The organism is Micromonospora sp. H61, from assembly GCF_018070325.1.
GTDB lineage: Bacteria > Actinomycetota > Actinomycetes > Mycobacteriales > Micromonosporaceae > Micromonospora > Micromonospora salmantinae.
In genome coordinates, this window is the sequence record NZ_JAGPXY010000044.1 from 1 (window position 1) to 53,534 (window position 53,534).

The 53,534-nt window shown below is 71.7% G+C and carries 52 protein-coding genes; 26 read left to right on the plus strand and 26 right to left on the minus strand.

The window, feature by feature from the left end:
• From dtd to KBX08_RS21070, 4 genes are all read right to left on the minus strand, one after another.
• Positions 1-417, minus strand: a 417-nt coding sequence (gene dtd, locus KBX08_RS21055; protein WP_210785157.1) for a D-aminoacyl-tRNA deacylase, incomplete at its 3' end; no start/stop codon positions are given.
• Complete coding sequence (locus KBX08_RS21060; RefSeq protein WP_210785158.1) at positions 417-1,901, minus strand: methyltransferase; 1,485 nt, start codon at positions 1,899-1,901, stop codon at positions 417-419. The genes KBX08_RS21060 and dtd, both read right to left, overlap by 1 nt.
• Before the next feature lie 36 nt (positions 1,902-1,937).
• Complete coding sequence (locus tag KBX08_RS21065; protein ID WP_210785159.1) at positions 1,938-3,137, minus strand: type II toxin-antitoxin system HipA family toxin; 1,200 nt, start codon at positions 3,135-3,137, stop codon at positions 1,938-1,940.
• Position 3,138: 1 nt separating this feature from the next.
• Positions 3,139-4,728 (minus strand): DUF262 domain-containing protein, encoded by a 1,590-nt coding sequence (locus tag KBX08_RS21070; RefSeq protein ID WP_210785160.1) that lies wholly within the window; start codon positions 4,726-4,728, stop codon positions 3,139-3,141.
• Between the two features lie 122 nt (positions 4,729-4,850).
• Here KBX08_RS21070 and KBX08_RS21075 point away from each other — a divergent pair, with 122 nt between their 5' ends.
• Entirely contained in the window at positions 4,851-5,441 is a 591-nt protein-coding gene (locus tag KBX08_RS21075) for an HhH-GPD-type base excision DNA repair protein (protein ID WP_210785161.1), read from the plus strand.
• 28 nt (positions 5,442-5,469) lie between these two features.
• Here the strand turns inward: KBX08_RS21075 and KBX08_RS21080 are convergent, their stop codons facing one another.
• Both KBX08_RS21080 and KBX08_RS21085 read right to left on the minus strand, forming a co-directional pair.
• Positions 5,470-5,781: a hypothetical protein gene (locus KBX08_RS21080; RefSeq protein WP_124858894.1), complete on the minus strand. Its 312-nt coding sequence runs from the start codon at positions 5,779-5,781 to the stop codon at positions 5,470-5,472.
• A 17-nt stretch (positions 5,782-5,798) separates the two neighbouring features.
• Positions 5,799-6,083, minus strand: coding sequence for a hypothetical protein (locus KBX08_RS21085; RefSeq protein ID WP_030489374.1), 285 nt, complete (start codon positions 6,081-6,083; stop codon positions 5,799-5,801).
• 104 nt (positions 6,084-6,187) lie between these two features.
• Here KBX08_RS21085 and KBX08_RS21090 point away from each other — a divergent pair, with 104 nt between their 5' ends.
• Entirely contained in the window at positions 6,188-6,547 is a 360-nt protein-coding gene (locus tag KBX08_RS21090) for a DUF3099 domain-containing protein (protein ID WP_210785162.1), read from the plus strand.
• Positions 6,548-6,600: 53 nt separating this feature from the next.
• Here KBX08_RS21090 and KBX08_RS21095 read toward each other — a convergent pair whose 3' ends face one another.
• Positions 6,601-7,500 carry a carbohydrate kinase family protein gene (locus tag KBX08_RS21095; RefSeq protein WP_210785163.1) on the minus strand — a complete coding sequence of 300 codons (900 nt, stop codon included), beginning with the start codon at positions 7,498-7,500 and terminating at the stop codon, positions 6,601-6,603.
• Positions 7,497-8,432 (minus strand): pseudouridine-5'-phosphate glycosidase, encoded by a 936-nt coding sequence (locus KBX08_RS21100; RefSeq protein WP_210785164.1) that lies wholly within the window; start codon positions 8,430-8,432, stop codon positions 7,497-7,499. The genes KBX08_RS21095 and KBX08_RS21100 overlap by 4 nt, the downstream gene beginning before the upstream one ends.
• 88 nt (positions 8,433-8,520) lie before the next feature.
• Here KBX08_RS21100 and KBX08_RS21105 point away from each other — a divergent pair, with 88 nt between their 5' ends.
• The 3 genes from KBX08_RS21105 to KBX08_RS21115 all read left to right on the plus strand — a co-directional run bounded on the left by KBX08_RS21105 (position 8,521) and on the right by KBX08_RS21115 (position 11,367).
• Positions 8,521-8,739, plus strand: coding sequence for a DUF3039 domain-containing protein (locus KBX08_RS21105; RefSeq protein WP_007456912.1), 219 nt, complete (start codon positions 8,521-8,523; stop codon positions 8,737-8,739).
• Between the two features lie 40 nt (positions 8,740-8,779).
• Positions 8,780-9,442 carry a trimeric intracellular cation channel family protein gene (locus KBX08_RS21110; protein ID WP_210785165.1) on the plus strand — a complete coding sequence of 221 codons (663 nt, stop codon included), beginning with the start codon at positions 8,780-8,782 and terminating at the stop codon, positions 9,440-9,442.
• A 191-nt stretch (positions 9,443-9,633) separates the two neighbouring features.
• Positions 9,634-11,367, plus strand: a complete 1,734-nt coding sequence (locus KBX08_RS21115) for a DEAD/DEAH box helicase (protein WP_091400594.1) — start codon at positions 9,634-9,636, stop codon at positions 11,365-11,367.
• 146 nt (positions 11,368-11,513) lie between these two features.
• On the opposite strand, the gene KBX08_RS21120 is transcribed toward KBX08_RS21115, so the two are convergent.
• Together KBX08_RS21120 and KBX08_RS21125 are read right to left on the minus strand one after the other, a co-directional pair.
• Positions 11,514-11,747 (minus strand): hypothetical protein, encoded by a 234-nt coding sequence (locus KBX08_RS21120; protein WP_030489368.1) that lies wholly within the window; start codon positions 11,745-11,747, stop codon positions 11,514-11,516.
• Positions 11,748-11,992: 245 nt separating this feature from the next.
• Entirely contained in the window at positions 11,993-13,603 is a 1,611-nt protein-coding gene (locus KBX08_RS21125) for an RNA polymerase sigma factor (protein WP_112675658.1), read from the minus strand.
• A gap of 654 nt (positions 13,604-14,257) precedes the next feature.
• On the opposite strand from KBX08_RS21125, the gene KBX08_RS21130 reads away from it, so the two are divergent.
• Complete coding sequence (locus KBX08_RS21130) at positions 14,258-15,076, plus strand: inositol monophosphatase family protein (protein ID WP_210785166.1); 819 nt, start codon at positions 14,258-14,260, stop codon at positions 15,074-15,076.
• A gap of 123 nt (positions 15,077-15,199) precedes the next feature.
• Here KBX08_RS21130 and KBX08_RS21135 read toward each other — a convergent pair whose 3' ends face one another.
• Entirely contained in the window at positions 15,200-15,712 is a 513-nt protein-coding gene (locus tag KBX08_RS21135; protein ID WP_210785192.1) for a LytR C-terminal domain-containing protein, read from the minus strand.
• 432 nt (positions 15,713-16,144) lie between these two features.
• Between KBX08_RS21135 and KBX08_RS21140 the strand changes: the two genes are divergently transcribed.
• Together KBX08_RS21140 and KBX08_RS21145 are read left to right on the plus strand one after the other, a co-directional pair.
• The gene (locus tag KBX08_RS21140) at positions 16,145-16,441 is read left to right on the plus strand and encodes a DUF4193 domain-containing protein (protein WP_007075406.1); all 297 of its coding nucleotides are present in this window, start codon (positions 16,145-16,147) and stop codon (positions 16,439-16,441) included.
• Between the two features lie 119 nt (positions 16,442-16,560).
• Positions 16,561-17,385: a hypothetical protein gene (locus KBX08_RS21145; protein ID WP_210785167.1), complete on the plus strand. Its 825-nt coding sequence runs from the start codon at positions 16,561-16,563 to the stop codon at positions 17,383-17,385.
• A gap of 19 nt (positions 17,386-17,404) precedes the next feature.
• On the opposite strand, the gene KBX08_RS21150 is transcribed toward KBX08_RS21145, so the two are convergent.
• Positions 17,405-17,938 (minus strand): DUF3093 domain-containing protein, encoded by a 534-nt coding sequence (locus KBX08_RS21150; protein WP_372494893.1) that lies wholly within the window; start codon positions 17,936-17,938, stop codon positions 17,405-17,407.
• A gap of 84 nt (positions 17,939-18,022) precedes the next feature.
• On the opposite strand from KBX08_RS21150, the gene dut reads away from it, so the two are divergent.
• The 4 genes from dut to KBX08_RS21170 all read left to right on the plus strand — a co-directional run bounded on the left by dut (position 18,023) and on the right by KBX08_RS21170 (position 20,451).
• Positions 18,023-18,559 carry a dUTP diphosphatase gene (gene dut, locus KBX08_RS21155; RefSeq protein ID WP_210785169.1) on the plus strand — a complete coding sequence of 179 codons (537 nt, stop codon included), beginning with the start codon at positions 18,023-18,025 and terminating at the stop codon, positions 18,557-18,559.
• A gap of 25 nt (positions 18,560-18,584) precedes the next feature.
• Entirely contained in the window at positions 18,585-19,247 is a 663-nt protein-coding gene (locus KBX08_RS21160) for a DUF3710 domain-containing protein (protein WP_210785170.1), read from the plus strand.
• A gap of 114 nt (positions 19,248-19,361) precedes the next feature.
• On the plus strand, positions 19,362-19,742 hold the full coding sequence (locus tag KBX08_RS21165; RefSeq protein ID WP_124816055.1) for an OB-fold nucleic acid binding domain-containing protein: 381 nt from the start codon (positions 19,362-19,364) through the stop codon (positions 19,740-19,742).
• A gap of 25 nt (positions 19,743-19,767) precedes the next feature.
• On the plus strand, positions 19,768-20,451 hold the full coding sequence (locus KBX08_RS21170; RefSeq protein WP_210785171.1) for a DUF3159 domain-containing protein: 684 nt from the start codon (positions 19,768-19,770) through the stop codon (positions 20,449-20,451).
• A gap of 42 nt (positions 20,452-20,493) precedes the next feature.
• Here KBX08_RS21170 and KBX08_RS21175 read toward each other — a convergent pair whose 3' ends face one another.
• Both KBX08_RS21175 and KBX08_RS21180 read right to left on the minus strand, forming a co-directional pair.
• The gene (locus KBX08_RS21175) at positions 20,494-21,183 is read right to left on the minus strand and encodes a TrkA family potassium uptake protein (RefSeq protein WP_210785172.1); all 690 of its coding nucleotides are present in this window, start codon (positions 21,181-21,183) and stop codon (positions 20,494-20,496) included.
• 3 nt (positions 21,184-21,186) lie between these two features.
• On the minus strand, positions 21,187-21,852 hold the full coding sequence (locus tag KBX08_RS21180) for a TrkA family potassium uptake protein (RefSeq protein WP_210785173.1): 666 nt from the start codon (positions 21,850-21,852) through the stop codon (positions 21,187-21,189).
• A gap of 163 nt (positions 21,853-22,015) precedes the next feature.
• Between KBX08_RS21180 and KBX08_RS21185 the strand changes: the two genes are divergently transcribed.
• The 3 genes from KBX08_RS21185 (at position 22,016) to dxs (ending at position 27,453) form a co-directional block, all read left to right on the plus strand.
• A complete protein-coding gene (locus KBX08_RS21185) occupies positions 22,016-24,100 on the plus strand; it encodes an APC family permease (protein WP_210785174.1) in 2,085 nt (694 codons plus the stop codon).
• Between the two features lie 70 nt (positions 24,101-24,170).
• Positions 24,171-25,391, plus strand: a complete 1,221-nt coding sequence (locus KBX08_RS21190) for a class I SAM-dependent RNA methyltransferase (protein ID WP_210785193.1) — start codon at positions 24,171-24,173, stop codon at positions 25,389-25,391.
• Between the two features lie 115 nt (positions 25,392-25,506).
• Entirely contained in the window at positions 25,507-27,453 is a 1,947-nt protein-coding gene (dxs, locus tag KBX08_RS21195; protein ID WP_210785175.1) for a 1-deoxy-D-xylulose-5-phosphate synthase, read from the plus strand.
• A 216-nt stretch (positions 27,454-27,669) separates the two neighbouring features.
• On the opposite strand, the gene KBX08_RS21200 is transcribed toward dxs, so the two are convergent.
• The gene (locus KBX08_RS21200) at positions 27,670-28,863 is read right to left on the minus strand and encodes a hypothetical protein (RefSeq protein WP_210785176.1); all 1,194 of its coding nucleotides are present in this window, start codon (positions 28,861-28,863) and stop codon (positions 27,670-27,672) included.
• Positions 28,864-29,132: 269 nt separating this feature from the next.
• Between KBX08_RS21200 and KBX08_RS21205 the strand changes: the two genes are divergently transcribed.
• Positions 29,133-31,007, plus strand: coding sequence for a hypothetical protein (locus KBX08_RS21205; protein WP_374101963.1), 1,875 nt, complete (start codon positions 29,133-29,135; stop codon positions 31,005-31,007).
• Positions 31,007-32,803, plus strand: a complete 1,797-nt coding sequence (locus KBX08_RS21210) for a hypothetical protein (RefSeq protein ID WP_247669784.1) — start codon at positions 31,007-31,009, stop codon at positions 32,801-32,803. The genes KBX08_RS21205 and KBX08_RS21210 overlap by 1 nt, the downstream gene beginning before the upstream one ends.
• Here KBX08_RS21210 and KBX08_RS21215 read toward each other — a convergent pair whose 3' ends face one another.
• Positions 32,804-34,690 carry a hypothetical protein gene (locus KBX08_RS21215; protein WP_210785195.1) on the minus strand — a complete coding sequence of 629 codons (1,887 nt, stop codon included), beginning with the start codon at positions 34,688-34,690 and terminating at the stop codon, positions 32,804-32,806. It lies immediately after the preceding gene.
• A gap of 128 nt (positions 34,691-34,818) precedes the next feature.
• Here KBX08_RS21215 and KBX08_RS21220 point away from each other — a divergent pair, with 128 nt between their 5' ends.
• Both KBX08_RS21220 and KBX08_RS21225 read left to right on the plus strand, forming a co-directional pair.
• Positions 34,819-36,099 carry a PQQ-binding-like beta-propeller repeat protein gene (locus tag KBX08_RS21220; RefSeq protein WP_210785178.1) on the plus strand — a complete coding sequence of 427 codons (1,281 nt, stop codon included), beginning with the start codon at positions 34,819-34,821 and terminating at the stop codon, positions 36,097-36,099.
• Entirely contained in the window at positions 36,096-37,379 is a 1,284-nt protein-coding gene (locus tag KBX08_RS21225) for a PQQ-binding-like beta-propeller repeat protein (RefSeq protein ID WP_210785179.1), read from the plus strand. The genes KBX08_RS21220 and KBX08_RS21225 overlap by 4 nt, the downstream gene beginning before the upstream one ends.
• On the opposite strand, the gene KBX08_RS21230 is transcribed toward KBX08_RS21225, so the two are convergent.
• Complete coding sequence (locus tag KBX08_RS21230; RefSeq protein WP_247669785.1) at positions 37,380-38,537, minus strand: peptidase C39 family protein; 1,158 nt, start codon at positions 38,535-38,537, stop codon at positions 37,380-37,382.
• Between the two features lie 142 nt (positions 38,538-38,679).
• Between KBX08_RS21230 and KBX08_RS21235 the strand changes: the two genes are divergently transcribed.
• From KBX08_RS21235 to KBX08_RS21250, 4 genes are all read left to right on the plus strand, one after another.
• Positions 38,680-39,348, plus strand: a complete 669-nt coding sequence (locus KBX08_RS21235; protein ID WP_210785180.1) for a response regulator transcription factor — start codon at positions 38,680-38,682, stop codon at positions 39,346-39,348.
• On the plus strand, positions 39,345-40,520 hold the full coding sequence (locus tag KBX08_RS21240; RefSeq protein WP_210785181.1) for a cell wall metabolism sensor histidine kinase WalK: 1,176 nt from the start codon (positions 39,345-39,347) through the stop codon (positions 40,518-40,520). The genes KBX08_RS21235 and KBX08_RS21240 overlap by 4 nt, the downstream gene beginning before the upstream one ends.
• Positions 40,521-40,681: 161 nt before the next feature.
• Complete coding sequence (locus tag KBX08_RS21245) at positions 40,682-41,086, plus strand: VOC family protein (RefSeq protein ID WP_210785182.1); 405 nt, start codon at positions 40,682-40,684, stop codon at positions 41,084-41,086.
• Positions 41,083-41,502, plus strand: coding sequence for a VOC family protein (locus KBX08_RS21250; protein WP_210785183.1), 420 nt, complete (start codon positions 41,083-41,085; stop codon positions 41,500-41,502). The genes KBX08_RS21245 and KBX08_RS21250 overlap by 4 nt, the downstream gene beginning before the upstream one ends.
• Positions 41,503-41,625: 123 nt before the next feature.
• Here the strand turns inward: KBX08_RS21250 and KBX08_RS21255 are convergent, their stop codons facing one another.
• From KBX08_RS21255 to KBX08_RS21290, 8 genes are all read right to left on the minus strand, one after another.
• Positions 41,626-42,252 carry a dihydrofolate reductase family protein gene (locus tag KBX08_RS21255; RefSeq protein ID WP_210785184.1) on the minus strand — a complete coding sequence of 209 codons (627 nt, stop codon included), beginning with the start codon at positions 42,250-42,252 and terminating at the stop codon, positions 41,626-41,628.
• Entirely contained in the window at positions 42,249-42,725 is a 477-nt protein-coding gene (locus tag KBX08_RS21260) for an SRPBCC domain-containing protein (protein ID WP_210785185.1), read from the minus strand. Before KBX08_RS21260 ends, KBX08_RS21255 begins: the two co-directional genes overlap by 4 nt.
• Positions 42,722-43,030: a helix-turn-helix transcriptional regulator gene (locus tag KBX08_RS21265; protein WP_238690907.1), complete on the minus strand. Its 309-nt coding sequence runs from the start codon at positions 43,028-43,030 to the stop codon at positions 42,722-42,724. The genes KBX08_RS21260 and KBX08_RS21265 overlap by 4 nt, the downstream gene beginning before the upstream one ends.
• A gap of 190 nt (positions 43,031-43,220) precedes the next feature.
• Positions 43,221-44,039 (minus strand): hypothetical protein, encoded by an 819-nt coding sequence (locus KBX08_RS21270; protein WP_210785186.1) that lies wholly within the window; start codon positions 44,037-44,039, stop codon positions 43,221-43,223.
• A 171-nt stretch (positions 44,040-44,210) separates the two neighbouring features.
• Positions 44,211-46,271, minus strand: coding sequence for a 3-hydroxyacyl-CoA dehydrogenase NAD-binding domain-containing protein (locus tag KBX08_RS21275; protein WP_210785187.1), 2,061 nt, complete (start codon positions 46,269-46,271; stop codon positions 44,211-44,213).
• Positions 46,268-47,464 carry a thiolase family protein gene (locus KBX08_RS21280; protein WP_091400648.1) on the minus strand — a complete coding sequence of 399 codons (1,197 nt, stop codon included), beginning with the start codon at positions 47,462-47,464 and terminating at the stop codon, positions 46,268-46,270. The genes KBX08_RS21275 and KBX08_RS21280 overlap by 4 nt, the downstream gene beginning before the upstream one ends.
• A gap of 232 nt (positions 47,465-47,696) precedes the next feature.
• Positions 47,697-49,028 (minus strand): ribonuclease D, encoded by a 1,332-nt coding sequence (locus tag KBX08_RS21285; RefSeq protein WP_210785188.1) that lies wholly within the window; start codon positions 49,026-49,028, stop codon positions 47,697-47,699.
• Between the two features lie 95 nt (positions 49,029-49,123).
• The gene (locus KBX08_RS21290; RefSeq protein WP_091400652.1) at positions 49,124-49,696 is read right to left on the minus strand and encodes a DUF3000 domain-containing protein; all 573 of its coding nucleotides are present in this window, start codon (positions 49,694-49,696) and stop codon (positions 49,124-49,126) included.
• 138 nt (positions 49,697-49,834) lie between these two features.
• Here KBX08_RS21290 and hemE point away from each other — a divergent pair, with 138 nt between their 5' ends.
• The 3 genes from hemE to hemQ are packed head-to-tail and all read left to right on the plus strand — an operon-like array spanning position 49,835 to position 53,151.
• Positions 49,835-50,986 carry a uroporphyrinogen decarboxylase gene (hemE, locus tag KBX08_RS21295; RefSeq protein ID WP_210785189.1) on the plus strand — a complete coding sequence of 384 codons (1,152 nt, stop codon included), beginning with the start codon at positions 49,835-49,837 and terminating at the stop codon, positions 50,984-50,986.
• Positions 50,987-50,992: 6 nt separating this feature from the next.
• Positions 50,993-52,453 (plus strand): protoporphyrinogen oxidase, encoded by a 1,461-nt coding sequence (gene hemG / locus KBX08_RS21300; protein WP_210785190.1) that lies wholly within the window; start codon positions 50,993-50,995, stop codon positions 52,451-52,453.
• Complete coding sequence (hemQ, locus tag KBX08_RS21305; RefSeq protein ID WP_196921722.1) at positions 52,450-53,151, plus strand: hydrogen peroxide-dependent heme synthase; 702 nt, start codon at positions 52,450-52,452, stop codon at positions 53,149-53,151. The genes hemG and hemQ overlap by 4 nt, the downstream gene beginning before the upstream one ends.
• Positions 53,152-53,202: 51 nt before the next feature.
• Here hemQ and KBX08_RS21310 read toward each other — a convergent pair.
• The coding region (locus KBX08_RS21310; protein ID WP_210785191.1) for a cellulose binding domain-containing protein at positions 53,203-53,534 on the minus strand (332 nt) is incomplete at its 5' end.

Consider the following 53,534-nt stretch of genomic DNA (forward strand, 5'->3'; position numbering starts at 1 on the left):
GTCTAGGAGGAGGGTTTGGGGGCCTATGTTGATGCTTTCGACCAGCATGTGGGCGCGGAAGCGGCCGGTCTCCACCTTCGCTCCTCGTGCGCGTAGGGCGTCGACCACCGCTGTCACCAGTGGCTCGGCGACCTCGGCGGGGGCGGCGGCGGTCCAGCTCGGTCGGCGGCCCTTGCGGACGTCGCCGTACAGGGTGAACTGGCTGACCACCAGGATCGGCGCGCCGGTGTCGGCGGCGGACCGCTCACCGTCCAGGATGCGTACCTCGTGCACCTTGCGGGCCATCGTCTGAGCGGTCTCCGCGGTGTCGGTGTGGGTCACGCCGAGCAGCACCAGCAGGCCGTTCTCGATGGCGCCGACCACCTCGCCGTCCACCGTCACGCTGGCCCGCCCGACGGTCTGCACCACCGCCCGCATCAGGCGCTCACCGGCTCGATGAAGCCGCGCTCCACCAGGTGCGCCACGATCGGGCCGGCGGCCTCGGCCATCTCGTCGGGCTCGACGTCGTGCGCGGCGGCCAGCAGGGCGAGCTGGTCACGCAGCGGCAGCCGGCCGTCGGCGCCACCGACCAGCGCCAGCACCAGCGGGTCGATCTCCTCGGTCCAGCGCAGGCCGTGCGGCATAGCGAGGACCTGCCGGTCCACCCCCCAGCCCTCGTCGCCCATGGTGGCCTCCTGTCGTAGCTGGAGGCCCTCGGCGGCCCGGTAGCGCTCGGCGAGCAACGCCTCGGTGTCGCGTACCCGGAGAAAGTCCTGGCGGTCGAACCAGGCGGCGACCTGGTCGCCCAGCGGTGGCTGCACCCGCTGGCGCAGATCCTCCACCCGCACCACCGGGTCGGCGTGCCCGCTCCGACGCAGTGACACGATGCCGAAGCCGATGCCCTCCACCTTGTGTGCGTCGAACCAGTCCAGCCAGGCGGCCATCCGCTGCGGGTCGGCGGTCTCGCCGACGTCGGTGAGCCACAGGTCGACGTACGCCATCGGGTCGGCCACCTCGCGTTGGATCACCCAGGCGTCCAGACCGGTCCCGGCGAACCAGCCGGCCACCCGCTCGTCCCACTCCTCGCCGGCGACGTGCACCCAGTTCGCCAGGTACTGCATGGTGCCGCCCTCGGTGAGCAGGCCCGGGGCGGCGGCGGCCAGTTCGGCGCCGATCGCGTCACCGATCCGGCCGGAGTCGCGGTACACGTGCGTGGTCGTGCCCGGGCCGACCACGAACGGTGGGTTGCTCACCACCAGGTCGAACCGCCGACCGGCCACCGGGGCGACCAGGTCGCCGCGGAGCAGTTCCCACTCCTGACCGTTGAGGGCGGCGGTGGTCGCGGCGAAGCGCAGCGCCCGCTCGGAGAGGTCGGTGGCGGTCACCGACCTGGCGTGGGTGCCCAGGTGCAGGGCCTGGATGCCGGAGCCGGTGCCCAGGTCCAGTGCGGTGTCGACCGGCCGGCGCATGGTCGCGCCGATCAGGGTGTGGGTTGCCCCGCCGACGCCGAGGACGTGCTCGGCGTGCAACGGGCGACCCGGGCGGGCGCTGGCCGGCACGTCGGCGAGCACCCACCAGTCCTCGCCGTACGGCTCCAGGTCGATGCCGGCACGCAGGCCGTCGCCGTACCGCTCGACCAGCCCGCCCGCGAGGGCCTCGGCCAGGCTCAGCGGCGCCAGCGCGGCGGCCACCGCCGCCTCCGATTCGGTCTGGGCGCAGATGAACAGCCGGATCAGGGTGCCGAGCGGGTCGCCGTCCTCGGTGGCGCGCAGCGCGGCCCGATAGTCGTTGCGGGCGACCGCCGCGGTCGCCTGGGCGCCCAGCCGCTCGGCGATGCCGTGGCTGGTGAATCCGGTCCGGGTCAGTGCGCTGCGCAGCGCGTCGACACCGGCGGGGGAGAGCAGCATGTCGTGTTCGTCCACCCCGACATCCTGCCTCCCGTCGCGTCCCGGATCGCGTCACCCGACCGATTTGCAGATCGTCAGGGTGTCGAGCCGCTCCGTGTAATGAGCCGCCAACGCGTCGAATCGTGTTCGGGCCTCGTCTGCCATAACCGTGGTCCACGCCGTTCGCAGCCGCGCCACGGTCTGCGTCACCGTCTCAAAGGTCCGCTCCGGGTCCGCACCAGCTCGCTCTGCCAGGCGCCGAAAGTGGTCGCCGGTGATGGCGCTCGGCACTGTCTCAGCATTCAGGCTGAGCGCCAGCGGAGCCCAACGAAAGTTGGAATAGAGCGACAGAGAGTGGAAGTCGTAAACAGGGGCGAGGTGGGGAGTCCGTCCGTCCGCGTATCTGATCGCCCAGTTCTTCAGATGCCCGTCTGTATTGCCAACCACCAGCAGGGCAACAAGACGAGCAATGAAGTCGTGGTACCCGCCGTCCCCGGTAAGCTGCCGGATCGCTGCGGCCAAACCGTCGTACGAGGCACCCGATTCGCTGTACTTGAACTTAGGATCGACGTCCGCGATTTGGGCGAAGTCCTCCACGTGGATGCGTTCCCCGTATGCGCGGTCAAACCGTTGAATGACGTAGACGAGATCAGCCGGGCGGACTAGCCCATCGGGGAGACCTTTGACCTCGTCCGCACGCAGGAGATCCACTGCCGGAACTGGGAATCCGGCTGCTGCCAACCATCTCATGGTCAGATACTCATTGGTGGGTAGCTCACGCAGACTCTGGTCGGGCAGTTTTACGATCCACCAACCGCCCTGCCCGCTGACTGGCACGGTGAGTCGGTCAGCTGAGATCGAATACTTAAGCTGGACACCGGCCAGCGAGTGGCGTAGCGGGTGGTCGATCTGCTCCCCTGAGTCTGGGAGAAAATCGTCCTCCGGCTCGCTGTCGGCATGCACGGTTACGGCACCTGGCAGGTTGCTGCCCACTCTGAGTAGCAGGGTGAAGTCGCCCACTCTTCCGCCCCCGAGTTCACGGATGATCTGACGCCGCAAGGCGCCTTCGGGTAGCAAGTTGGCGAACCAGGGCGGCAGGCCGACGCGTGTACGTCGGACCGATCGCGGATCGTCTTCGAAGATCTGGCCAAGAACTTGATGATCGGGAGAGGAAAGGTCATCGTCGTAGATGAATTCGGAACCGCCCTGAACAAACTGGAGCTCACCGACCCGACGACCATGTAGCCGCACCTCGGCTGTCGTTCCTGCCATGTCACGCGGCCGTTCGCAAAACGTCCGCCAATGATTGCCCGTCCCGTGCGCCCCACTCGGCCATTCGATTGACGTGGCCAGTAATGATGCGGAGGCATGCCTGCGCCCGTAGTTCCAGGAACCCGGTCCAGTCGTCGTGCAGCGCGAGGGCCGCAGCATCCTCGCTGATCAGATGGCTGGCTGCGACGGTTGGCGAGGCGGCTACCAGGAGCGAGCGGGTGAGACGTTCCCCGGGGGGGAGCACAAACCGGTTAGCGATCGTGCCATGGGCCTTGTCGCCGCTCTCCGGCAGTAGGGGACGTAACGGACTGCCCTGCTCCAGCAGCCGAGTGATGTCGATGATCTCGCCGCTGTCGAGATCACGAGGCTCGGCCGCGAGGAGCCCCAGGGTGTTGAGCTTGGTCATTGCGTGGTTGAAATGCACCTTGTCCAACTCTGCGGCGAAGTCCGGGAAGGACTGCACCTGTCGCAAGACGTTTGTCGCAGCGGTCAACGCATTGGGCGCGTCCACCGACTCCACCTGATTGCGGACGTCGGCCACGCTGACTCCACGGGCGCGGGTGCCAGCGACAGCACTGCGCCAGACCCAGCGACGCAGCAACGTCGCCGGTCGACCACTCGGTGTGCCGTGCAAGCGGACGAACCGCACCAAGATCGGCAGCACGTGTGAGTAGGGCAAGAGCCTGATGTGGGGAATGCCGCATTCGCCACGTAGGAACTCGACTACCTCCCTCAGTCGTGCCGCGACCTCGCGGAGCGTTTCGGCCGGGTCGTCCTGGGGCCCGAACTCCTGCCGGAAGTCCTCTCGGAAAATATCGCCACCCCGATACGCGAGGACGCAGCGCAGGGTGAGCCGATCGTCGAGCGTTCCGAAGCCGAGCGTGGCCGGAACCTGGCCAAGGCCGTGCAGGCTGCTCAGTTCGTCGTTGACGGCACCGGTGTGTAACGCCTGGAAGACTTCTGACTTGGTGAGCCGCTTTCCGGTGGTGTTCATTCGGGTGAAGATCTCAAGTAGGGCGTTCTCGTCGGCCGAGTGAACGACGTACGTCGGAATCTGGTACTCGCGTATCGCTTTGGCCGCCTGGTCGGCGAGGGCGAGTTGTTCATCGGAGAGCCAGTCGGAGTTATCCCGCATCCAGCGGAGCAGGACCGCGGTATCCAGCAGAGAGCTGACGGGCACCCAGGACCGCGGCGGTCGTTGACGGTTGCCGATGGTGTGAAACTCGCCGGTATCGAGATCGAGATGGACCCGGAAACGTGGATCGACCGAGCGGTCGGCCCGGGTCAGAGCACCGACGAGAGACACGATGCGCTGTTGACCGTCAACAACCCAGAGAGCCGCTGCTGTCTCGGGTGCCACGACTTCGAGTGGGCCAACCTGGAGGCGTTGCGCCGGCGCTGGGCGTCGCCACAGCAGCAGGTTTCCGATCGGGAAGCCCCGCAGCAGGCTGTCAAAAAGTCGGACGATGTCGGACGCTTCCCACTTGAAGGACCGCTGGAAAGGCGGTATTCGGACCAGTCCGGTGGTGACGTCCCGGACCAGATCCTCCGGCGTGCGGTATTCGACGCGTGGCCTCTCCAGGCTCGGCACGGCCACCTCCTTTCCAGGACCCACCGAGAGTATCGGCAACAGGTCCCTGGTCCCAGCTACGTGGCCGGTGAGACGTGGCAAAGTCAGGGTGGCATCCGCCCACCCGTGACGGGCCAGGCAGGATGGTCCGCATGACGCTCGTTCTGCCCATCGACCCGGAGGCCAACCGCCTGCTGGAGCGTAGCCCGCTGGCCCTGCTGGTCGGCATGGTTCTTGATCAACAAGTGGCGATGGAGAAGGCGTTCTCGTCGCCGTACGTGCTCCAGCAGCGGCTCGGCCATGAGCTGGACGCGGCGGAGCTGGCCGGGTACGACCCGGAGGCCCTGGTCGCGCTCTTCGCCCAGCCGCCCGCGCTGCACCGGTTCCCGAAGGCCATGGCGGCCCGGGTGCAGGAGGTCTGCCAGGTGCTGGTGGAGCGCTACGACGGGGACGCGGCGCTGCTCTGGGCCGAGGTCGCCGACGGGCCGGAGCTGCTGCGCCGGGTCTCCGCGCTGCCCGGCTTCGGCAAGCAGAAGGCGCAGATCTTCGTGGCCCTGCTCGGCAAGCGGTTCGGGGTGACCCCGCAGGACTGGCGGAAGGCGGCCGGAGACTACGGCGACCCGGGCGCGTACCGGTCGGTGGCCGACGTCACGGACGCCGATTCGCTACGTCGGGTGCGGGAGTTCAAGCAGCAGATGAAGGCGGCGGCCAAGGCGAAGACCACCGGCGGCTGACCGACCGGCCTGTTGAGGGGCGGTCTGCTCAGGCGGCGGTCGGGTGCGCCAGCGAGGCCAGCGCGCGCCGGACGTCGGCCAGCGAGACGGTCGCCGAGTCGTCCAGGTCGGCCAGGCCGGCCTCGATCCACTGGCGCATCAGCGTGGTGACCCCGATGCCCCGGGCGTCGGCGGCGGCGCGGACCCGCTCGTAGGTGTCCAGTGGCAGCCGAACCGAGCGGCTCACCATCGGTACGTCGCTGTCGGGGGTGGGCAGCTCCGCCGCCGGGCTCTCGTCGATCAGCTCGGCGATTCGCTCGCCGCCGCCGTGGAACTGCTTGGTCGCGTCGTTACGGTGCATCGTCACGGCCTCCTCATCTACCGAGATCTCCGCACGGCCTCGTCGTAGCGCTTGGACTCGACGTCGCTCAACTCGCGGGCGGAGAGAATGTCCCAGTCGTTGTCGGTGCCATCGGCCTCGGCGAGCAGCACCGCCAGCCTGCGGCCCCGACGGGCGGCGGCGTAGACCACCATCACGTCGTCACCCAGATGACGGATGACCCGTCGGGCGCTGTGCAGCGCCTCCCAGACTTCCCCGGGTGTGACGTCGTAGACCCTCAGGTTGGCCAACGCCTCGTCGGTGAAGCTGAACCTGCTGCCCACATCGCGGAGCGTACCACGGGCGTAACACGCGGCGGGATGAGTCGAAGTTCGCTGATCACGGACCTGCGGTGACAGGATGAGGCGTAACCCCCTCGAGGAGGTCCATGGTGAAGCGTCAGGCGTACCAGCCGATTCTGATCACCGACGCCTCGCGCAGCCAGGACGATCAGCTCAACAGTCGCCAGCGCCGCTATGTCCTGATGATGGGCATCCGGGTGCTGTGCATCATCGTCGGCGCGATCCTGGTCGGTGCGAACGCCCCACTGCTCTGGCTCTGGCTGCCACTGTGCGGCCTCGGCATGGTGCTCATCCCCTGGCTGGCCGTGCTGCTGGCCAACGACCGGCCGCCGAAGGAAGAGCACCGGCTGGCCAACCGGTTCCACCCCCGCCAACAGGACGACACCCCGCCGATGAGCCTCACCGCCGAGGAGCGCCCACACAAGGTCATCGACCTCGAACCCTGACCCGCGAACGGGCCAGGGTTCGAGCAGTCGGGGCTGTGGCCGTGCGCCGGCTGCTACGCCTGTGGCCGAGCCCCGGCGGTGGAGACGGCCAGCGCGCCCAGGTCGGTGGCGCGGCCCAGTGCCGCAGTCGGGGTGGCACCGGCGAGCCACGCGGTGAGCAGACCGGCCGCGAAGGCGTCGCCAGCGCCCGTGACGTCCACCACCGCCACCCGGCTGGCCGGGGCCACGCAGACCGGCGTGGTGCGGTCCACCCAGACCGCGCCGGCCGCGCCGCGCTTCACCACCACCCGCCGAGCCGTCGCCGACAGCACCCGCCCCTGCGCCGCCGGGTCCAGCCCGCCGGCCAGCACCGTGGCCTCGTCCGCGTTGACCAGGAGCAGGTCGATGTCGCGTACCCAGCTCAGAAACGCCGCCGCGCCGACCCGCCGCAACGGCGCCGCGGAGGCCGCGTCGACGCTGATGGTGAGCCCGCGCTCGCGGGCGGCGGCCAACGCCCGCAGCCCCGCGCCGCGCGACTCCGCGTCCAACAGGGTGTACGCGGACAGGTGCAGATGCCCGGCGCCGGGCGCCGCCGCGATGGCCTGCTCGACGTGCGCGGCGCTCAGCCGCAGGTTCGCGCCGCGCTGGCTGACCATGGTGCGCTCGTCGTCGGCGGCCAACACGATGACAGTGCCGGTCGGGGCGCCCTCGACCCGCTCGACGGCACAGTCGACGCCCGCCCGTTCCAGCTCGGCCACCCGGTCCCGCCCGGCGTCGTCGTCACCGACGGCCCCGACGAGCGTGACGTCCACCCGCTGCGCGGCGACCCAGGCGGCGGTGTTGGCCGCCTGACCGCCGCCGCCGAGACTGATCGCGGCCCCGGTGTCCGAGCCGGCCGCGAGCGGCCCGGACAACACGGCGACCACGTCGGTGATCACGTCGCCGACGACGACCATCCGGGCCGGTCGGGTCATGCCGGGACGGCGGTGCCGCGGGCCACCGAGGCGACCGCGATCCGCGCGGCCAGGTCGGCGTTGCGCAGGATGATCCGCACGTTCACCGCCAGGCTGGCGCCCTCGGTTGCCGAGTGGAAGTGCGCGAGCAGGTACGGCGTGACGGCCTTTCCGGTGATCCCGTCCCGCTCCAGCAGGGCCAGGCCCTCGGTGAGAGTCCGGTCGTGCAGCTCCGGGTCGAGCTGCTCGTCGACCGGCAGCGGGTTCGCGATGAGCAGCCCGCCGGTGTGCACGGCGTGCTCGTCCCGGGCGGCGAGCACTGCGGCGACCTGCTCCGGCGAGTCCACCGACCAGTCCAGGTCGAAGCCGGCGTCGGTCAGGTAGAAGCCGGGGAACCGGCGGGTGCGGTAACCGACCACAGCGACCCCGAGGGTCTCCAGGCGCTCCAGCGTCGCGCCCACGTCGAGGATCGACTTGACCCCGGCGCAGACCACCGCGATCGGGGTCTGCGCCAGGGTGACCAGGTCCGCCGACTCGTCGAAGGTGTGCGCGGCCTCCCGGTGCACCCCACCCAGCCCACCGGTGGCGAACACGCCGATGCCGGCGGCGGCGGCCACCGCGCTGGTCGCGGCCACCGTGGTCGCGCCGTCCGCGCCGGTCGCGGCGGCCACCGCGAGGTCGCGGACGGAGAGCTTGGTCACGCCGTCGACAGTGGCCAGCCGGGTCAGCTGGGCGTCGTCCAGGCCGACCACCAGCTCACCGGCGATCATGCCGATCGTCGCCGGAACGGCCCCGGCGTCCCGAACCGTCCGCTCGATCTCCCTGGCCACGCGTAGGTTCTCCGGTCGGGGCAGGCCGTGCGAGACGATGGTGCTCTCCAGTGCGACGACGGGCCGGCCGTCGCGCAGGGCAACGGCGACCTCGGTGCCGTAGCTGATGTGAAAGTCAGTCACACGGGCACCGTACGGGGTGGGGCTTCGGCCGGCCTCAAGTGGACCCGGCCGTGATGACCTGCCAAACTTGTCGGTTGGAGGTGCAGACGTGAGCACAGAGGTTCTCGAGCGTCCGGAGCTGAAGGACGCCGATACCGGTCCCGAGATGTTCCATTACGTCCGCAAGGAGAAGATCGCCGAGAGCGCCGTCATGGGCACTTTCGTCGTCGCTCTCTGCGGCGAGACCTTCCCGGTCACCAAGGCGGCCAAGCCGGGTTCGCCGGTCTGCCCCAAGTGCAAGGAGATCTACGACTCGTACCGTGAGTGAACCTCGGCCGGTGCTCCGGCCGGCGACGTAGCCTGCGGCGGTGACCACCTCCACCGCCCTGCTGCTCGCCGACCTGACCGGGGTGGCGGTGTTCGCCGCGTCCGGGGCCTCGGCGGCGGTGGCCAAGCGACTGGACCTGTTCGGCGTCGCGTTCGTCGGCTTCGTGGCCGCCCTCGGCGGTGGGATCTTCCGAGACCTGGTCATCGACGAGGTGCCGCCGCTGGCCTTCGCCGACTGGCGGTACGTGGCCACCGCCGCGATCACCGCGCTCGCCGTCTTCTGGCTGCACCCGCAACTGGCCCGACTGCGCACCACAGTGCTGGTGCTGGACGCGGCCGGCCTGGCGCTGTTCACCGTCACCGGTACGCTCAAGGCGCTCGACGCCCGGGTGCCGGCCGTCGGGGCCTGCCTGATCGGCATGCTCACCGCCATCGGCGGCGGGCTCGGCCGCGACCTGCTCACCGCCGAGATCCCGGTCGTGCTGCGCCGGGAGATCTACGCGCTGGCCGCGCTGGCCGGCTCGGTCCTGGTGGTGCTGCTGTACGTCACCGGGCAGACCGGGCCCGCGCCGCTCACCGCCGCCGCCGTCCTGGTCTTCGGGCTACGCCTGATCGCGCTGCGTCGACGCTGGTCCGCGCCGGTGGCCACGCTGCGCCCGCCCCGCGCCGACGGGGCGGATCCACGCACCGACCGGGAGTGGTGAGACGGGTCGGGCCGCCGCTCGTTCGGGTGCGGGATTGTGACCAGCGTGGCGTCGCCTGGGCCCGGCGGCCCGTGCTGGTTATGCTGAGTCGGCCTTCGCGGCAGCTTCTGCGCGGAGGCGTTTTCATGGGCGGCGGATCCTCGTGGCCCTCGCCCGGGGTCCGCCATCGTGCGGTCGGAGAGGAGCTTCGCGTGGCAGCCCGGACGCCGGTGCTCGAGACGTTCCCGGCGCTACGCGCCTGGCAGCGCAAGGCGCTGGTGGAGTACCTGCGTCGCCGTAGTGAGGACTTCACAGCGGTCGCCACGCCCGGCGCCGGCAAGACCACCTTCGCCCTGCGGATCGCGGCCGAGCTGCTCGGCGACGGCACCGTGGAGGCCGTCACCGTGGTCGCGCCGACCGAGCACCTGAAGAACCAGTGGGCCGACGCCGCGGCCCGGGTGGGCATCCAACTCGACGCCGCCTTCCGCAACGCCGACCTGCACTCCGCTGCCGACTTCCACGGCGCGGTGGTCACCTACGCACAGGTGGGGATGGCACCGCAGGTGCACCGGCGACGCACCATGACCCGACGCACCCTGGTCATCCTCGACGAGATCCACCACGCCGGCGACTCCCGGTCCTGGGGCGACGGGGTGAAGAACGCCTTCGAACCCGCCGTACGCCGGCTGATGCTCACCGGGACGCCGTTCCGCTCCGACGACAACCCGATCCCGTTCGTCAGCTACGAGCGGGGCGGGGACGGGCTGCTGCGCTCCCGCGCCGACTCGGTGTACGGCTACTCCGACGCGCTGCGCGACGGGGTGGTCCGGCCGGTGCTCTTCCTGGCGTACTCCGGGGAGACCCGCTGGCGTACCAACGCGGGGGAGGAGCTGGCGGCCCGGCTGGGTGAGCCGATGACCCAGGACCTGGTGGCCCAGGCATGGCGTACCGCCCTGGACCCGGCCGGCGACTGGATGCCACAGGTGCTGCGGGCCGCCGACGCCCGACTCACAGTGCTGCGCAACGCGGGCATGGCCGACGCCGGTGGTCTGATCATCGCCACCGACCAGCAGACCGCCCGCTCGTACGCCAAGCTGATCGAGCAGGTGACCGGCGAGAAGGCCGCCGTGGTGCTCTCCGACGACCAGGGCGCGTCCGCCCGGATCGCGACGTTCGCGGCGTCCGACCAGCGGTGGTTGGTAGCGGTGCGGATGGTGTCCGAGGGGGTCGACATCCCCCGACTGGCGGTCGGGGTCTACGCCACCAGCGCCAGCACGCCGCTCTACTTCGCCCAGGCGATCGGCCGGTTCGTGCGGGCCCGCCGGCCCGGGGAGACCGCGTCGGTGTTCCTGCCCAGCGTGCCGCACCTGCTCGGGTTGGCCAGCGAGATGGAGACCGAGCGCGACCACGTACTCGGTAAACCCAAGGAAGCCGACGGTTTCGACGACGACCTGTTGGAACGCGCGCAGCGCGACGACCAGGCCAGCGGGGAACTGGAGAAGCGGTTCGCGGCGCTCTCGGCCACCGCCGAGCTGGACCAGGTGATCTTCGACGGCGCGTCGTTCGGCACCGCGGCCCAGGCCGGCACCCCCGAGGAAGAGGAATACCTCGGCCTGCCCGGTCTGCTCACCGCCGACCAGGTCTCGCTGCTGCTGACCAAGCGGCAGGCCGCACAGCTCGCCGCCCAACGCCGTCGTACGGCCGACGGGGCCGCTCAGCCGGCCGCTGCGGCCACGGCAGCGCCACCCGCACCCATGAGCGCCGCCCAGCGTCGCGTGGCGCTACGGCGCCAACTGAACGCTCTGGTGGCCGCCCGACACCACCGAACCGGTCAGCCGCACGGCAAGATCCATGCCGAGCTGCGCCGGCTCTGCGGCGGCCCGCCGAGCGCCCAGGCCACCATCGAGCAGCTTGAGGAACGCATCGCCACCGTGCAGACCCTCTAGACCGTCTCCGGCGGGTCGGAGGCAGCAACATCAGGGGAAGTTGCTCGGATCTTTGCGCGGGGCGCGGGCGCGGGGGAGTCCAGACAGAAAGAGCTGACCGGAGGCACCCTCGGGGTGCCTCCGGTCAGCTATGTCGGTTTGCGGATCTAGTTCGCCATCAGATCGGCGCCACGCCAGCTGAAATCGGGCTCCGTCGCGAACCGCTCGGTGATCTTTACAAGATCCTCCGCGTACTTGTTCGCGTGGTGCCCGCAGAACACCAACTCGCTCCCACCCGTGAGAGTGATCCGGAGCTTCCCGGCAGCATTGCAGCGGTCGCACCGTTCATCGGCGGCTGGGGGAGCCGCCGTCACGGGCGGCGGCGTGAGGGTCGGGGTCATCGCCTTCCTCCTCTGGTCGTCACCGATGAACAATCTCTTCGGTCGTTGCTCACCTATCGTGCAACACCCTTACTAGGCACTGCCTTCCCTGTGTGCCCGCGGGGGACCGAGGTCACACCTGGAAGGGACAGTGTGCCGTGCACCAAGGGTGCCACGTCAACGATCACATTCGTGCATCCGGACGATCACCATCTGGTGTTGCACACCAGGTGGTCAAAACGACACGTTCGGTTGACGAAACCCGCTCAGTCCAGGTAATCCCGGAGGACCTGCGACCGGGACGGGTGACGCAGCTTGGACATCGTCTTGGACTCGATCTGCCGGATCCGCTCCCGGGTCACCCCGTAGACCTGGCCGATCTCGTCGAGCGTCCGCGGCTGGCCGTCGGTCAGGCCGAAGCGCAGACGTACCACACCCGCCTCACGCTCGGAGAGCGTCTGCAGCACCTGCTGGAGCTGGTCCTGCAGGAGCGAGAACGAGACCGCGTCGACCGCGACCACGGCCTCGGAATCCTCGATGAAGTCGCCGAGCTGGCTGTCGCCCTCGTCGCCGATGGTCTGGTCCAGTGAGATGGGCTCCCGAGCGTACTGCTGGATCTCCAGCACCTTCTCGGGTGTGATGTCCATCTCCTTGGCCAGCTCCTCCGGAGTGGGCTCGCGGCCCAGGTCCTGGAGCAGCTCACGCTGTATGCGGCCGAGCTTGTTGATGACCTCGACCATGTGCACCGGGATGCGGATGGTGCGGGCCTGGTCGGCCATGGCGCGGGTGATGGCCTGTCGGATCCACCAGGTGGCGTACGTGGAGAACTTGTAGCCCTTGGTGTAGTCGAACTTCTCCACGGCCCGGATCAGACCGAGGTTGCCCTCCTGGATCAGGTCGAGGAACGCCATGCCACGGCCGGTGTAGCGCTTGGCCAGCGACACCACCAGTCGGAGGTTCGCCTCCAGGAGGTGGTTCTTGGCCCGCTCGCCGTCGCGGGAGATCCAGCCCAGGTCACGGACCATCTCCCGGACGAGCTTCTCCTCGCCCTCGTCGGCAGCCCGCAGCCGCTCGGCGGCGTAGAGCCCGGCCTCGATCCGCTTGGCCAGCTCCACCTCCTGCTCGGCGTTGAGCAGCGGAACCTTGCCGATCTGCTTCAGGTACGCCCGGACGGAGTCGGCGGAGGCGGTCAGCTCGGCGTCGCGTCGAGCCTGCTTGAGGGCCTCGGACTCCTCGTCGTCCCACTCGAAGTCGTTGTCGGTCGCCGAGGCGGCGGCGTCGGTCTCGGCGGCCTGGGCCAGCTCGGCCGGCTCCTCGACCACCACGTCCTCGATCGCGGCGGCCAGCTCCTCCGGGTCGATCTCGCCCTCGGCGCCCTCGCCCTTGGCCTTACCGCCAGCCTTGGTCGGCTTGGCCCCGGCAGCCGCGGCCACCGTCGCCTTGGTGGCTCGGGTCGACTTGGTCGCCTTCGCCGGCGTCGCCGTGGCGGCCTCGGCGCCGGTGCCGGTCGCCTTGCGAGCGGCCACCTTGCGCGGGGCCGACGTCGCCGGGGCGTCGTCGCCGGCGGGCGCCTGCTTCGGGGCCGGCGCGGCGGCCTTCTTGGTGGTCTTGGCGGTGGTGGCCCGGGACGCTGGCGTGGTCGAGCGGGCCGCGGCGACGCGGCGGCGGGTGCTCGCCGAGCCGTCCACCACGACGGTCACTCCGGCCTCGGAGAGCGCCCGCAGGATCTTCTTGGCCTGGGCCGGAGTCACCTCGGCGGACTCGACGGTGCGCGCGAGCTGAGCCGACGTGAGCTGACCACCGGCGCTCTGCGCGTGGGCGATCAGGGTGTCGGTGAGCGAGCGAACGTCGGCGCCGGGCTGGCGGGGTTCTGTCACGAATGACCTTCCGGAGGCGAAGAGCGGGCACGGCGGGTTCGTCCAGCGCAGCGAGGGTTACCGTGCCGGGCGATGTGGTTGAGGGACCCTCGTGTCACGGTCCGGCCGGTGGTCGGCGGTCCGTGCCGCGTGGGCAGGGGTGAATTGTAACGCCGTCTGCGGCGATCATCCTGCTCCGCACCGCGTACCGCCGGTGGGGACCGTCGGTGGGGCGGAGATATGGGCTTCGCGCTAATGATAGCCGCGTGGCCGGCGAAGGGCTTCCGTCGTCGAGGCCGGTGGCGCGCCGAACGTGTCCGAACTGCCGTTTGAGCAGGCAGTACGAGGTCAACATGGCGATTGCGAGGGTGCGCGTGTGGATCACCGAGGTCGCTGTCGGTCCGGCCGGTGGCGTCCCCACCAGGTCGCGGTTGGGCAACGGTTGTGAGCCGAGCATGGACGGGGCGGTAAGCACTTAAGCGACATTACCAACCGAAAGGGGCATATTGGCGGAGGTCGGCCGCTCAGGCCGCCAGGGCGGTGCGGGCGCGCCCACCTCGCAGCGGATCCCAGGCGCCAAAGATCCTGCTCTGGTGCCGTCGGGCGGCGTCGGGAACGATGATCTTCGGTAGTTTCACCCACCCACATGCGCCCAGTTGCGGAAAGAGGCGAATCATGACCAACTCGGCCACGACACCGTCGGAGCTGCTGACCATCGCGGTGGAGGTGGCTCGGGACGCGGCGGACACCGCGTACCGGATGCGCGCCGAGGGGGTAGTCGTCGCCGCCACCAAGAGCACCGTCACCGACGTGGTCACCGCCGCCGACCGGGCGGTCGAGCGACAGATCCTCGACGCGTTGGCCGCGCTGCGCCCGGACGACTCGGTGCTGGGCGAGGAGTACGGCGAGGGAGCTTCCGGCGCGACGCGCAGCGGTGTGCGCTGGATCGTCGACCCGATCGACGGCACTGTGAACTACCTGTACGGACTGCCGCACTCAGCGGTCTCGCTGGCCGCCGAGGTGGACGGGGTGGTGGTTGCCGGCGTGGTGCGCAACGTGAACACCGGAGAGCAGTGGACCGCCACAGCCGGCGGTGGGGCCTGGCGCGACGGTGTCCGGCTGCGTTGCTCCGGCGAGGTCGATCTGGGGCAGGCGCTGGTCGGCACCGGCTTCGGCTACGACGCCGGCCGTCGGGCGCACCAGGCGCAGGTGGTGGCCGGGCTGATCGCACACGTACGCGACATCCGCCGGCTCGGCGCCGCGGCGCTGGACCTCTGCCTGGTCGCCGAGGGGCGGCTCGACGCGTACTTCGAGAAGGGTCTTGCGGCCTGGGACCTGGCGGCTGGCGGGCTGGTGGCCGCCGAGGCGGGGGTTCGGGTCGCCGGCCTGGCCGGTCGACCGCCAGGGCCGGACCTGGTGGTCGCGGCCCCGCCCGCGCTCTTCGCGCCGCTGCACGACCGGTTGGCCGCGCTGGACGCCGCCGGCGGTCCCTGACCGGCGGACCAGGTCGGCCGGCTCTGAGCGACCGGCTCCGGCCTCTTGAGTGGCCGGCTCCAACCGGTGGGGCCAGGTCGGTGCCGGTCGCCGACCGGGCGCTGCGGCGGGCCGGTTACGCAGTCACTTGGCGGGTGGGGACGGGCAGGAGCCCTTGGGAGCCTCCGGCGGACCCGAGTCGCCGAGTGACTGGTTGACCTCGGTCGTGGTGGCGAGCTGCTGGAAGTTGTTGCCCAGTACGACGTCCACGGTGTCGTCGGTGCGCTTCGGGTCGTAGCCCGGGGTGGCGTTGTTGAGGAAGTATGCCTGGAGCAGGTGCGCGGACCCGACGCCCTTCGGGCCGTACCGCAGCACCGCGACGCTGTTGATCTTCTTCTCGTTCCCGGTCTTCTTGACCTGGAACTGTCGATTGCTGAACTCGTCGGCGACGGTGTGCGCGAGACCGGGCTGATCCGTGGCGTTGAACACGTTGATCTTGACGTCTTTGCGCTCGCGCAGGGTCAGATCCGCCAGCGGCCAGCCCTCGGGGCAACCCGCCGCGGTACCCACGTTGCCCTGGCTGTCGCGGACCACGGCCACGACGACGAAGACCAGGGCGATGATCGCCAGCAGGCCGACGACGACGAGTGCTCGCACGCGCGCAAAACTCATCAGGGCACTCCCCGGACTTCAGTGGGTGGTGGCGGCCAGGAACGATCGCTCAGGCCGCCGGCCGTCGAATACGCCGCTGAGGTTAACGGTTGTCCGGCCGTCGCGTGGAAACAGCCCGACATGCCGGCGCGCCGACCGCGAACCGGGTACTACTACCCCTATCTTCGTGTCGCCTGAATCACATTGGGAACAACTTCGCGTGCGGGGGCGTACATCTCAGCCGCAAGGGCGGTATACATGCCTCGCCCAAGGGGGGGTAAGGTTCCGCGCTCGCAGGGGAGTCGCCCCGGCGAGCTCGACCCGTTCGGTCCTCGGGTCGGGTGCCCGACACAAGTGGTGGCCGGCCAGCGGAACCGAAACAGCGTCGTCCGGCGTTACAACCGGAAGCGACAACATCGATATGGGAGAGTGAAACCGATGGCCACCGACTACGACGCCCCGCGTCGCGACGAGGTCGACCTCGGCGAGGACAGCCTGGAAGAGCTCAAGGCACGGCGCGTCGACTCACAGTCGGGCGCGGTGGACGTCGACGAGGCCGAGGTGGCCGAGAGCTTTGAGCTGCCCGGTGCCGATCTGGCCGACGAGGAGCTCACGGTCAAGGTGCTTCCGATGCAGCAGGACGAGTTCCGGTGCGCCCGCTGCTTCCTGGTCCACCACCGTAGCCAGCTGGCGGTCGAGCGTAATGGCGAGCTGATCTGCCGCGAGTGCGTCTGACAACCACAACAACACCGGCGGCGGCCTCCTGAACGGGGTCGCCGCTGCCGGTGTAGGCATGCGGCAGCGGTGGGTACCTGCTTGACTCGTAGCGGGTAGCCACAGCACCGGGAGGTCCGATGAGCGATCGAGGCGGCACCACCGATGGCGGCACGGACGGCCTTGGTGCCACCGGTGGCACGGACGACCTCGGTGCCACCGTCGCGGCGTTGACCGCGGACGACATCGCGCCGGCCCGACGCCGCCAACTGCTGACCCGGATGGTCGGGCAGGCCCGTGCGCGGGGCATCTCCGACCTGTTCAAGCCCCGTGCCGCCGTGCGATGGATGGTCGACGCCGTCGCCGAGATCGCCCCGCACGTGCCGGTACGGGACCTGGACACGCTGCGCCAGCACTTCCCCGGCCTGGACGACGCCGCCCTGGCCGACCGGCTCATCCGCAACGCGTCGAGGACCACCGCCGCGATCGGCGCGGCCGGTGGGGGCGTCGCCGCCGTCGAGTGGACGGTGGCTCCGACCCTGCTCTCCGCGCCGGTGCTGCTCGCCGCCGAGACCGTGGCCGTGGTGGCGGTGGAGCTGAAACTCGTCGGCGAGCTGCACGAGATCCACGGCGTGGCACTACCGGCCGCCGGCAGCCAACGGGCGGTCGCGCTGGTGCACTCCTGGGCCACTCAACGCGGTGTCAACCCGATGGTGCCCGGCGTGGGAGTGGGAGCGGTGCTCGGCACCGCCGCCCGCAAGGAGTTGCGGGACATGCTGCTGAGGCGTTTCGGTCGCAACCTCACCACACTCGGGCCGTTCCTGACCGGCGCGGCGGTGGCCAGCTTCCTCAACCGCCGGGCCACCCAGCAGATGGCCGACCAGCTCCAGGTCGACCTGCGCCGGCGGGGCATCGCCCGGCCCGCGCCACCGGCGGCCCTCCCGGGCCCGCCGACCGGCACCTGAGCGGGCCCTCGCCGGTGGGTCAGCCCGGCTCGCCGGCCGTCGGGTGGGTGGCCGCCAGGGCGTCCCGTGCGGTCAGCACCGCCTCGGCCAGCTCGACCGGGTGGCGGGTGCTCACCACCCAGAACGGGGTCGGATCCGCGGGATCGTCGAGGATCACCTGCACCGCGCCGCCGATCCACGGTCGCTGCACCACGAAGGCGAGCGGGTCCGCGCCGACGCCGAGCACCTCACGTCGGCCGGCCACGTCCAGCGGCACCACGTCGGCCACGAAACGGACCGGCAGGCGGGCGTCGTCCACCCGCAGCTCGGCGTCGGCCACCCCGATCCGGATCCGGCCCAGCCACCACAGCCCGACCGCGGTGAGCGGCACCAGCACGGCGAACGGCAGCCAGGTGCGGACGCCGGAGGCGCCCATCCAGATCTCGACGGCCAGCAACGCGGCGGCCACCAGCCCGGCCAGCCACAGCCACCAGGGCAGATCCAGCCGCTCGGTGTACGCCGAGCGGGCGGCGGCCGGCGGCTGATCGGCGGACGGGGAGGGCGACATGCTCACTCCTGCGAGGGTACGGCGCACGGCGGCTCGACGAACCGGCAGGATGGCAGGGTCACCCCGCGAACCGGACGGAAGAGGGGACCCGTGACCGACGTCGTACCCGTGCCTGTGCAACTGCTCGACCCGGAGCTGCCGTTGCCCACGTACGCCCATCCCGGCGACGCCGGGGCCGACCTGGTGGCGGCCGCGGACGTGGAGCTGCCACCCGGCGGCCGGGCCCTGGTGCCCACCGGCGTGGCCATCGCGCTGCCGGAGGGGTACGTGGGACTGGTCCATCCCCGCTCCGGTCTGGCGGCCAGGCTCGGCGTGACGGTGCTCAACGCGCCCGGTACGGTCGACGCCGGCTACCGGGGTGAGATCCTGGTCAACCTGATCAATCATGATCGGGAGGTGCCGGCGAAGATCTCCCGCGGCGATCGGATCGCGCAGCTCGTGGTCCAGCAGGTAGCGCGGGCGCGGTTCGAGCCGGTGGTCGAGCTGCCCGCGTCCCGGCGCGGGACCGGTGGGCACGGGTCCACCGGTGGGCACGCCGGGCTGGTGCCGTCGCCGACGGGCCAGGACCGGGTCGAGCGGCGGCCGAGCGAGCCGGGCCGCGGGCAGACGGAAGAGGTGGCAGGGTGAGTGTGAACAGCGGAGGGCAGGCGCAGTGATCTTCTCCCGAAAGCGGGCCGATGCGGAGCGGCAGACCCGTGACGAGCGGGCTACCCAGGTCCCGGACCAGGGTGATGCGACGCCGAGGCTGGAGCGCGGCCCGTACGACATCTCCGAGAGCTACGACGACGTGCAGCGACTCGACCTGGGCAGCCTGCACATCCCGGCGATCGCCGACGTCGAGGTGCGGGTGCAGGCCGACCCGCAGGGTGTGGTCCAGCAGGTGGTGCTGGTGCACGGTGACAACGCGCTCCAGTTGGGTGTCTTCGCCGCCCCCCGCTCCGAGGGGATCTGGGACGAGGTGCGCGAGGAGATCCGGCAGTCGCTGCTCCGCGACGGCGCGAGCGCGCAGGAGGTCGCCGGCGAGTACGGCCCGGAGCTGCACGCCCAGGTGAACACCCCGGACGGCGCGACGAACCTGCGGTTCGTCGGAATCGACGGGCCGCGTTGGATGGTCCGGGGCGTGTTCCAGGGCCCGGTGGCCACCGACCCGGCGATGGCCGGATCGCTCGTCGAGTGCCTGGACGGCCTGGTGGTCGACCGTGGGCAGGAGGCGAAGCCCGTCCGCGAGCCGCTGCCGCTGCGGCTGCCCCGGGAGGTCGCCGACCAGGCCGAGGCCGAGGCGGGCGACGCCGCCGCCGCGCCGCGTCAGGTCTGACCCGCGCGCACCGGCCCGCCGGAACCAGCCCCGTCGGCGTACGCTGGCGGCACGGTTCCGGCGCCGCCGGGGCCGGCCGGGGACGGCGAGCGTGGAGAGGGTGACGCGGAGGTCATGACGACCGACGAGGGCCGGGTGTCGCTGCGGCGCATCCTGCAGAGGTTCACCGCCAGCGAGGCCGAGATCGACGCGCAGGAGCTGCGTCGGGAGAGCGCCGAGTGCGGCGGGATCCCCGCCCAGCAGTGCTCCCGGGGCCAGCTGGTCTCGGTCGCCGGCCGGCTGCGCACTGTGGTCTACACGCCGCGCACCAATCTGCCCACCCTCGAGGCCGACCTGTACGACGGCAGTGACGTGGTGACCCTGGTCTGGCTGGGTCGGCGGCACATCGCCGGGATCGAGCCGGGCCGGCATCTGACCGCCCGCGGCCGGGTGGCGGTGCGGGACGACCGCAAGGTCATCTACAACCCCTACTACGAGCTGGACTCGCCCAAGTGACGGCACTGCGGACGGAAGGCCGGCGATGACGACGGGACAGGACCGGGCGGCACAGCCGGATACCGACCCTCAGGACGAGGAGCCGCTGCCGACGATCGCCGAGCAGATGGCCGACCAGCTCGGCGGCTGGCGCGGGCTGGTCGAGTCCAGCATCCCGGTCGTGGTGTTCGTCGTCGCCAACATCATCGGCGAGCTGCGGCCGGCGGTGATCGCGTCGATCGCGGTCGCCGTGCTGATCGCGGGGCTGCGGCTGGCCCAGCGTCGACCGATCCGGCACGCCGTCAACGGGCTCTTCGGCGTCGGCGTCGGCGCGGCCATCGCGTGGCGCACCGGCGATGAGCGCGACTTCTACCTTCCCGGCATCCTCTACGGCATCGGCTACGGCATCGCCCTGCTGATCTCGGCCGCGATCCGCCAGCCGCTGGTGGGCTGGATCTGGTCGGTGTTGGTGGCCAAGGGCCGTTCGGAGTGGCGGTCCGACCCGAAGCTGGTGCGCACCTTCACCCAGCTGACCGTGCTCTGGGGCGTGGTCTGGCTGGCCAAGGTGGGCGTGCAGGCCGGGCTCTACCTGGCCCACCAGGACACCGCCCTGGGCGTGGCCCGGCTGGCGCTGGGCTACCCGCCGTACGCGCTGCTGTTGCTGATCACGGTCTGGACGGTGCGCCGGGTCACCCGGGAGTCGCCGCCGGCCCCGCTGCCCAGCGCCTGAGCGAGGCCCTGCCGACCGGACCGCTCAGCGCGCCCGTCGGGGTCAGCGTGAGCTGCGGGTCCGTTCGACGCTGTCCGGCCCGAGGATCACCTGGCGGACCTGGTCCTCCACCTCGGCGGTGCAGACGAAGATCAGCTCGTCGCCGGCCTCGATCGGGTCGTCCGGGCTGGGCACCAGGACCCGCTTGCCGCGCAGGATCGCCACCAGGGCGGAGTCGCGGGGCAGCGGCACGGCGTGGATCGGTTGACCGACGTAGGGGGCGGTCGGCGGCAGGGTGATCTCGACGAGGTTCGCCTCGCCCTGCCGGAAGGTCATCAGCCGGACCAGGTCGCCGACGGTGACCGCCTCCTCGACGAGCGCGGCCATCACCCGCGGCTTGCTCACCGCGACGTCCACGCCCCACTGCTCGGTGAACAGCCACTCGTTCTCGGCCCGGTTGACCCGGGCGACCACCCGGGGCACCGCGAACTCGGTCTTGGCCAGCAGCGACAGCACCAGGTTGGTCTTGTCGTCGCCGGTCGCCGCGACCACGACGTCACAGCCGGCGATGTTGGCCTCCTCCAGGCTGCTCAGCTCGCACGCGTCGGCCAGCACCCAGTCGGCGGCCGGCACCCGGTCCGGGCGCAGCATCTTGGGTTGGCGCTCGATGAGCATCACCTGGTGCCCGTTGTCGATCAACTCCTGGGCGATCGAGCGGCCCACGTTGCCCGCGCCCGCGATGGCGACCCGCATGGCTCAGTGCCCTCCTTCCGGCGGCGTCGCCGCCACCGACGTGACCGCCGCCACGATGTCATCGCTGACCAGCATGAACACCTGGTCGCCCTCCTGTATGACGGTGGAGCCGGTAGGCAGCGTGCCGATGCCGAAGCGGATCAGGTAGGCCACCCGCGCCCCGGTCGCGTCCTCCAGCGTCCGCACCGGTCGGCCGATCCAGTCCTTGTGTACGGGCACCTCGACGATCGACACCGTGCTCGTGGGGTCGCGGAAGATCTCCACGTTGCCCTCCGGCACCAGGTGTCGCAGCATCCGGTCCGCCGTCCACCGCACGGTGGCCACGGTGGGGATGCCCAGCCGCTCGTAGACCTGCGCCCGGCGCTGGTCGTAGATGCGGGCGGCGACCCGGGACACGCCGAACGTCTCGCGGGCCAGCCGGGCCGAGATGATGTTGGAGTTGTCGCCGCTCGACACCGCCGCGAAGGCGTCCGCGCGCTCGATGCCGGCCTGTCTGAGCACCTCGCCGTCGAAACCGGCCCCGGTCACCGTGATCCCGGCGAAGTCGGGGCCGAGCCGGCGGAAGGCGTCGGCGTCCTGGTCGATCACCGCCACCGAGTGCCCTCGGGACTCCAGGCTGTGGGCGAGGGTCGACCCGACCCGACCACATCCCATGATCACGACGTGCACGCTGTCCCTCCCAAGGTGCGTACCACTTCCGCTGCCGGTGACCTTCGAGTGCGAGCCTGCCACGTCCCGGTCGCTAGCGGGGACCGACCGTACCCCGCCGTCGCGAGCAGCGGTGATCGCCCACCCCCGCGCCCCCGCCGTGGTGGTCGTACTCTTGGCGTTCGTGGCCAGTCCCACCTCGCTGCTGAAGCGGCTTCTTCTCGGTCGACCGTTCCGGTCCGACCGGCTCCAGCACACCCTCCTGCCGAAGCGCATCGCGCTGCCCGTGTTCGCCTCCGACGCGCTGTCCAGCGTCGCGTACGCGCCCGACGAGATCCTGCTGACCCTCTCCATCGCCGGTGCGTCCGCGTACTTCTTCTCGCCGTGGATCGCGCTCGCCGTGGTCGTGGTCATGCTCACCGTGGTGGCGAGCTACCGGCAGAACGTGCACGCCTACCCGTCCGGTGGTGGCGACTACGAGGTGGCCACTGTCAACCTGGGGCCGAAGTTCGGCGTCGGGGTGGCCAGCGCGTTGCTGGTCGACTACGTGCTCACGGTGGCGGTGTCGGTCTCCTCCGGGGTGGCCAACCTGGGCTCCGTGGTGCCGTTCGTGGCCACCCACAAGGTCCTGATCGCGGTGAGCGCGGTGGTCCTGCTCACCGCTGTCAACCTGCGCGGGCTGCGCGAGTCGGGCACGGCGTTCGCCATCCCCACCTACGGCTTCGTGATCGTGATGCTCGGGATGCTGCTCACCGGGCTGTTCCGGGTCTTCGTGCTGGGCGACGAACTGCGCGCGCCGAGCGCCGACCTGGTGATCCAGGCCGAGCACAGCGTGACCGGTTTCGCGCTCGTCTTCCTGCTGCTGCGGACGTTCAGCTCGGGCGCCGCCGCGCTCACCGGCGTGGAGGCGATCTCCAACGGGGTGCCGGCGTTCAAGGCGCCGAAGAGCCGCAACGCCGCCACCACCCTGCTGCTGCTCGGCACCATCTCGGTGAGCATGCTGATCGGGATCATCTGGCTGGCCCGGCTCACCCACCTGCAGTTCGTCGAGGATCCGAACCTCCAGATCGTCTCCGGCCCCGAGGGGTACGTGCAGAAGACGGTCACCACCCAGCTCGGCGAGACGGTCTTCGGTTCCGGATCGATCCTGCTCTACGTGCTGGCCGGGGTGACCGCCCTGATCCTCTTCCTGGCCGCGAACACCGCGTTCAACGGTTTCCCGGTGCTCGGCTCGATCCTGGCCCAGGACCGCTACCTGCCCCGCCAGTTCCACACCCGGGGCGACCGGCTGGCCTTCTCCAACGGCATCACCTTCCTCGCCCTCTTCGCGATCGTGCTGATCGTCGGCTTCCAGGCCGAGGTGACGAAGCTGATCCAGCTCTACATCGTCGGGGTCTTCGTCTCGTTCACCGTCTCCCAGGCCGGCATGATCCGGCACTGGAACCGGCACCTGCGCACCGAGCGGGACCCGGAGGCGCGCCGCCGGATGGTCCGCTCCCGGGCGATCAACACCTTCGGCATGGGCCTGACCGGCACGGTGCTGGTGATCGTCCTGATCACCAAGTTCCTGCTCGGCGCCTGGATCGCGATCGCCGCGATGGCGGTGATCTACGCGCTGATGTTGGCGATCCGCCGGCACTACGACCGGATCGCCGTCGAGTTGACCCCGCCGGACGAGGGTCGGGCCGTGCTGCCCGCCCGCAACCACGCCATCGTGCTGGTCAGCAAGCTGCACCAGCCGACGCTGCGGGCCATCGCCTACGCCCGCGCCACCCGACCGGACACGCTCACCGCGGTGACCGTCAACGTGGACGAGAAGGACACCCGGGACCTGCAGGCCGACTGGGAGCGACGGGAGATGGCAATCCCGCTCACCGTGATCGACTCGCCGTACCGGGAGATCACCCGCCCGATCCTGGACTTCGTCGCCTCCACCCGCCGCAAGTCGCCCCGGGACGTGGTCACCGTGTTCATCCCGGAGTACGTGGTCGGCCGTTGGTGGGAGAACCTGCTGCACAACCAGAGCGCCCTGCGACTCAAGGGCCGGCTGCTCTTCGAACCGGGGGTGATGGTGGTCAGCGTGCCGTGGCAGCTCGCGTCGACGGCGAGCAAGAACCTGGACCGGCTGGACGCCACGCTGTCCCGGACCCCGGCGCGTGGGCCACGCAGCGCCGTGCCACCGCTGGTCGCCGCCCCGCCGGTGGCCGCCGCGCCGCCCGGCGAGGGCGGGCCCGAGAACAGCGAAACGATGAGGAACACACGTGACTGAGCCGGGCGGTCCGCGGACCGCGACACCCAGGACGCCGTCGGCGTCGACCTCGTCGACGTTCGAGCGGGGGCTGGCCGAGACCGACCGGGTCGAGCTGACCGTCGACGCGGTCGCCCCCGGCGGGCACTGTGTCGCCCGGGTGGACGGGCAGGTGGTCTTCGTCCGGCACGCGCTGCCCGGTGAACGGGTCATCGCCGAGGTCACCGAGGTGCACCGCGGGTTCGTCCGGGCCGATGCGGTGACAGTGCTGAAGCCCTCAGCGGACCGGGTCGAGCCGCCCTGCCCGTACGCGAAGCCGGGTGCCTGCGGGGGCTGCGACCTCCAGCACGTCGCACCGGCCGCGCAGCTGGCCTGGAAGACCGCCGTGATCCGCGAGCAACTGGTCCGCCTCGGTGGGCTGACCGACGTCGAGCTGGACCGGCTCGGCGTCCAGGTCGAGGCGTTGCCCGGTGGGCTGCTCGGCTGGCGCTCCCGGGTCCGCTACGCGGTCGACGCCGCCGACCGGGCCGGCCTGCTCAAGCACCGCTCACACGAGGTGGTGCCGATCGACCGCTGCCGGATCGCCCACCCGGCCATCCAGCAGCTGCCGGTGCTCACCCCCACCGGTGCGCGCTGGCCGGCCGCCGAGGCCGTGGAGACCGTCGCCAGCACCGGCGGGGACGTGACCGTCACGGAGATCCGCGACGGGGTGCCCGCCCCGGTCAGTGGCCCGACCGAGGTCCGCGAGGTCGCCGCCGGACGGGACTGGACGCTGCCCGCGTCCGCGTTCTGGCAGGTGCACCCGGCCGCCGCAGACACCCTCTCCACGGCCGTGTTCGAGTTGCTGGACCCGCAGCCGGGCGAGGTCGCCTGGGACCTCTACGGCGGCGCTGGGCTGTTCGCCGCCGGGCTGGCCGCACGGGTCGGCGCGACCGGCCGGGTGACAGTGGTCGAAGCGGCGGCGCAGGGTGTCGCCGCCGCCCGGGAGAACCTCGCCGACCTGCCCAGCGTCGAGGTGGTGTCGGCCCGGGTGGAGACCGCGCTGGCCCGCCGACGAATCACCGGCCCGGTCGACGTGGTGGTGCTCGACCCGCCGCGCTCCGGGGCCGGCGCCCCGGTGGTCCGCGCGCTGGCAGCCGCCGGCCCGCGGGCGGTCGCGTACGTGGCCTGTGACCCGGCCGCCTTCGCCCGGGACGTGCGTACCTTCGCCGACCTCGGTTGGCGGCTGGCGGCGCTACGGGGCTTCGACCTCTTCCCGATGACGCAGCACGTCGAGCAGGTCGGGCTGCTGCTTCCCCCGGACGGGCGGTAGAACACCCCGCGTCGGCGCCTGACCGGGTGCTCAGCCGCCCACTCCCCGCCCGGCCCGGGTGCGTGGGGCTCGGGCCGAGCTGCGGAGTACCGGGGGGCCGATAGACTCTCCGGTCATGAGTGTTGAAGAGGACACGGCCAACCACGGCCGGCTGCTGGGGACGGTTCGCGGTCCGCAGGACGTCAAGCGGATGTCCGGCGAGGAACTGGACGTCCTCGCCGCCGAGATCCGGGACTTCCTGATCACCAAGGTCTCCCGTACCGGCGGGCACGTCGGGCCCAACCTCGGTGTGGTCGAGCTGACGCTCGCCATGCATCGCGTCTTCGACTCCCCCCGGGACCGGCTCCTGTTCGACACCGGCCACCAGGCGTACGTACACAAGATCCTTACCGGGCGTCAGGCCGGCTTCGACAAGCTCCGCCAGCGCGGTGGCCTCTCCGGCTACCCCAGTCAGGCGGAGAGCGAGCACGACCTCATCGAGAACTCGCACGCTTCCACAGCGCTGTCCTACGCCGACGGCCTCGCCAAGGCGTACGCCCTGCGTGGTGAGGCGCGCAGCGTCGTCGCCGTGGTCGGCGACGGCGCGCTGACCGGCGGCATGTGCTGGGAGGCGCTGAACAACATCGCCACCGCCGGCAACTCCCTCGTGATCGTGGTCAACGACAACGGCCGGTCCTACTCGCCGACCATCGGCGGGCTGGCCGACCACCTCTCCTCGCTGCGGCTCAACCCCGGCTACGAGAAGGTCCTCGACACCGTCAAGGACGCCCTCGGCTCCACGCCGCTGGTCGGCAAGCCGATGTACGAGGTGCTGCACGCGGTCAAGAAGGGCATCAAGGACGCGGTCGCCCCGCAGGCCATGTTCGAGGACCTCGGCATCAAGTACGTGGGCCCGGTGGACGGGCACGACGTGGTCGCGGTCGAGTCGGCGCTGCGTGCGGCCAAGAACTTCGGCGGCCCGGTCATCGTGCACGCCGTCACCCGCAAGGGCTACGGCTACCGTCCCGCCGAGGAGGACGAGGCCGACTGCCTGCACGGCCCGAGCAGCGCCTTCGACGTCGAGACCGGCGCGCTGCTGGCCGCGCCGTCGGTGAAGTGGACGCACGTCTTCGCCGACGAGCTGCTGGCCATCGCCGACGAGCGCCCGGACGTGGTGGGCATCACCGCCGCCATGGCCGAGCCGACCGGCATCGCCAAGCTGGCCCGCAAGTACCCCGAGCGGGTGTACGACGTGGGCATCGCCGAGCAGCACGCGGCCACCTCGGCGGCCGGGTTGGCGCTCGGTGGCCTGCACCCGGTGGTCGCGGTCTACGCCACCTTCCTCAACCGCGCCTTCGACCAGGTCCTGCTGGACGTGGCGATGCACAAGCTGCCGGTGACCTTCGTGCTGGACCGGGCGGGCATCACCGGCCCGGACGGGCCCAGCCACTACGGCATCTGGGACATGTCGGTCTTCGGGGTGGTGCCGGGGCTGCGGATCGCCGCTCCCCGCGACGCCGCCACCCTGCGGGAGGAGCTGCGCGAGGCGGTGGCCGTCGACAACGGCCCGACAGTGGTGCGGTTCCCGACCGGTGCGGTCGCCGCGGACCTGCCGGCGCTGCGCCGGGTCGGCACTGTCGACGTGCTGGCCGAGTCCGCCCGTACCGACGTGCTGCTCGTCGCCGTCGGCTCCTTCGGCCAGTTGGGCATGGAGGTGGCCGCCCGGGTCGCCGAGCAGGGGTACGGCGTCACCGTCGTCGACCCCCGCTGGGTGCGTCCGGTCCCGGCGGAGCTGGTCGACCTGGCCGCCCGCCACCGGCTCGTGGTCAGCGTCGAGGACGGCGTCCGGGTCGGCGGGGTGGGCGACGCGCTCGCCCAGGCGATGCGCGACGCCGACGTCCGGGTGCCGCTCAAGGACCTGGGTGTGCCGGCCGACTGGCACCCGCACGGCACCCGCGCGCAGATCCTCGCCGACCTGGGTCTGACCGCTCAGGACGTGGCCCGCACCGTCACCGGTTGGATCTCCGGCGTTGATGCCACCCCGGACCGCCTCACCCCCCGCGACGCGGCGGCACAGAACTGACGAGAACGAACAACGGCGGGCGTCCCTCGGGGCGCCCGCCGTCTGCGTACCCCATCGCCGCGTCGCGGTCTAGCCGCGACGCGCCCTCGCCCCGCCTCCGCCGATCTTGCACTTTCGATTGGCGTTATGCACCTTGCGCGCTGATCTGTCGGCACAGAAAGTGCAAGATCGAGCAGGCGGGGAGTGGCGGGCGGGGCGGGGTGGGGGTGGGGGTGGTTAGCGGGGGGAGAGTGAGCGGTAGTGGGTCTTGTCGGTGTTGGCGAGGCTGTAGGTCTGGGAGCGGGACGGGGTCGGGATGACCGCCAGGCCGGGGCGGTCGACCAGCAGGGGAGTGCCCGGCGGGACGGACAGGGAGCTGTCCCGGGTGGCCCGCCAGCTCAGCACCACCAGCGGCTGACCGGGCACCGGCAGTTGGTACGCCTGCAAGGGGGTGGCCCGGTCGGCGGGTGAGACGACGGGCGCGCTCCCGTCGGCCGGTCGATAGATCACCGCCGTCATCGCGCCGGCGTCGGTGTCCCAGCTGAGCTGCTGCAACTCGGCCGGCTCGCCGCCGCCGAGGGCGACTTCGCCGAGCGATCGCACGGTGAGCTTCGCCATCGGCCAGGACGTCGGCACCGAGCGTGGGGCGTCCCGGTCCCCGATCCGGCGCGGGATGCTGCCGAAGGGGCCCCGATCGCCGGACAGCACGCAGGTGTCCAGGCCGGTGAGCGCCCGCCGGCCCGTGCCGGACTCGTCGCGGACCAACGGGTAGCGCGGGTCGACGGTGCCGGTGCCCAGGTCGATCAGCCGGTCGGCGGCCCGCCCACGGGGGAGCGACTCCGTGGTCCGCAGGGTCGCCGTCACGCCGACGGCCGTGCAGGACGGCACGTCGACCGGTGCGCTGAGACCGTCCGCGATGGTCAACGTCCGGTCCTGTGGTCCGAGGAGACTCTGCACCCGGGCCGAGACCAGGTAACGCCGGCCGCCGGCCGTCTGCACCGGCAGCACGTCGGAGTAGACGAGATAACCCGGATCGGTGTACTCGGTGGCGCGGGTCACCGCGTACCTGTCGCCCTCGCGAGTCAGTTGCAGCAGCCAGGACGCGCTCTCGCCGGGCACGTCGGCGGCCACCAGCGCCACCGGGGCGCCGTCGACCCGACCGGAGAAGAGGATGCCCGACGAGGGCAGGTGCGCGCGGTCGTCGGCCGGCGACCGCCAGCCCCGGACCGCCGCGGTGACCGCCGCCGTCGCCGTCGCGTCCCCGGAGAGGTCGCCCCGGGGCGGCCACACGGCGAGGGTGCCGTCCAGGCTGTCGTACCCGACCCGGAGGTCCTGCGGCTTCCGCTCGGCTACCGGACCGCAGGCCGTGCCGGCCAGCAGCGCGCTCAGCAGGACGGGAAGCGCCCTGCCGTACCGACGGCCTGGAGTCACCTGGCCCGCCCCCGATCGCCTCACCGTCGCTGTCGGAAAGCGCCATAGTACGAGATGTCCGATGCGGCGCCTCAGTTGGCCGGCACCCGAAGCACCATAGTGGACAGCACCGGGGGTTTAGGGTGTTTTGGTTGCTCCGGTAGACTCCGCCGACTGTGACGCCTGCCGAGTCCCGCGCCCTGCCCGCGCCGCACCCGGAGGCGGTAGCCGACTCCGCCGAGCTGGTGAGCTACCGCACACCGGCCGGCCTCTTCGCCGGCCCGCCCGCGCTGGCCGCCCCCACCACAGCGCCGGCCGAGCCCGAAGCGCCGGCCGCCCCCACCACGGCGCCGGTTGAGCCCGAAACGCCGGTCGAGCCTGGAGCGCCGGCCGAGAGCGCGGTGCCGACACGGGCGCGGTGGCGTCGGTGGACCCGGCGTCGGCAGCACCTGGCGGTGGGTGGCCTGTTCCTGCTCGCCGCACTCTGGGTGACCAGCCGGATCTGGCTGGACCCGTCCGGTCGGGTGGCCTCGCTCTACACCGGTGACCCGGCGCAGGTGCAGTTCTTCCTCGCCCACTCGGTACGCGTGGTGCTGCACGGCGAGTACCCGTTCTACACCGAGCAGTTCAACTACCCGGACGGCGTCAACCTGATGGCCAACACGGCCGTGTTGGCGCTGGGCATCCCGATGGTCCCGGTGACGCTGCTCTTCGGGCCGGCGGTCTCCTTCGTGGTGCTGGTCACGCTCGGTCTCGCCGGCACCGCCATGGCCTGGTACCTGATGCTCTCCCGCCACCTGGTGCGTACCCCGCTCGCGGCGGCGGTCGGCGGCTGGTTCTGCGGGTTCTCGCCCGCGATGCTCTCGCACGCCAGCTGGCACCCGAACATCATCAGCCAGTTCCTGCTGCCGTTCATCGTGTGGCGGGTGCTGGTGCTCACCCGCTCCGGAAGACCGGTGCGGGACGGGGCCCTGCTCGCCCTGCTGGTCACCGCGCAGGCGTTCATCAACGAGGAGATCCTGCTCTTCACGGCGCTGGCCTGCGGCGTCTTCCTGCTGGCGGTGCTGGCCCAGGAGCCGGCCCGGTGGTGGGCGGCGTGGCGACCCCTGGGCGTCGGCGTGTTGACCTGCGCGCTGCTGGCGGGGGCGCTGCTGGCGTACCCGCTCTACGTGCAGTTCGCCGGGCCGATGGCGTACCACGGGCTCAGCGACGCGGTGAAGGACTACGGCAACGACATCGCCGCCTTCTTCGCCCCCGGCTCGCCCACCCTCGGCGGCAACCAGCGAGCCAACATCAACCTGGCGCCGAACTACTCCGAGGAGAACGCCTTCTTCGGCTGGAGCCTGTCGATGCTGGCCATCGGCATCGTGGTCTGGCTGCGCCGCGAGTTGATCGTTCGGGCGCTCGCGGTGACCGGCGTGTTCTTCGCCGTGCTCTCCCTCGGCGAGCGGGTCTCCTGGTGGGACCGCGAGCTGATCACCGGGCCGTGGCAGTGGTTGGTCCACCTGCCGCTGCTGGACGCTGTGGTGCCGACCCGGTTCGGGCTCATCACCAGCGTGGTGATCGGCCTGCTGCTGGCGCTCGCCGTCGAGCGGGCCTGGGCGCTGCGGCCGGCCGACCGCCGTACCGTCCACGTGCTCACCGCCGCGGGCCTGGCCTTCGCACTACTGCCGATCGCACCGATGCCGCTGCGGATGGTCTCCCGGCCCCCGGTGCCGGACTTCATCACGGCGGACCGGTGGCGGGCGTACGTCGGGCCGGACCAGACGCTGGTGCCGATCCCGGTGCCCAGCATGGGCAACACGCACGGCATGCGCTGGGCGGCGGCCACCAACCTCGACTTCAAGATCCCCGGCGGTTACTTCCTCGCGCCCCGCAACGGAAACACCGGTGACCCGGGCCGGTTCGGCGGTCGTCCCAGCGGGGTGGGTCAGATGCTGGAGGAGGTAGCGACCACCGGCCGTACGCCCAAGCTGGACGACCGGCAGCGTCGGCGCTTCGCCGACGAGCTGCGGCACTGGCGGGCGGCGATCCTGGTGCTGCCGGTGCGGCAGCAGAACGCCGAGCCACTGCGACGTACGGTCGAGGAGCTGGTCGGCCCGGGCCGCCAGGAGTTGGACGTCTGGGTCTGGGACGTCCGGACGCTCACCGACCGTTCGGTCTGATGACCACCGGGACGACGTCCCCGAACATTTCGCCCCCGGTGACGGTCGGCGCGTTCCGGGCGGCCTGGCTGCGGGACGCGCTGGTGGTGGCCGGCTATCTGGGCCTCGCCGTGCTGGTGACCAGCGGGCAGTGGGGTCACCCGTGGCGGCTGTTCCACCAGGCGGGTGACCAGATCCTCTTCGAGTGGATGCTGGCCCACGCGGCGCATGCGGTGGTCGAGGGGGAGAACCCGCTCTTCAGCACGGGGTTGAACGCGCCCGACGGGGTCAACCTGATGGCGAACACCTCGGTGCTCGGCCTGGGTGTCCCGCTCACCCCGGTCACCCTGCTCTTCGGCTCGCAGGTGGCGTTCTGCGTGGCGGTCGTCGGCTGCCTCGCCGGGACCGCCGTCGCCTGGTACGTGCTGCTGCGCCGCCGGCTGGTCGGCACCCGGGCCCCGGCCGCGGTGGGTGGGCTGATCTGTGGCTTCGCCCCTGGCATGATCGCTCAGGCCGGCGCCCACCTGCACATCGCCGCCCAGTTCCTGGTGCCCGCGATCCTCGCCCTGGTGTTCCGGCCCGCCTCGGAGACGACGCGACACAGCGTGTGGCGGCCCGGCGTCGGCCTGGGGCTGCTGCTCGTCTGGCAGGTCTTCATCGGCGAGGAGGTGCTGGTCTTCCTGGCGCTCGCGGCCGGCGTCTTCGCGCTGGGTTACGCGCTCGCCGACCGGGTGGCCGCACGGCGGCTGGCGCCGGCCCTGTTCGGTCGGCTCGCGGTGGCGGCCGGCGTGGCGGCGGTGCCGTTGGCGTACCCGCTGTGGTTCCAGTTCCACGGCCCGCAGCACTACACCGGGATGGCGTTCGCCACCCAGGGCTTCCAACTGGACGTCGCCTCGTTCACCGCGTCGGCCCGGCAGACCGTGCTGGGTGACGACTGGCTGCCGGGGTTGCTCTCGCCGAATCCGACCGAGGAGAACTCGTTCTTCGGCCCGGGCCTGCTGGTGCTCGCCGTGGTGATCGTGATCTGGCAGTGGCGACGACCGCTGGTCCGGGCACTGGCCGCCTGCGGCGTGGTCTTCGCCCTGCTCTCGCTCGGCCACGAGCTGCGGGTGGACGGTGAGGCCACCGGCATTCCGGGGCCGTACCGGCTGGTCGGCGGGCTGCCGTTGCTCGATCTCGCGGTGCCGGCCCGGTTCGCGCTGATCTGCGTACCGGTGCTGGGTGTGCTGGTGGCGCTGTCCCTGGACCGGGTCCGGGCCGCGCGCGCGCCGAACGCGGCGCCGGGCCTACCGGTGCGGCTGCTGTGGGCCGGCGCGGTCGCCGCCGCGTTGCTGCCCCTGTTCCCGACGCCGATCCGCGTGGTGCCGGTCGCGCCGGTGCCGGCGTTTCTCGCCGCCGGTGGCTGGCGTCCACTGGTGCCGCCCGGTCGGACGGTGGTCGCGGTGCCCCCGGTCACCGGTGCCGCGCGCAGCCCGGTGATGCTCTGGACCGCCCGTACCGGTCTGGGGTTCGCCGCGCCGGGCGGTTACTTCATCGGCCCCAGCGGCCCGGACGACCCGGCGGCCCGCTGGGGCGCGCCGGACCGGCCCACGTCGGTGCTGCTGCGGCAGGTGGCCGAGACCGGCGCGGTGCCGGTGCTGACCGACGCCGACCGCCGCCAGGCCGTCGAGGACCTGCGGCACTGGCGTGCCGCGGTGGTCGTACTCGGGCAGGTGGAGCACGGTGACCCGGTCCGCCGGACCGTCGACGACCTGCTCGGCCCGGGCCGACCGGTCGACGGCGGCTGGTTGTGGGACGTCCGGGACCACGTCGGCTAACTAACCCACCAGGGCGCGCACGTCCCAGACCCAGACGTCGTCGACCCGCTGCGGTGGCCCGAGCAGGGCGGTGAGCAGAGCACGGAGCACCGCCTCGCGGGGGTGCGCCCCGAGCAGCTCCACCGACGCCCGCCAGAACCGCAGGTCCTCGACGGCCTGCCGGCGGTTCTCGTCGGTCAGCGCCGGAACCGTGCCGCTGTCCATGGTGGAGTAGATGAGGGAGCTGGTCGGCCGGTTCGGCGCACCGAAGACCCCCTCACCCAGCTCGTTCGGGCCGATGAAGTAGCCGCCCGGAACGGGGAACTCCTGCCCGGTCAGCGCACTCCAGCGCAGCGTCGGCAGACCGTGCACGTTGCTCGGGATCGGCACCGGCACCAGGGTTCGACCCGCCGGCACGTACGGCCGCCAGCCGCCAGCGGTGATGAAGTGCGGCGGTGGGTCGATCTGCTGGGCGGGCAGCGGGCGGGGGAAGAGCGGCAGCACGGCGAGGGCGACCGCCGCGTACCCCACCGGGCGCAGCCACCGACGGCGCGTGGCGGCCGGCACGGCCGGCTCGTCGTCGGACGTCGCCGGGGTCGCCTCGGCGACCCGCTGGGCCGGCACCCGTGGCCGGTCGGCCACCGGGCGCCCCTGGCGGTGCGCGGCGTCCCAGGTCAACGCGAGCAGTACGCCCACAGCGGCGGCGACCACCAGCGTCAACCGGGTCGGCATCATCATCTCGACCAGCGGCAGGTCGTCCGACACGTACGACCACGGGCCGCGCACACCGGTCTCCACGCCGTTGAAGCGCACGAACGGCCCGATCGCGGCGACACTGAACACCACGATGAGCACCGCGGCGATCCGGGCGGCCAGCGAGCGGCGTACGAGCAGCACCAGAGCCACCACCGAGAGCAGCACCAGGGGCCAACCGAACCAGGTGTTCTGCTCGGTCAGACCGATCGTCTTCTCCACGGCCGGGTCACCGGCCCAGGTGTCGCGGGCGAAGGTGACGAAGGCGACCAGGTCCTCGCCCCAGTTGTGGAACACGCCGCCCTGCAGGCCCCGGTAGGACTGCGGGCCGTTGAACTGGAACCAGATCGGGTACGCGGTGAGCACCAGGGCCAGTCCGCCGGCGACGCCGAGCCCGGCCAGGAACGTGCCGGCGGCGGCCCGGGTGGCCCGCGGCCGCTGCACGGCGTACGCCAGCACGATGACCAGGCAGGCCAGCGCGGTGAGCAGCAGCATCTCCTCGTTGATGAAGATCTGGTACGCCACCAGCGCGCCGAGCACGAGCCCGTTGCGGCGCCACCGGCCCGGCTCACCCAGGGTCAGCACCCGCACCACGATCAGCGGGAGCAGGAAGTTGGAGACGAAGTTCGGTTGGCCGTTGGCGTGGTGGATGATTCCCGGCGCGAAGCCGAGGAACGCGCCGCCGACGAACGCCGCCGCCCGGGAGCGCACCAGGTGACGGGAGAGCACCCAGTAGCCGGTGCCGGCGGTCGCCGCCAGCGCCGCGCCCAGGTAGAGCGCGTACATCACCTGGGGGCCGAGCAGCATGGTCAGCGGGGCCAGCGGCAGGGTCACCCCGAGCAGCGAGGTGTTGGCCATCATGTTCACCCCGTCCGGGGCGTTCTGACGGGCCGTGAACAGCGGGTTCTCCAGGTGCCGCACCGAGTACTCGCCGTGCGCGAACAGCCACTCGAACCAACTGTGATCGGTGGGCAGGTGCGAGGAGACCCGGCCGTTGACGTCACCCCAGTAGTTGAGGCAGACGAAGACGCCCAGCAGCACATAGGCTCCGAGGGCCAACAGGTCGGCTCGGGCCGGACGGCGTCGAGGCCGCCGTGTCGACTCGGCCTCGGCCGGGTCGGCGTCGGTAACGGGTTTCAGCGAAGGGTCTACCACCGGCACAGCCACGACGCGCCATCGTACAGGCGGGGTTCCGTCACTTTTGCCGGGCCGGTGCGCTGACGGTCGGTTTGCCGGACGGTGACCCGTCGGCCAGCCTTACCTGGTGACGGAAGGACGGTCGTTTGTCGATCATCGAGCTGGGCGAGATTCGCGACGAGCCCGCGTCGGCGCCTCCGGTTCACCGCCCGCGCGCCGTCGGTCGCCCGCTGCGCAGCGCGACTGTGCTGTTTCTCAGCCTGGTGGTGCTGGCCGGTGCCGCGCCGACGACGCAGCGAACGGTGAGCGTGGTGCCGGCGTCGCGGACGGCCACCGCGTACCTGGCCGGGGACGGCGTCTTCGTCGTCGATCCGCCGACACCCGACCGGGACCGGTACCTGACCGCGTACGCCCGACCGGCGCCGACCGGCGCCGAGGTGCGGCGGCGGTGGCAGGCGCCGCTGGCCCGCACCGGTGACTACCTCGACGTCCGGGTCGAGCAGGGGTTGGTGTTGGCGATGGCTGTCAACGCCCCCAACCGGCTGTTCCAGACCACCGCCTTCGACGTCGCGACGGGCCGGCAACGCTGGCAGCATCCCGGTGCTCCCCAGCCGACAACCGGCGGTGGCCTGCTGGTGACCAATGGCCGGGAGGACGGGTCGGGCGCGATGAGCGGGGTTGAACCCGGCACCGGCCTGGTGCTCTGGTCGGTGCCGATCCCGCCGGCCGCCAGCCCCACCTTCCATCTCGCTCCCGAGGGGCAGGTCGACCGGTTCGTGCTCCTGCAACCGACCGGCGAGGTGCAGGTGTACGACGCCGGCACCGGCCAACTGGTGCGCAGCATCGACACGCTGCCCGGTGACCGGTCGGCGTACCAGCGGGTGCAGGTCGTCGACGACCTGCTGCTGCTCGTCCCGCCGGGCAGCACCCGGCTGGTGAGCTTCGGGCTGGCCGAGTTGGAGCCACTGTGGACGGCGGAGGTGACGCTGGTGTCGCATGTGCTCGAATGCGGCGGTCTGCTCTGCGCGGTACCGCAGACCGGCGGCCTCCAGGTGCTCGACCCGGCCACCGGCGCCGTGCGGTGGTCGGAACCGGGCCAGGACGTCCTGGCCGACGTCCGGTACGGTCGGCTGCTGATGGCCCGGCCCGGCCAGGGGTACGCGGTGCGGGACGCGGCCACCGGGCAGGAACGGACCGAACTGGGCGCGTGGAGTCTGATGCCGGTGCTGCGCCCGGACGACCCGCTGGTTGGTGTGCGGCGCGGTGACGACGGTCGGATGGTCGTCGCCGAGCTGGACCTGCTGGCCGGCCGAACGCGGATCGTCGACGTGCTGCCGGGCATCGCCGGGAGTTGCCAGGCGTCCCTGCCGGTTCTGCTCTGCCAGCGCCTCGACGGCACTACCGCTCTGTGGAGGTTGACGCGGTGACCGACTCGGTGATTGACCTCGGCGAGCTGCGGGACGCCCCGGACCCGGAGTCGACGCCCCGCCCACCTCGCGGCCACGGTCGCCCGCTGCGCTGCGCGCTGGTCGTGGTGCTCGCGCTGGTCACGCTCGCCGCCTCCGCCGTCGTACCGCCCCGGCCGGCCCCGTTGACGCTGCCGGGCCGGCCCGGGTCGGATGTCATGGTCGATGGTGACCTTCTCCTGGTCATGGAGCCGGCCATCACCGAAGCGCGGCAGGCGCGGCTGGCCGCGTATCGGCTGCCCGGCGTCGAGCCGGTCTGGCAGGTGACGCTGCCGGCGGAAGCTCGGTACTGGGGGATGATTCCGCTGGCCGGGATGCTGCTGGCCACCGGGTACGAGATCGGCCCGGAGGGTCGGGAGACACTCACCGTCGCACTGGACCGGGCGACCGGGGCGTACCGGTGGCAGCAGCCGGGTGCCGTCTCCAAGCTGACCGACGGCAATCTGCTGCTGCGCAACGGCGGCGAGACCGTACCGTCCAGTCTGCGCGCTGTGGATCCGTGCTGCGGCACAGTGCGCTGGGAGCTGTCCGGCCTCAGCCCCGACATGAGGGTGCGGGACACCGGGCACGGGGTGGACCGGGTGGTGCTCAACCAGTCGGACGGGCCGGTCGAGGTACGCGACGCGATCACCGGTGCGGTGCTGGCCCGCGCCGACCTGCGCCCACCCGACGGTGGTCGGATCGGACTGGACCTGACCAAGGACCTGCTGCTGTCCATCGACAGAGGCTCGGGCACTGTCACCGCGTACGAGCTGGACCAGCTCAAGCCCCGCTGGACCCGCGCCAGGGTGCACATCGACTTCGCGCTGGACTGTGGCCCCGTCCTGTGTCTGCGCACCGGCAACAACGAACTACAGGCGCTCGACCCGGCGACCGGCGAGGTGCGCTGGCGCAGCAGCCAGTGGGGGTGGGCCTGGCCGGCCGACGGCCGGCTGTTGGCCAACCTCAGCGGTGTCGGTCCGTCGGAGCAGTACGTAGTGCTCGATGCGCTGACCGGCCAGCAACTGGCCGACCTGGGCCGGTGGGAGCTGTACCAACTCGGTGTCGGCGGCCGGCTGGTCGGCATACGCAGGCATCCCGACGGAGGGGTGCTCGTCGGCGAGCTGGACATCGCCGCCGGGAAGGTGCACATCCTGGACGCGCTGCCCGATGTCACAGGGGGGTGTCAGGCGGTCACCGGCTACCTGGTGTGCACTGCCACCACCACCGGCTCGTACCAGCTCTGGAAACTGACCGACTGATCACCAGTTCGGCTGGGTGGGCGGCGGGGGCAGCGGCACCGACGCGGGTCGCAGCACGTACGCCACCCCGCCGCTGCCGCGTTGCCAGACCGCCTCGAACCGCTGTCGGGGCACTGTGCGACGGACCGCGTCGTCGTCCGGGGCGTACGGGTCGTTGAGCACCGGGTCGCCGTCGGCGGTGAAGCCGACCAGCACCATCAGGTGCCCACCGGTGTCGTACCCGAGCCCCGGCACCTCGTCGGCCCGGAACGCGGCGGAGACGATCAGGGGGATGCCTGCGGCGACGAACGCCTCCGCCTCGACCAGCGACCGCAGCCGGGTGACGAACGCGTCCACCCCGTGCAGACCGGCGTACGCGGTGTTGAACGGCCAGTTGCCGGCCCCGGCGTACGCGTGGTCGTAGCAGTGCCGGGCGGCGTGTACCACCACCGGACGCGGGCCGGACGGCTCCACCCAGGCGTAGCGGTCCGGCGTCGGCTCGGCGCCCCAGTAGGCGAGCACCATCGAGGTGCAGGTGGGGCTGCACCAGGAGTCCCCACCACCGCCCCACTGCGGGTACTGGCCGGCGTGCAGCCGCTGCGAGTAGCGGGGCACGTCCAGCACCCGGCCTCGGGCGGCGGACGAGACGGGCTCCGCCGCGTACCAGTGGTCGGCCGTCGTGGGGCCGGTGGCGACCGCGCCGATGCTGCGCAGCACCGGGCCGCTCGGGCTGCCGGCGGGCCGACACAAGGTCACCCGCGTCTGCCAACCGGTGACCGTCGCTCCGGTCACGATCAGGGTGTCGGTGTCGACCCGGGCGCCACTGTCACGCTGTCCGGGCAGCGAGGTGCGCCGTACCGTGTGGTCGTCGGCGGCCCAGCGGGCCAGCCGGTACCAGTCGGTGCTGGGCGCGTCGTCGTGCCAGCCGCGCAGGTCGACCTCGATCCAGCAGCCGTCCGGGGTGTCGGCCGTCCAGGACGGCACCACCTCGGCGACGGCGAAGCCGACAGGCACCGGCGGCGACGTCCAGGTGCCCCGTTCGGCGACGCCGTCGAGGACGAGCCCTCGACCGTCGGCGAGCAGGCCGTCGCCGTCGCCGCTGCCGCTGGTCGTGTCGGCCGGCAGGTGGAAACCCCGGTAGGCGATGTCTCGCCGGGTGGGTGGTGCCGCAGTGGTCATGCCAGGTCCGTCCGTCGCTCGATACCGCCGGCCAGCATCGCGTACGCCGTGGTGGCCCGCAACGCCGGCCGGCGCGGACGGCGAGGGACGATGGTTGCCGGCCGGCACTAGGTTGTCGGTGGTCAGCAGCGAGGAGGCCGGGATGCGGGTACTGGTGGTCGAGGACGAGCGCAACCTCGCCGACGCGATCGCACGGGGGTTGCGCAAGCGGGGGATGGCGGTCGACGTGGCGTACGACGGCGACGCCGGCCACGAGGCGGCGTTCATCACCCGGTACGACGTGGTGGTGCTCGACCGCGACCTGCCGGGTGTGCACGGCGACCAGATCTGCGCCGACCTGGCGGCCTCCGGCGCGTTGACCCGGGTGCTGATGCTCACCGCCAGTGGCACCGTGGCCGATCGGGTGGAGGGGTTGCAGCTCGGCGCGGACGACTACCTGCCCAAACCGTTCGCCTTCGACGAGCTGGTCGCCCGGGTGCAGGCGCTGGGCCGGCGGGCCACCCCGGCCGCGCCGCCGGTGCTCGAACTGGCCGACCTGGTGCTCGACCCGGCCCGCCGGGTGGCCACCCGCGCCGGGGTGCCGGTGGACCTCACCAACAAGGAGTTCGGGGTGCTCTGCGAGCTGCTCAAGGCGCGTGGCGCGGTGGTCTCCAGTGAGGAGCTGCTGGAACGGGTCTGGGACGCGAACACCGACCCGTTCACCACCATCGTCCGGGTCACTGTGATGACGCTCCGCAAGAAGCTCGGCGACCCGCCGTTGATCGAGACGGTGGTCGGGGCGGGCTACCGCACCGCCGAGGTGAGCGCATGAGCCGGCGGCTGCGACCCACCCTGCGGCTGCGGCTGACACTGCTCAACGGGGTGCTGCTGATCGGGGCCGGAGCGATCCTGGTGTTGCTGGCCTGGCTGCTGGTCCGCGACGCGTTGCGCCCCACCGACGAGTTGGTGCCCGGCACGATCGTGCTGCTCTCCGACGGCCGGCAGATGGACGCCGCCCAGTGGCAGCGGCAGTTGGTCGACGCCGCCTCGGGGGAGCTGCTGGCCAAGGGCCTGGTCGCGCTGCTGGCGATCAGCGTGGTCGGGGTGGCCGGCGCGTACGCGGTGGCCGGTCGGGCGCTGCGCCCACTGCACCAGGTCACGGCGACCGCCCAGCGGCTCGGTGAGGCGACCCTGGACCAGCGGATCGGTTACTCGGGTGCCGACGACGAGGTGGCCGAGCTGGCCAAGACGTTCGACGCCATGCTGGACCGGATCGCGTCCGCCTTCGAGGCCCAGAAGCGTTTCGTGGCGAACGCCTCGCACGAGCTGCGTACCCCGCTCGCCGTGATGCGGACGGAGATCGACGTGACGCTCAGCGACGACGACGCGGACACCGCCGAGTACCGCCGGATGGCGACAGTGGTCCGCGACGCCTCCGAGCGGGCCAACGGCCTGGTGGACGCGCTGCTGGTGCTGGCCCGCAGCGAGGCGCAGGCGGGGCGGCAGCTGGGCCGGCGTACCGAGTGTGACCTCGCCGCGGGCACCGCCAACGCGCTGTCGGCGATGCGCCGCGAGGTGGAACGGATCGGCCTGCGGGTGCAGACGTCGCTGGAGTCCGCGCCGGTCGTCGGTGACCCGGGGCTGCTCGACCGGCTGGCCGGAAACCTGATCGAGAACGCGGTCCGCTACAACCACCTGCACGGTCGACTCTGGGTGCGTACCGGGACCGACGGTGACCGGTCCTGGCTGGTGGTGGGGAACACCGGCTTCGAGGTGGACCAGGCCGACGTGCCGGGGCTGTTCGAGCCGTTCCGCCGTGGTGGCCGGGAACGCACCGGAGCCCGTGGCTCCGGCCTCGGGTTGTCCATCGTCCGGGCGGTCTGCGCCGCGCACGGCGGCAGCGTACGGGTGGTCGCGCAGCCCGGCGGCGGCCTGGAGGTGACTGTCACCCTGCCGTCGTCGGACGCCCCGGTGGTCAACGGCGCGGTGCCCAGCCCCGGCTGAACGGGGTTGCGGAGGAGGCTCGGCCGATGGCAAGATCGCCGCGTCAGCCCAAGAAGCGAAGGGGGGTGCGTCGATGTCCGCCAATCATGACTCCGCGCCCCGGGTCTGCGCCGGCTGACTCCCGGAAGCGGAGCGTCCCATCCCGCACGGAGGGAACACCCGTGTATCCACGGATCCGCAACATCAGTTTTGACTGTCACGACACGTACGCCCTGGCCGGCTTCTGGTCGGCGGTGCTCGGCTACGCCCGGCTCCCGGAGGACCTTCCGAGTGACCCGGAAGCTGCCCTGCTGCCGCCGGACGGTGCCACTCCGAACATGTTCTTCCAAGCGGTGCCGGAGGACAAGGTGACCAAGAACCGGCTCCACATCTGCCTGGAACCGGTCGACCGGACCCGCGACGAGGAAATCGAGCGGGTTCTCGGCCTCGGGGCCACCATGATCACCGACCAGCGGCGCACCGACGGGACGGGCTGGGCGGTTCTGGCCGACCCGGAGGGGAACGAGTTCTGCGTGGTCCGCAGCGCCGGGGAGCGGGTCGACACGACTGTGGAGGACCAAGCATGAGTTCGACGATCCACAACATCAGCATCGACTGTCACGACACGTACGCCCTGGCCGGCTTCTGGGCGCAGGTCTTCGACTGCCCACGGCAGCCCGACGACTTCCCCGGCGACCCGGAGGCGATGCTCCTGCCGCCGGGTGGCCCGGAGGTGCTGTTCATCGCGGTGCCCGAGGGCAAGACGGTGAAGAACCGGCTGCACCTGGACCTGCAACCCGCTGACCGTACCCGGGCCGAGGAGGTCGAGCGGCTGCTCGGCATCGGCGCGACGCTCGTCGCCGACCACGTCGGCCCGACCGGTGGTGGTTGGGTGGTGCTCGCCGACCCGGAGGGCAACGAGTTCTGCGTGCTCGGCAACGCCGCCGAGCGGGTGGCCGCCGCAGCGGCGCGGGCCGCGGCAGCGGTAGCCGAACCGGCCTGACCGTCGACGTACGGCACCGGGCACCGGCCACCTTCGCGTGGCCGGTGCCCGGTGCCGCGCTGCCGGGGCGGAACCTGGCCGCGAGATTCAGGCCGTGGCCGGGCCGTGCCGTGGCGCGGGTGACTAGACGAAGGCCGTCGCGCCCTCGTACTCCGCCACCGGGGCGGCGCCGACATGCTCGTACTCGAGCAGGAGCAGGCCCTTCGCCGTCGCTTCGTGATGAACCAGCCGGAGGCCGACGGATGCGTTCGGATGGTCGAGCAGCCGCCGCCCGGAACCGGCCACGGTGGGGGCCACGACGAGTCGGAGTGTGTCGACGAGGCCGGCTGACAACAGAGCCTTGCCAAGTCGTGCGCTGCCGTGGATCTGGAGCTCCCGTCCTGGCTGTGCCTTGAGCTCCCCGACGGTGTGGAGCGGGTCGCCGTGGAGCACCGTCGTCGGGTGCCAGCTACCTTCCGCCAGGGTGTTGGTCACGACGTACTTCGGTAGTGAGTTCATCCGTTCGGTGAACGGATCGTCCGGGTCGGTGATCCGCGGCCAGTCGCGAGCGAACGCCTCGTAGGTCCGCCGTCCGAGCAGCAGACCGTCGGCGAGACCCAACCAGTCAGAGGTCCGGCGGACGAAGACCTCGTCCAGGTAGGGCACGAGCCAGCCGCCCCGGGTGAAGTCGCCGCTGGTGTCCTCGGTCGGCGAGCCGGGCCCCTGGCTGACGCCGTCGAGAGTGACGAACTCGGTAAGGACGATCTTCACAGCGCCCCCTGGCTCTCGGCGAGCCCGGCGAGTTGTTCGGTGACCGAGCCCCAGCCGTCCGCGAAGCCGATCTTCTCGTGAAGGTCACGAGCGGCGGGATCACCGTGGCGGACGATGATCCGGTAGTCCGTGCCGTCCGGATGGTCCTTCATGGTGATCTCCGCGGTCATCGGGACCGGGGTTGGGTGTGCAGGCCGCCAGGCGCTGTCGATCACGTTGGTGAACACGATCCGTTCCAGGTCGTCGACGACGAGGAAGCACGCGTCGAGGTGCGGGACGAACTCCACCCCGTCCTCGCTCAGCCGGGTCACTAGCGCCCCACCGGGCCGGACGTCCAAACGATCGACGCGGCACAGGGCCGGTGCCGGTATCCACCACTTCTCGAAGCGGGACGGGTCGGTCCAGGCGCTCCACACGGCGGCGCGAGGGGCGCGGATGACCCGCGCCATGGTCAGGTCCAGGTCGGGATTCATTGCTGGTTCTCCTGCTGATCGGTGACGAGGCGTTCCAGGCGATCCGTGCGCTCTTCCCAGATCCGGCGCTGCTCCGCGAGCCAGTCGTCGACGACGGCGAGGCGCTCGCGGTTGAGCACGCAGGTGCGCACCCGGCCGGACTTGGTCGTGTGGATCAGTCCGTTCGATTCGAGCGTCTGCACGTGCTTCATGAACGAGGGAAGGGTCATCGGAAATTCGCGGGCGAGGTCGCCGACGCTCGTCGGACCGTGGCCGAGGCGTCGGATGACCCAGCGCCGGGTCGGGTCAGCGAGGGCGACGAACACGCCGTCGAGCTGCGCCGAATACTGTGCCATAAGGCTAAGTGTTACCCCGGGTGACACTTAGCGCAAGGGCAAAGTATTTGCGGGCCTCAGGGGGTGGCTGCCGTAGCGGCGGCGGCTGGTCCGACGCGCCTCAGGACAGCAGCGGGGCCCCGGCCACCCGAGGGTGGCCGGGGCCCCGGTCGCGTACGGATCAGGACTGCTGCTCGACCTGGCCCCGGATCGTGATGAACTCGGCCTTCGCCTGGTCGGCGGACTTGAAGTACATCACCACCATGCCAAGGCTGCCCCGGTCGGCCCAGACGCAGATGCCCAGCGGCACGGTATCGGCCTTGCCGTCGCCGCAGCGCGCCTCACCGCCGAGCGGGCCGGCGTCGACGGCCGTCATCTTGTCCACAGTCAGCTGCTTGGACAGCCCGTCCACATAGGCGTCGAGCTCCTTCTTCGGGTCCGACAGCAGCCCGGACACGCCCGCGATCATGACGAGGTCCTGCTTGGTCGGGTCGCCGTAGAAGGCGGCGACCGTGCTGGTCTCGTTCCCCGCCGCCGTCTTCATCCCGGCGACCGCCTGCTCGGCGGCCGTCAGGAGTTCCGGGTTGGTGAGCTTCGGCCGGTCGGCGAGGGTGGCCGGCGCGACCACCCGGGTCTTGCTGGCGTCCACCACGGCACCCACGTCGTCCTTGACGACGAGCCAGGTGATCGCCGCGCCGCCGACGCAGAGCACCAGCACCACGGCCAACACGATCAGCACGATCTTGCCGACGTTCGACTTCTTCGCCGGCGGAGGGCCGCCGGCCAGGTTCGGGTCACCGTACGGCTGACCCGGTTGCGCGGGCGGGAAACCCGGCTGCGCGGGCGGGAAGCCAGGCTGCGCGGGCGGGAAACCACCGGGCTGCTGCGGCTGTCCCTGCTGCTGCGGCGGCGGCCAACCGCCAGGCTGCTGGCCCGGCTGCTGCGACGGGTCGGGGGAATCGTGCGGCGGGCCGTAGGGATTGGCCGGCGGCTGGGACATCAGTCAGCTCCAAGATGGGTGTGCAAAACGCGTGATCCTAACCCGGTGCGGAGCCCGCCGTTGTCCCTGCGGCGAGCCCCACCCGGCGATCGACCGATCACAAACGGTCGCGGTGGCCGGCCCGTCCACGAGGGACGGCCCGACCACCGCGACGGTGGTACTGCGCTTTTCTCAGGCCGGCAGGCTCGCCGCGCCGCGCGGCAGGAACCGCTGACCGGTGACCCGCTCGGAGGTGCCGGTCCGGTCCAGGTACGGCGTGACGCCGCCCAGGTGGAACGGCCAGCCGGCGCCCAGGATCATGCACAGGTCGATGTCCTGTGCCTCGGCGACCACACCCTCGTCCAGCATCAGCCGGATCTCCTGCGCGAGCGCGTCGAGGGCGTTCTGGCGTACCTGCTCGGCGGTCAGCGGCTGGTCACCGACCACGAGCAGCTTGGCGACCTCCTCGTTGACCTGGTCGTCGACCACGAGCGGCTGGCCCGAGTCGGCGATCCGCCTGAGGTTCTCGCTGACGGAGAACCGGTCCGGGTACACGGCGTGCAGGGTGCCGCCCACGTGGTACGCGACGGCCGGCCCGACCAACTGGAGCAGGGCGAGCGGACGCATCGGCAGGCCCAGTGGGTCCAGTGCGCTGTTCGCCACGTCCAGCGGAGTACCCGCGTCGACGGCGGCGAAGACGGTGCCCAGGAAGCGGGTGAGCAGCCGGTTCACCACGAACGCCGGAGCGTCCTTGACCAGCACGCTCGACTTCTTGAGCTGCTTGCCCACGGCGAACGCGGTCGCCAGGGTGACGTCGTCGGTGCGCTCGCCCCGGACGATCTCCAGCAGCGGCAGCACCGCCACCGGGTTGAAGAAGTGGAAGCCGACCACCCGCTCCGGGTGCTCCAACTCGGCGGCCATCTCGGTGATCGACAGCGAGCTGGTGTTGGTGGCGAGCACCGCCTCCGGAGAGACGATCTTCTCCAACTCGGCCCAGACCTGCTTCTTGACGCCCAGGTCCTCGAAGACTGCCTCGATGACGAAGTCCGCGTCGGCGAAGGCGCTCTTGTCGACAGTGCCGCTGACCAGGCCGTACAGCTTGGCGGCGGTGCCCTTGTCCATCCGGCCCTTGGTGACGGCCTTCTCGATCTGGGTGTGCACGTAGCCGACGCCCTTGTCCACCCGGGACTGGTCGAGGTCGGTCATCACCACCGGCACCTGGAGGCGGCGGGCGAACAGCAGCGCCAGCTGGCTGGCCATCAGACCCGCGCCGACGATGCCGACCTTGGTGATCGTGCGAGCCAGGCCCTTGTCCGGTGCGCCGGCCGGTCGCTTGGCCCGCCGCTGCACCAGGTCGAACGCGTACAGGCCGCTGCGCAGCTCCTCGGAGAAGACCAGGTCCGCGAGGGCCTCGTCCTCGGCGGCGGTGCCGGCGGCGAAGTCGCCGTCCTTCGCCGTCTCCAGCAGGTCGAGCGCCTTGTACGCGGCCGGGACCGCGCCGTGCAGCCGCTGGTTCAGCGTCTCGCGGGCGAAGTAGAGCACGCCCGCCCACATGTCCTTGTCGACCTCGGGTCGGGTCACTGTGACCTGACCCCGGACCACGCCGGCAGCCCACTCCAGGGACCGCTCCAGGAAGTCCGCCGGCTCCAGCAGGATGTCCGCGATGCCCAGCTCGGCCGCCTGCTTCGGCTTGAGCATCTTGTTCTGCATCAGCGGGTTCTGGATGATCACCTGCGTCGCGGCGGGGATGCCGATCAGGTTCGGCAGCAGCTGGGTGCCGCCCCAGCCGGGCACCAGACCGAGGGAGACCTCAGGCAGCGCGAGGGCCGCCGCACCGCCGGAGAGCGTCCGGTAGTGGCAGTGCAGCGCCAGCTCCAGGCCACCGCCCATCGCCGCGCCGTTGACGAACGCGAAGGTGGGAACGCTGCTGTCCTTGAGCCGGGCGAAGACCCGGTGGCCGAGCCGGCCGATCTCCAGCGCCTGCGCGCGGTCGGCGAGCTGCGGCAGACCCACGATGTCCGCGCCCACACAGAAGATGTACGGCTTGCCGGTGACCGCGATGAACGCCGGGTCGGCGGCGAGCGCGGCGGTGATCGCCTCGTCCAGGCTGGCCAACCCACCCGGGCCGAAGGTGTTCGGCTTGGTGTGGTCGAAGCCGTTGTCCAGCGTGATCAGGGCGGCGGGCCGGTCCAGCCCCGGCACGTTCACCTGGCGCAGCAGCGCCCGGGTGACGACCTCGTTCGGTGCCTTCACTTGTTGCCACCCTCCCAGTGCGGGTTCTCCCAGATGACCGTGCCGCCCATGCCGATGCCGATGCACATCGCCGTGAGGCCGTACCGGACCTCGGGGTGCTCGGCGAACTGGCGGGCCAGCTGCGTCATCAGCCGTACGCCGGAGGAGGCCAGCGGGTGACCGATGGCGATCGCACCGCCCCACGGGTTGACCCGCGCGTCGTCGTCGGCGATGCCGAAGTGGTCGAGGAAGGCGAGCACCTGCACGGCGAACGCCTCGTTCAGCTCGAACAGGCCGATGTCGTCGATGCTGAGCCCGGCGAGGCGCAGCGCCTTCTCCGTCGACGGGATCGGGCCGACGCCCATCACCTCCGGCTCGACTCCGACGAAGCCGAACGACACCAGCCGCATGGCGACCGGCAGGCCCAGCTCGCGGGCGGTGGCCTCGTCGGCCAGCAGACTCGCTGTGGCGCCGTCGTTCAGGCCGGCCGCGTTACCCGCGGTGACCTTGCCGTGCGGGCGGAACGGGGTCTTCAGGGTGGCCAGCTTCTCCAGCGAGGTGTCCCGCGGGGCCTCGTCCACAGTGGCCAGACCCCACCCGCCCTCCGCGTCGCGGATCGACATCGGCACCAGGTCGTCTTGGAGCTTGCCGTTGGCGTACGCCTTGGCGGTCTTCTGCTGCGAGGCGAGCGCGAACGCGTCGGTGCGTGCCTTGGTGATGTGCGGGACCAGGTCGTGCAGGTTCTCCGCGGTGGAGCCCATCACCAGCGCGGACGGGTCGACCAGCTTCTCCGCGATGATGCGCGGGTTGGGGTCGACGCCCTCACCCATCGGGTGGCGGCCCATGTGCTCGACGCCACCGGCGATGGCGATGTCGTACGCGCCCATGGCGATGCCGCTGGCCACCGTGGTGACCGCGGTCATCGCCCCCGCGCACATCCGGTCGATGGCGAAGCCGGGAACGGTCTTGGGCAGCCCGGCCAGCAGGGCGGCGGTGCGGCCGATGGTGAGGCCCTGGTCGCCGATCTGGGTGGTGGCCGCGATGGCGACCTCCTCGACCCGCTCCGGGGGCAGCTGCGGGTTGCGACGCAGCAGTTCCCGGATGCAGCGGATCACCAGGTCGTCGGCGCGGGTGTTGGCGTACATGCCACCCGCCTTGCCGAACGGGGTACGGACGCCGTCGACGAAGACGACGTCGCGAACTTCACGGGGCACTTGAGCCTCCTATTCGACCGTGATTCGGCCTTCGCGCCGGGCGGCACGTCGGACCGAACAAGGGTCGCCGACACGGGCACGTTCCCTCGGATGCTACTCGCCAGTAACCAACCCCGTCCCCACCCCCGCCTGTGGCCCACCCCACACCCGCCTACGGTCGATCATGAAGTTATTGCCGAGACACGCCGGTGCGTGTGGCAACAACTTCATGATCAACAGCGGGAGGGGCGGATCAGGAGAGGGTTGGGGTTTTTGGGGTCAGGGCTTCGGTGAGGTCGGGGGTGAGGAGGCCGATCTGCCACTCGCGGGCGTTGAGGCCACGCAGGGTCTCCGCCACCGACTCCTCGGTGATCTCCTCGGGCGGGGTCCAGGCCAGCCGGCGGACCGAATCCGGAGTGATCAGGTTTTCCGGCGGAAGGTTGTGCTCGCCGGCGATGCGGATCACGACCTCCCGGCAGCGGGCCAGCCGACCGGCCGCCACCGGGTCCCGCTCGGCCCATCGGTGCGGCGGGGGCGGGCCCTCCACTGCCGGCGAAACCGGCAGCGAATCCTCCGGCAGCTGCCGCGCGTCGTCGAGCGCGGCGAGCCAGGTGCGGGCCAGTCGACGGACCGACCGACCACCGAAACCGGGCAGGGTCAGCAGGGTCTTCTCGTCCTTCGGGTCCAACTCGGCCGCGGCGATGATCGCCGAGTCGGGCAGCACCCGACCCGGAGCGGCGTCCCGCCGGGAAGCGATCTGGTCCCGGGCATACCACATCGAGCGGACCCGGGCCTGCGCCCGCGCCCCCCGCAGCCGGTGGATGCCCGAGGTACGCCGCCACGGCTCCGCCCGAACCCGGGGCGGGCGTGCCCCGGTGCGGACCAGCGCGGCGAACTCCTCCGCGGCCCAGGCCGACTTGCCCTGCCGGGTCAACTCGGCGTCGAGCGCGTCGCGCAGGTCGGTGAGCAGCTCCACGTCGAGGGCGGCGTACGTCAACCACGACTCGGGCAGCGGTCGGCTCGACCAGTCGGCCGCCGAGTGGTGCTTCTCCAGGGTGAACCCGAGCAGCTGCTCGGTGAGCGCGGCCAGCCCGACGCGTTCGAAGCCGGCCAGCCGAGCCGCCAGCTCGGTGTCGAACAAGCGGCGTGGACGCAACCCCACCTCCGCCAGGCAGGGCAGATCCTGGCTGGCCGCGTGGAGGACCCACTCGGCCTCACCGATCACCGCGTCCAGCGCGCTGAGGTCGGGCAGGGGCAGCGGGTCGATCAGTGCCGTGCCCGCACCGGCCCGGCGCAGTTGCACCAGGTACGCGCGTTGGCTGTAGCGGTAGCCGGAAGCCCGTTCGGCGTCCAGGGCGACCGGGCCGGTGCCCGCCGCGAAGCGGGCCACGACCTCGGCAAGCTCGGCCGGGGCGGCCACCGGATCGGGGGTGCCGTCACGCGGGGCGATCAGCGGAACGGGCCCACCGTCGGCCGGGTCGGCCCCCTCGCCCGCCGGCTGCGGCTGGGCCGACGGCGGGTGCTGGGGTGCGTTTCCCGGAAGTTCTTCGGTGGGCCGACGGCGCAGGGGTGGTTCGTCGGTCACCTGCCAACCCTAGTGCGCGCGGAGATCCGGCGGGTGCAGCCGGTCCGGCGTGTGTCGATCAGGTGTCCGCAAAGTGTCCTCCCGAGGGCCGAACGTCAGGCTGCGCCGGCCGGGCGGCGGTCGGAGAGGGCGGTGACGCCGGGTGGGGGGAGGCCGGCGGTCGAGGCGAGCAACGCGCACCAGCCGAGCAGGTGTGGGGTCAGGTCGTCGTCGATCGGCGTCCAGGACGCACGGATCTCGATGTCACCGATTGTCGGTGGCCCGGCGAGATCGCCGAACCGGGTCGACATGGTCTGCGTCACCGTTCCGCCGATCGCCCGGTGACCGGCGTCCTGGGCGTCCAACGCGTCGGTCAGCCACGTCCAGCCGACCCCGGGCAGCAGCGGGTCGGCGGCCAGATCGACCTCCAACTCGGCGGTCACGTAGGTGACCAGCCGCAGGGTGCCCTGCCACGCCTCGTGCCCGACCGGGTTGTGCAGCAGGATCAGTCGGCCGGTCGCCACCTCGTCGTCGTCGCGCAGCACCGTCGCGGCGAGCGCGAACGCGTACGGGGCCAGCCGCTGCGGGGCGCCGACCTCCTCCAGGGTGATCTCCGGCCGCGGGGCGGCCGACCGCAGCCCGGCGACCGCGCGGGCGAACGTCTCCGGGAGCGCGATCGGGGGGGCCATGTCGGCAGCCTATGCCGCCGTCCGTCGCCCGCTTCGACGGCGCGCCGACGCTCACGAAGGGCACCGGGGCGTAAGGAACGGTGCCCTTCCTCTCACCCCCACCCGGTTGGGGGTGGCGGGCGTGGCACGATTGCGGCGATGACCACGGACACCACGGGCACTGTCGCCCGAGACGGAGATTCCCGCCCCGGCGGACCGGCCGACTCGCCCTTCATCAGGGCCTGCCGACGTCGGCCCGTCCCGCACACCCCGGTCTGGTTCATGCGCCAGGCCGGCCGTTCCCTCCCGGAGTACCGGGAGATCCGGGCGAGCGTGCCGATGCTGGAGTCCTGCCGCCGCCCGGATCTGGTCACCGAGATCACCCTCCAGCCGGTGCGCCGGCACGGCGTGGACGCGGCGATCCTGTTCAGCGACATCGTGGTGCCCGTCGCCGCGGCCGGGATCGACCTGGACATCGTGCCGGGCACCGGCCCGGTGGTGGCCGAGCCGATCCGCACCGCCGCCGACGTGGAACGGATCCGCCAGATCACCCGCGACGACGTCTCGTACGTGGACGAGGCCGTCCGGCAGTTGGTGGTCGAGCTGGGCGACACCCCGCTGATCGGTTTCGCCGGCGCGCCGTTCACGCTGGCCAGCTACCTGGTCGAGGGCGGGCCGTCGCGCACCCACGCGAAGACCAAGGCCCTGATGTACGGCGACCCGGAGCTGTGGCACGCGCTCTGCGCCCGGCTGGCCGAGGTGACCTTGGCCTTCCTGCGGGTGCAGATCGAGGCCGGCGTCTCCGCCGTGCAACTGTTCGACTCGTGGGCCGGCGCGCTCTCCGAGGCCGACTACCGCCGTTTCGTGTTGCCGCACTCGACAGCCGTGCTGAGTGGGCTGGTCGACGACTGCTCCGGGTCGGGGCGCGGCGACGGACGTGCCGAGCCGGAGCCGTCGCATGCCGGGGTGCCCCGGATCCACTTCGGGGTGGGCACCGCCGAGCTGCTCGGCGCGATGGGCGAGGCCGGGGCCGACGTGGTCGGCGTCGACTGGCGTACGCCACTGGACGTGGCCACCGGCCGGATCGGCGCGGACAAGGCGGTGCAGGGCAACCTGGACCCGTGCGTGCTGCTCGCGCCGTGGCCGGTCGTCGAGGCCGAGGTGCGCCGCATCCTGGAGCAGGGCCGGGCGGCTCCCGGGCACGTGTTCAACCTCGGCCACGGGGTGCTGCCGGAGACCGACCCGGAGGTGCTGACCCGGGTGGTCGCGCTGGTGCACGAGCTGTCCAGCCGCCGAGCCGACCAGGGCTGACCGGGAATGCGGCGGCCCTGGCGGGTGGCGGTGGTCGGCGGCGGGATCGCCGGTCTGGCCGCCGCGGTCCGCCTGCGCGACCGCGCGCCGGCCGGCACCGAGATCACTGTGTACGAGCAGTCCGGCGTGCTGGGCGGGAAGCTGCGCACCGGGGAGCTGGCTGGTCAGCCGGTCGAGTTCGGCGCGGAGTCGTTCCTGATGCGCGACCCGACCGGCGCCGAGAGCGCGGCGGTGGCGTTGGCCCGCCGGCTCGGATTGGCCGAGAAGATCGTGCACCCCACTGTGGGGCAGGCCGCGCTGGTCATCGACGGAGGGCTGCGCCCCATCCCGGGCGGCACCCTGGTGGGCGTACCCGGGGATCTGGATCGGGTGGCCACTGTCGCCCGCCCGGCCGCGGACGCCGACACCGACGGTGGTCGGCCGCTGGTCGGGCCGGACGCGGACGTCTCGGTGGGCGCGCTGGTCCGGTCCCGCTTCGGCAACGAGGTGGTCGAGCGGCTGGTCGACCCGATGCTGGGCGGCGTGTACGCGGGCCGCGCCGACGATCTCTCACTGGTCACGACGATGCCGGCGCTGGCCCGCACGGCCCGGGTGGAGCACACCCTGGTCGGCGCGGTCCGGGCCGCGCAGGCCGCCGCGCCGCGTGCGCCCGGCGCCCCGGTCTTCGGCACCCTCGTCGGTGGGCTCAGCACCCTGGTCGAGGCGGCCGTGACGGCCAGCGGCGCGACGGTACGGCGGGACGCCGCAGTGCGCGAGTTGACAGCGACCGACACGGGTTGGCGGCTCACCGTCGGCCCGACCCGCGACCCTGACGACGGCTCCAGGTCGCGGCGCGGCGGCAGACGCGCCGAGCTGGAGTCGTCGATGGTGGACGTGGACGCCGTGGTGCTGGCGGTGCCGGCGCGACCGGCGGCGCGTCTGCTCGCCGGCCCCGCGCCGGCGGTGGCGGCGGGCGTCGGCGCGCTGGACTACGCGAGCGTCGCGCTGGTCACCATGGCGTTGCCGCAGCCGCGACTGCCCGAGCTGTCCGGCTTCCTGGTGCCGAGCACCGAGGGCCTGCTGATCAAGGCGGCGACCTTCTTCACCACCAAGTGGGGGCACCTGCGCCGGCCGGACGGGTTGGCGCTGGTGCGCGCCTCGGTGGGCAGGTACGGCGAGGAGGCGCACCTTCAGCGCCCCGACGCGGACCTGGCGGCCACCGTGCACCGGGAGTTGTCGGCGGTGCTCGGCACCCCGCTGCCCGCCCCGGTCGACGGGCACGTGCAGCGGTGGGGCGGTGCGCTGCCGCAGTACGCGCCGGGGCACGCAGACCGGCTCGACGCGGCGCGGACGGCGCTGCGGGCCGCGCACCCCACACTGGTCCTCGCCGGCGCCGGCTACGACGGCGTCGGCATCCCGGTCTGCGTCCGTTCCGGCGAGACGGCGGCCGAAGAGATCATCACAGCACTGGGAGGATCGGCGAGATGACCGAGCAGACCAACGCGGCCCGGTTGCGGGAGCTGAACGACAGCATCCGCTACACCATGTGGTCGGTGTTCCGGGCCAGCTCCCCGCTGCCGTCGCTGCGGGACAACGTCACCGGCGAGGTGGTGTCCCTCTTCGACGAGCTGGCCGGCAAGGACGTGGTGGTCCGGGGCGTGTACGACGTCTCCGGGCTGCGCGCCGACGCGGACGTGATGATCTGGTGGCACTCCGCGTCCCCCGACGCGCTCCAGGACGCTTACCTGCGGTTCCGCCGCACCACCCTGGGGCGGGCGCTGACCCCGGTGTGGTCGCAGATGGCGCTGCACCGGCCGGCGGAGTTCAACAAGAGCCACATCCCGGCGTTCCTGGCCGGTGAGGAGGCTCGCCCCTACATCTGTGTGTACCCGTTCGTCCGCTCCTACGAGTGGTACCTGCTGCCCGACGCCGAGCGGCGCGAGATGCTGGCCGAGCACGGCAAGATGGCCCGCGGCTACCCGGACGTGCGGGCCAACACTGTCGCCTCGTTCGCGCTCGGCGACTACGAGTGGATGCTCGCCTTCGAGGCCGACGAGCTGCACCGGATCGTCGACCTGATGCGGGACCTGCGCGCCTCCGGCGCCCGCCGGCACGTCCGCGAAGAGGTCCCGTTCTACACCGGCCGCCGCCGTTCGGTGGCCGAGATCGTCAACTGCCTGGTCTGACCCCCGCCGGCCGGCGCCGCACCCCCGCCCGGGTGCGGCGCCGGACGGGGATCAACTGGTCGTCGTACAGGAGACCAGCGGAACCGGGTTGCTGCCGTTCCACGAGCCGAGGAAACCGAACGTGGTGCTCGCTCCGGCGGCAAGGGTGCCGTTGTTGTTGGTGTTACGTGCGGTGACCAGCGTGCCGTTGGTGCTGACCGTCGCGTTCCACGACGAGGTGACCCGCTGGCCGTTGCCGTAGTTCCAGCTCACCGACCAGCCCTGGGTGGGTGAGCCACCTGCGGTCACCTTCACGTCGGCCTGGAAGCCGCCGGACCACTGACCGGTCACCTGGTCCGTAGCCGTGCAGGCACCGGCCGGCGGCGGGGTGGTCGGCGGGGGAG

Bases quoted from the DNA above. Each gene is read 5' to 3' on its own strand.
- KBX08_RS21120 (WP_030489368.1), bottom strand. From the start codon at position 11,747: ATGACCCCGACCCTCACGCCGCCGCCCGTGACGGCGGCTCCCCCAGCC.
- KBX08_RS21075 (WP_210785161.1), top strand. From the start codon at position 4,851: ATGGTCCGCATGACGCTCGTTCTGCCCATCGACCCGGAGGCCAACCGC.
- hemQ (WP_196921722.1), top strand. From the start codon at position 52,450: ATGACCGAGCAGACCAACGCGGCCCGGTTGCGGGAGCTGAACGACAGC.
- KBX08_RS21065 (WP_210785159.1), bottom strand. From the start codon at position 3,137: ATGGCAGGAACGACAGCCGAGGTGCGGCTACATGGTCGTCGGGTCGGT.
- hemG (WP_210785190.1), top strand. From the start codon at position 50,993: ATGCGGCGGCCCTGGCGGGTGGCGGTGGTCGGCGGCGGGATCGCCGGT.
- hemE (WP_210785189.1), top strand. From the start codon at position 49,835: ATGACCACGGACACCACGGGCACTGTCGCCCGAGACGGAGATTCCCGC.
- KBX08_RS21235 (WP_210785180.1), top strand. From the start codon at position 38,680: ATGCGGGTACTGGTGGTCGAGGACGAGCGCAACCTCGCCGACGCGATC.
- KBX08_RS21240 (WP_210785181.1), top strand. From the start codon at position 39,345: ATGAGCCGGCGGCTGCGACCCACCCTGCGGCTGCGGCTGACACTGCTC.
- KBX08_RS21270 (WP_210785186.1), bottom strand. From the start codon at position 44,039: ATGTCCCAGCCGCCGGCCAATCCCTACGGCCCGCCGCACGATTCCCCC.
- KBX08_RS21130 (WP_210785166.1), top strand. From the start codon at position 14,258: ATGACCAACTCGGCCACGACACCGTCGGAGCTGCTGACCATCGCGGTG.
- KBX08_RS21230 (WP_247669785.1), bottom strand. From the start codon at position 38,537: ATGACCACTGCGGCACCACCCACCCGGCGAGACATCGCCTACCGGGGT.
- KBX08_RS21080 (WP_124858894.1), bottom strand. From the start codon at position 5,781: ATGCACCGTAACGACGCGACCAAGCAGTTCCACGGCGGCGGCGAGCGA.
- KBX08_RS21260 (WP_210785185.1), bottom strand. From the start codon at position 42,725: ATGAATCCCGACCTGGACCTGACCATGGCGCGGGTCATCCGCGCCCCT.
- KBX08_RS21170 (WP_210785171.1), top strand. From the start codon at position 19,768: ATGACGACGGGACAGGACCGGGCGGCACAGCCGGATACCGACCCTCAG.
- KBX08_RS21250 (WP_210785183.1), top strand. From the start codon at position 41,083: ATGAGTTCGACGATCCACAACATCAGCATCGACTGTCACGACACGTAC.
- KBX08_RS21140 (WP_007075406.1), top strand. From the start codon at position 16,145: ATGGCCACCGACTACGACGCCCCGCGTCGCGACGAGGTCGACCTCGGC.
- KBX08_RS21165 (WP_124816055.1), top strand. From the start codon at position 19,362: ATGACGACCGACGAGGGCCGGGTGTCGCTGCGGCGCATCCTGCAGAGG.
- KBX08_RS21145 (WP_210785167.1), top strand. From the start codon at position 16,561: ATGAGCGATCGAGGCGGCACCACCGATGGCGGCACGGACGGCCTTGGT.
- KBX08_RS21210 (WP_247669784.1), top strand. From the start codon at position 31,007: ATGACCACCGGGACGACGTCCCCGAACATTTCGCCCCCGGTGACGGTC.
- KBX08_RS21290 (WP_091400652.1), bottom strand. From the start codon at position 49,696: ATGGCCCCCCCGATCGCGCTCCCGGAGACGTTCGCCCGCGCGGTCGCC.
- dxs (WP_210785175.1), top strand. From the start codon at position 25,507: ATGAGTGTTGAAGAGGACACGGCCAACCACGGCCGGCTGCTGGGGACG.
- KBX08_RS21095 (WP_210785163.1), bottom strand. From the start codon at position 7,500: ATGACCCGACCGGCCCGGATGGTCGTCGTCGGCGACGTGATCACCGAC.
- KBX08_RS21175 (WP_210785172.1), bottom strand. From the start codon at position 21,183: ATGCGGGTCGCCATCGCGGGCGCGGGCAACGTGGGCCGCTCGATCGCC.
- KBX08_RS21090 (WP_210785162.1), top strand. From the start codon at position 6,188: ATGGTGAAGCGTCAGGCGTACCAGCCGATTCTGATCACCGACGCCTCG.